General features: G+C 28.7%; 59 protein-coding genes, 1 other RNA gene and 1 other annotated feature (1 of these 61 running past the window's edge). Of the genes, 2 read left to right on the top strand and 58 right to left on the bottom strand.

The genetic code is table 4. The features are described 5' to 3' along the window. Nucleotides 1–176 carry the 5' portion of a nuclear transport factor 2 family protein gene (locus tag SBIUS_RS00300; RefSeq protein WP_162684528.1) on the bottom strand. Its footprint begins 301 nt before the window's first position, so the window shows 176 of its 477 coding nt (coding positions 1–176); it begins with the start codon at nt 174–176; its stop codon lies beyond the left edge, outside the window. A gap of 102 nt (nt 177–278) precedes the next feature. Between SBIUS_RS00300 and SBIUS_RS00295 the strand changes: the two genes are divergently transcribed. Together SBIUS_RS00295 and SBIUS_RS00290 are read left to right on the top strand one after the other, a co-directional pair. After that, complete coding sequence (locus tag SBIUS_RS00295; protein WP_162684527.1) at nt 279–875, top strand: YigZ family protein; 597 nt, start codon at nt 279–281, stop codon at nt 873–875. 13 nt (nt 876–888) lie between these two features. After that, the gene (locus SBIUS_RS00290) at nt 889–1818 is read left to right on the top strand and encodes a 5'-3' exonuclease (RefSeq protein ID WP_162684526.1); all 930 of its coding nucleotides are present in this window, start codon (nt 889–891) and stop codon (nt 1816–1818) included. 42 nt (nt 1819–1860) lie between these two features. On the opposite strand, the gene SBIUS_RS00285 is transcribed toward SBIUS_RS00290, so the two are convergent. The 57 genes from SBIUS_RS00285 to dnaA all read right to left on the bottom strand — a co-directional run bounded on the left by SBIUS_RS00285 (nt 1861) and on the right by dnaA (nt 57671). Then, nucleotides 1861–2148 (bottom strand): F0F1 ATP synthase subunit epsilon, encoded by a 288-nt coding sequence (locus SBIUS_RS00285; RefSeq protein ID WP_162684525.1) that lies wholly within the window; start codon nt 2146–2148, stop codon nt 1861–1863. A gap of 2 nt (nt 2149–2150) precedes the next feature. Next, nucleotides 2151–3548, bottom strand: a complete 1398-nt coding sequence (gene atpD / locus SBIUS_RS00280; RefSeq protein WP_162684524.1) for a F0F1 ATP synthase subunit beta — start codon at nt 3546–3548, stop codon at nt 2151–2153. An 11-nt stretch (nt 3549–3559) separates the two neighbouring features. Beyond that, complete coding sequence (gene atpG, locus SBIUS_RS00275; RefSeq protein ID WP_162684523.1) at nt 3560–4408, bottom strand: ATP synthase F1 subunit gamma; 849 nt, start codon at nt 4406–4408, stop codon at nt 3560–3562. A gap of 1 nt (nt 4409) precedes the next feature. Then, entirely contained in the window at nt 4410–5984 is a 1575-nt protein-coding gene (atpA, locus tag SBIUS_RS00270; RefSeq protein WP_162684522.1) for a F0F1 ATP synthase subunit alpha, read from the bottom strand. Between the two features lie 10 nt (nt 5985–5994). Beyond that, nucleotides 5995–6540: a F0F1 ATP synthase subunit delta gene (locus SBIUS_RS00265; protein ID WP_162684521.1), complete on the bottom strand. Its 546-nt coding sequence runs from the start codon at nt 6538–6540 to the stop codon at nt 5995–5997. A gap of 4 nt (nt 6541–6544) precedes the next feature. Beyond that, nucleotides 6545–7063: a F0F1 ATP synthase subunit B gene (gene atpF / locus SBIUS_RS00260; RefSeq protein ID WP_162684520.1), complete on the bottom strand. Its 519-nt coding sequence runs from the start codon at nt 7061–7063 to the stop codon at nt 6545–6547. Between the two features lie 16 nt (nt 7064–7079). Then, nucleotides 7080–7352 carry a F0F1 ATP synthase subunit C gene (locus SBIUS_RS00255; protein ID WP_370456486.1) on the bottom strand — a complete coding sequence of 91 codons (273 nt, stop codon included), beginning with the start codon at nt 7350–7352 and terminating at the stop codon, nt 7080–7082. Nucleotides 7353–7430: 78 nt separating this feature from the next. After that, the gene (locus SBIUS_RS00250; protein ID WP_162684519.1) at nt 7431–8201 is read right to left on the bottom strand and encodes a F0F1 ATP synthase subunit A; all 771 of its coding nucleotides are present in this window, start codon (nt 8199–8201) and stop codon (nt 7431–7433) included. 39 nt (nt 8202–8240) lie between these two features. Further along, complete coding sequence (locus SBIUS_RS00245) at nt 8241–8597, bottom strand: MG406 family protein (protein WP_162684518.1); 357 nt, start codon at nt 8595–8597, stop codon at nt 8241–8243. Between the two features lie 103 nt (nt 8598–8700). After that, nucleotides 8701–9324 carry a uracil phosphoribosyltransferase gene (upp, locus tag SBIUS_RS00240; RefSeq protein ID WP_162684517.1) on the bottom strand — a complete coding sequence of 208 codons (624 nt, stop codon included), beginning with the start codon at nt 9322–9324 and terminating at the stop codon, nt 8701–8703. A 10-nt stretch (nt 9325–9334) separates the two neighbouring features. After that, the gene (rpiB, locus tag SBIUS_RS00235; protein ID WP_162684516.1) at nt 9335–9760 is read right to left on the bottom strand and encodes a ribose 5-phosphate isomerase B; all 426 of its coding nucleotides are present in this window, start codon (nt 9758–9760) and stop codon (nt 9335–9337) included. A gap of 86 nt (nt 9761–9846) precedes the next feature. Then, nucleotides 9847–13596 carry a DNA-directed RNA polymerase subunit beta' gene (gene rpoC / locus SBIUS_RS00230; RefSeq protein ID WP_162684515.1) on the bottom strand — a complete coding sequence of 1250 codons (3750 nt, stop codon included), beginning with the start codon at nt 13594–13596 and terminating at the stop codon, nt 9847–9849. A gap of 19 nt (nt 13597–13615) precedes the next feature. Beyond that, nucleotides 13616–17431 carry a DNA-directed RNA polymerase subunit beta gene (locus SBIUS_RS00225; RefSeq protein WP_162684514.1) on the bottom strand — a complete coding sequence of 1272 codons (3816 nt, stop codon included), beginning with the start codon at nt 17429–17431 and terminating at the stop codon, nt 13616–13618. 123 nt (nt 17432–17554) lie between these two features. After that, nucleotides 17555–18136, bottom strand: a complete 582-nt coding sequence (locus SBIUS_RS00220) for a CatB-related O-acetyltransferase (RefSeq protein ID WP_162684513.1) — start codon at nt 18134–18136, stop codon at nt 17555–17557. A 53-nt stretch (nt 18137–18189) separates the two neighbouring features. Further along, nucleotides 18190–18558, bottom strand: a complete 369-nt coding sequence (gene rplL, locus SBIUS_RS00215) for a 50S ribosomal protein L7/L12 (RefSeq protein ID WP_101780350.1) — start codon at nt 18556–18558, stop codon at nt 18190–18192. A gap of 65 nt (nt 18559–18623) precedes the next feature. Beyond that, nucleotides 18624–19124, bottom strand: coding sequence for a 50S ribosomal protein L10 (gene rplJ, locus SBIUS_RS00210; RefSeq protein WP_162684512.1), 501 nt, complete (start codon nt 19122–19124; stop codon nt 18624–18626). 37 nt (nt 19125–19161) lie between these two features. Next, nucleotides 19162–19317, bottom strand: a sequence feature (ribosomal protein L10 leader region). Between the two features lie 47 nt (nt 19318–19364). After that, nucleotides 19365–20357, bottom strand: a complete 993-nt coding sequence (locus SBIUS_RS00205; RefSeq protein ID WP_162684511.1) for an aldo/keto reductase — start codon at nt 20355–20357, stop codon at nt 19365–19367. 23 nt (nt 20358–20380) lie between these two features. After that, on the bottom strand, nt 20381–21172 hold the full coding sequence (locus SBIUS_RS00200) for a Cof-type HAD-IIB family hydrolase (protein ID WP_162684510.1): 792 nt from the start codon (nt 21170–21172) through the stop codon (nt 20381–20383). A gap of 73 nt (nt 21173–21245) precedes the next feature. Further along, entirely contained in the window at nt 21246–21932 is a 687-nt protein-coding gene (gene rplA / locus SBIUS_RS00195) for a 50S ribosomal protein L1 (RefSeq protein ID WP_162684509.1), read from the bottom strand. Nucleotides 21933–21934: 2 nt separating this feature from the next. Next, nucleotides 21935–22369 (bottom strand): 50S ribosomal protein L11, encoded by a 435-nt coding sequence (gene rplK, locus SBIUS_RS00190; protein WP_162685257.1) that lies wholly within the window; start codon nt 22367–22369, stop codon nt 21935–21937. Between the two features lie 122 nt (nt 22370–22491). Continuing rightward, the gene (locus SBIUS_RS00185) at nt 22492–23004 is read right to left on the bottom strand and encodes a peptidylprolyl isomerase (protein ID WP_162684508.1); all 513 of its coding nucleotides are present in this window, start codon (nt 23002–23004) and stop codon (nt 22492–22494) included. A 60-nt stretch (nt 23005–23064) separates the two neighbouring features. Next, entirely contained in the window at nt 23065–23697 is a 633-nt protein-coding gene (nusG, locus tag SBIUS_RS00180; protein WP_203352897.1) for a transcription termination/antitermination protein NusG, read from the bottom strand. Between the two features lie 9 nt (nt 23698–23706). Then, nucleotides 23707–24117 carry a preprotein translocase subunit SecE gene (gene secE / locus SBIUS_RS00175; protein WP_162684506.1) on the bottom strand — a complete coding sequence of 137 codons (411 nt, stop codon included), beginning with the start codon at nt 24115–24117 and terminating at the stop codon, nt 23707–23709. 1 nt (nt 24118) lies between these two features. Beyond that, nucleotides 24119–24280: a 50S ribosomal protein L33 gene (rpmG, locus tag SBIUS_RS00170; RefSeq protein ID WP_342748167.1), complete on the bottom strand. Its 162-nt coding sequence runs from the start codon at nt 24278–24280 to the stop codon at nt 24119–24121. Between the two features lie 24 nt (nt 24281–24304). Then, nucleotides 24305–24925, bottom strand: a complete 621-nt coding sequence (locus tag SBIUS_RS00165; protein ID WP_162684505.1) for a hypothetical protein — start codon at nt 24923–24925, stop codon at nt 24305–24307. Between the two features lie 19 nt (nt 24926–24944). Then, nucleotides 24945–25664 carry a 23S rRNA (guanosine(2251)-2'-O)-methyltransferase RlmB gene (gene rlmB, locus SBIUS_RS00160; protein WP_162684504.1) on the bottom strand — a complete coding sequence of 240 codons (720 nt, stop codon included), beginning with the start codon at nt 25662–25664 and terminating at the stop codon, nt 24945–24947. After that, on the bottom strand, nt 25664–26995 hold the full coding sequence (gene cysS, locus SBIUS_RS00155; protein ID WP_162684503.1) for a cysteine--tRNA ligase: 1332 nt from the start codon (nt 26993–26995) through the stop codon (nt 25664–25666). The genes rlmB and cysS overlap by 1 nt, the downstream gene beginning before the upstream one ends. Before the next feature lie 18 nt (nt 26996–27013). After that, entirely contained in the window at nt 27014–27928 is a 915-nt protein-coding gene (locus SBIUS_RS00150) for an ECF transporter S component (RefSeq protein ID WP_162684502.1), read from the bottom strand. An 11-nt stretch (nt 27929–27939) separates the two neighbouring features. Next, nucleotides 27940–28599 (bottom strand): uracil-DNA glycosylase, encoded by a 660-nt coding sequence (locus SBIUS_RS00145; RefSeq protein WP_370456485.1) that lies wholly within the window; start codon nt 28597–28599, stop codon nt 27940–27942. A gap of 8 nt (nt 28600–28607) precedes the next feature. Further along, entirely contained in the window at nt 28608–29678 is a 1071-nt protein-coding gene (locus tag SBIUS_RS00140) for a hypothetical protein (RefSeq protein WP_162684500.1), read from the bottom strand. A gap of 47 nt (nt 29679–29725) precedes the next feature. Beyond that, nucleotides 29726–31078, bottom strand: coding sequence for a hypothetical protein (locus SBIUS_RS00135; RefSeq protein WP_162684499.1), 1353 nt, complete (start codon nt 31076–31078; stop codon nt 29726–29728). A 64-nt stretch (nt 31079–31142) separates the two neighbouring features. Continuing rightward, nucleotides 31143–32489: a replicative DNA helicase gene (gene dnaB / locus SBIUS_RS00130; RefSeq protein WP_162684498.1), complete on the bottom strand. Its 1347-nt coding sequence runs from the start codon at nt 32487–32489 to the stop codon at nt 31143–31145. Continuing rightward, nucleotides 32489–32935, bottom strand: a complete 447-nt coding sequence (gene rplI / locus SBIUS_RS00125) for a 50S ribosomal protein L9 (protein WP_162684497.1) — start codon at nt 32933–32935, stop codon at nt 32489–32491. The genes dnaB and rplI overlap by 1 nt, the downstream gene beginning before the upstream one ends. A 60-nt stretch (nt 32936–32995) precedes the next feature. Beyond that, nucleotides 32996–33217 (bottom strand): 30S ribosomal protein S18, encoded by a 222-nt coding sequence (gene rpsR, locus SBIUS_RS00120; protein WP_162684496.1) that lies wholly within the window; start codon nt 33215–33217, stop codon nt 32996–32998. An 18-nt stretch (nt 33218–33235) separates the two neighbouring features. Then, nucleotides 33236–33685: a single-stranded DNA-binding protein gene (locus tag SBIUS_RS00115; protein ID WP_162684495.1), complete on the bottom strand. Its 450-nt coding sequence runs from the start codon at nt 33683–33685 to the stop codon at nt 33236–33238. 20 nt (nt 33686–33705) lie between these two features. Further along, nucleotides 33706–34260, bottom strand: a complete 555-nt coding sequence (gene rpsF / locus SBIUS_RS00110) for a 30S ribosomal protein S6 (RefSeq protein WP_162684494.1) — start codon at nt 34258–34260, stop codon at nt 33706–33708. A 127-nt stretch (nt 34261–34387) separates the two neighbouring features. Then, entirely contained in the window at nt 34388–34993 is a 606-nt protein-coding gene (locus tag SBIUS_RS00105) for an IspD/TarI family cytidylyltransferase (protein WP_162684493.1), read from the bottom strand. A gap of 48 nt (nt 34994–35041) precedes the next feature. Then, nucleotides 35042–36049, bottom strand: coding sequence for a hypothetical protein (locus tag SBIUS_RS00100; RefSeq protein WP_162684492.1), 1008 nt, complete (start codon nt 36047–36049; stop codon nt 35042–35044). After that, complete coding sequence (lysS, locus tag SBIUS_RS00095) at nt 36049–37560, bottom strand: lysine--tRNA ligase (protein ID WP_162684491.1); 1512 nt, start codon at nt 37558–37560, stop codon at nt 36049–36051. Before lysS ends, SBIUS_RS00100 begins: the two co-directional genes overlap by 1 nt. 11 nt (nt 37561–37571) lie before the next feature. Next, nucleotides 37572–38549: a tRNA dihydrouridine synthase DusB gene (gene dusB, locus SBIUS_RS00090; protein WP_162684490.1), complete on the bottom strand. Its 978-nt coding sequence runs from the start codon at nt 38547–38549 to the stop codon at nt 37572–37574. Next, nucleotides 38549–38863, bottom strand: a complete 315-nt coding sequence (locus SBIUS_RS00085) for a DUF1904 family protein (RefSeq protein WP_162684489.1) — start codon at nt 38861–38863, stop codon at nt 38549–38551. Before SBIUS_RS00085 ends, dusB begins: the two co-directional genes overlap by 1 nt. A gap of 101 nt (nt 38864–38964) precedes the next feature. Continuing rightward, entirely contained in the window at nt 38965–39969 is a 1005-nt protein-coding gene (locus SBIUS_RS00080) for an ABC transporter ATP-binding protein (RefSeq protein ID WP_162684488.1), read from the bottom strand. A gap of 53 nt (nt 39970–40022) precedes the next feature. Next, nucleotides 40023–40874, bottom strand: coding sequence for an Hsp33 family molecular chaperone HslO (locus SBIUS_RS00075; RefSeq protein ID WP_162684487.1), 852 nt, complete (start codon nt 40872–40874; stop codon nt 40023–40025). Between the two features lie 78 nt (nt 40875–40952). Further along, on the bottom strand, nt 40953–42881 hold the full coding sequence (gene ftsH / locus SBIUS_RS00070; RefSeq protein WP_162684486.1) for an ATP-dependent zinc metalloprotease FtsH: 1929 nt from the start codon (nt 42879–42881) through the stop codon (nt 40953–40955). A 30-nt stretch (nt 42882–42911) separates the two neighbouring features. After that, complete coding sequence (tilS, locus tag SBIUS_RS00065; protein ID WP_162684485.1) at nt 42912–44048, bottom strand: tRNA lysidine(34) synthetase TilS; 1137 nt, start codon at nt 44046–44048, stop codon at nt 42912–42914. Nucleotide 44049: 1 nt separating this feature from the next. Continuing rightward, nucleotides 44050–44772 carry a tRNA1(Val) (adenine(37)-N6)-methyltransferase gene (locus SBIUS_RS00060; RefSeq protein WP_162684484.1) on the bottom strand — a complete coding sequence of 241 codons (723 nt, stop codon included), beginning with the start codon at nt 44770–44772 and terminating at the stop codon, nt 44050–44052. Then, nucleotides 44772–45518 carry a hypothetical protein gene (locus SBIUS_RS00055; protein ID WP_162684483.1) on the bottom strand — a complete coding sequence of 249 codons (747 nt, stop codon included), beginning with the start codon at nt 45516–45518 and terminating at the stop codon, nt 44772–44774. Before SBIUS_RS00055 ends, SBIUS_RS00060 begins: the two co-directional genes overlap by 1 nt. Next, entirely contained in the window at nt 45518–46147 is a 630-nt protein-coding gene (gene tmk / locus SBIUS_RS00050) for a dTMP kinase (protein ID WP_162684482.1), read from the bottom strand. Before tmk ends, SBIUS_RS00055 begins: the two co-directional genes overlap by 1 nt. Nucleotides 46148–46166: 19 nt before the next feature. Beyond that, nucleotides 46167–46733: a toprim domain-containing protein gene (locus SBIUS_RS00045; RefSeq protein WP_162684481.1), complete on the bottom strand. Its 567-nt coding sequence runs from the start codon at nt 46731–46733 to the stop codon at nt 46167–46169. Further along, nucleotides 46733–48715 carry a DNA polymerase III subunit gamma/tau gene (gene dnaX, locus SBIUS_RS00040; RefSeq protein WP_162684480.1) on the bottom strand — a complete coding sequence of 661 codons (1983 nt, stop codon included), beginning with the start codon at nt 48713–48715 and terminating at the stop codon, nt 46733–46735. The genes SBIUS_RS00045 and dnaX overlap by 1 nt, the downstream gene beginning before the upstream one ends. Nucleotides 48716–48749: 34 nt before the next feature. Beyond that, nucleotides 48750–49175: a deaminase gene (locus SBIUS_RS00035; RefSeq protein ID WP_162684479.1), complete on the bottom strand. Its 426-nt coding sequence runs from the start codon at nt 49173–49175 to the stop codon at nt 48750–48752. An 18-nt stretch (nt 49176–49193) separates the two neighbouring features. Next, an RNA gene (ffs, locus tag SBIUS_RS00030) (signal recognition particle sRNA small type) lies at nt 49194–49291 on the bottom strand. Between the two features lie 99 nt (nt 49292–49390). Further along, the gene (serS, locus tag SBIUS_RS00025; RefSeq protein WP_162684478.1) at nt 49391–50656 is read right to left on the bottom strand and encodes a serine--tRNA ligase; all 1266 of its coding nucleotides are present in this window, start codon (nt 50654–50656) and stop codon (nt 49391–49393) included. A 2-nt stretch (nt 50657–50658) separates the two neighbouring features. Further along, complete coding sequence (gene gyrA / locus SBIUS_RS00020; RefSeq protein WP_162684477.1) at nt 50659–53091, bottom strand: DNA gyrase subunit A; 2433 nt, start codon at nt 53089–53091, stop codon at nt 50659–50661. A 21-nt stretch (nt 53092–53112) separates the two neighbouring features. Then, a complete protein-coding gene (gene gyrB, locus SBIUS_RS00015; RefSeq protein ID WP_162684476.1) occupies nt 53113–55017 on the bottom strand; it encodes a DNA topoisomerase (ATP-hydrolyzing) subunit B in 1905 nt (634 codons plus the stop codon). A gap of 65 nt (nt 55018–55082) precedes the next feature. Next, entirely contained in the window at nt 55083–56207 is a 1125-nt protein-coding gene (gene dnaN, locus SBIUS_RS00010) for a DNA polymerase III subunit beta (RefSeq protein WP_162684475.1), read from the bottom strand. Between the two features lie 132 nt (nt 56208–56339). Further along, nucleotides 56340–57671 carry a chromosomal replication initiator protein DnaA gene (gene dnaA, locus SBIUS_RS00005; RefSeq protein ID WP_203352882.1) on the bottom strand — a complete coding sequence of 444 codons (1332 nt, stop codon included), beginning with the start codon at nt 57669–57671 and terminating at the stop codon, nt 56340–56342.

Genomic DNA, 57671 nt, shown 5'->3' with positions numbered 1-57671 from the left:
GAAGTTTCTCTTGTTGAAACAAGCATTGTTCACATTGCTTTTACTTCTTCATAATTTAATTCTCCAAAAGTTGGATCTTGGAATTTAACTTTTGGTGAGTAGATACTGACCATTTTTTTATAATCTCCAACTTTAAAAGCTTCATAGAAATTAGAAATAACTTTTTTATCTTGCATATTATTTTCTCCTATGAAAAGAATTATAGCACTTTTGAAATTAAAAATGATTTTGACTATCAATTTTCAAATTAAAATGTAAAATTAATAGTGGTAAAAGTTATGATATTTTTAAAAATATTAAACGATGAAAAAATTGTAGAAAAGAAATTTACAATAAAAAAGTCAAAGTTCATTACCTATATTTCAAAAGTAAAAAATAAAGAAGAGTTGGATAAATTTATAATGTCACATAGTGATAAAAGTGCAACTCATAATTGTTATGCCTATAGGTACGGGGATAATAAATTAACTTACGGTTATAATAATGATGGAGAACCAAACGGAACTGCTGGTGAACCTTTGCTTAAGTTAATTGAAACTAACGAACTTACTAACATAGTTATATTTGTTACAAGATATTATGGAGGTATTAAGTTAGGAACCGGGGGACTTCAAAAAGCTTACAGCGCAATGGCGATTGAATCTTTAAAAGAAACCACCTTTAAACAATTAGAACTTCTTTATAATGTAGATATTAGTTTTAATATTTCAGATATTAAAACTGTTTATTCCTTTTTGAAAAATATAGCAACAGAAATTACTTATGACTACATCGATGATTTAGTTTATGCCAACTTGAAATTGGAACAATTAGAAAAATTAGATCCAATAAAAAGCAAACTTGAAATCATAAAAAAAGAACAAGGGTATTATTAAAAGGAGAACAACAATGGATAAGAAAAAAGTGGTAGTCATAGATGGATATCACCTTCTTCACAAAGGTTATTATGGTAGTTTAAAAAGAAAAAAAGTAGCAATGAATAGAGATGGTGTTTTAATAAATGCTGTTTATGTATTTGTAGCAAATGTTTTTCAGTTAGTACAATCTAACGAATATCACACAGTAATAGTTACATTTGATGTGGGAAAAGAATGTTGAAGAAAAGACATTTACCCAGAATATAAAGCAACAAGGAAAGAAACTCCTTCTGATTTAATTCCACAAATGCAAATAGTGAGAGATTTTTTAACAGCCGCCAATATTCCTTGATACGAAAAAGTATCATTTGAAGGTGACGACATTATGGGAACAATTGCAAGAATTGCAGTTAAACTTGGTTATCAAGTAGATATAGTTTCTAATGATAAGGATACATATCAATTAGTTTCTGATGATGTGAGAATAGTTTCACAACAATCAAAAAAATGTAAACAAGAAATAATTACAGCAAAAGAAGTTTTTGAAAAATTTGGTTGCAAACCATGTCAAATACCAGATATTAAATCTCTATTAGGAGATCAATCAGATAATATTAAAGGTGTTAGAGGTATGCATTACAATACAGCTACAAAATTAATTTCTAAGTACGGATGTGTTGAAAACATTTATAAAAATATAAATGATTTCCCTGAAGAACAAAGAAAAAAACTTGAAAACTGTAGAGAACAAGTTTTAATGAATAAACAAATAACTAGAATTTTAAAAAATGTAGATGTAGGAAGAATAAATTTCAAACCTTTAAGGATAAACTATGTTAGATTCATGGGGTTCTTGAAAAGAGAAAAAATGTGAGCCTTTACAAAAATGATTGAAGATAAGGTTCAAAAACAATTAGCATATAGAGAAAAAAGAAAAGCAGAACTTGAGGCAACTTCATAGTTCTGCTTTTTTGTTTTAAAATAAAAAAATAACTCTTGCAAGTTATTTTTTTAATCTTTGTCCTCTTTCATCGACTTCATATAATCTTTGAGTTAATATTTTTACTTGTTCTCTAGAAACTTGTAAAATTCCTCTATGTAAATGAATATATTTGGTACTTCCATTAACTTCATACTTCATATCACCTATCAACAATGTTGAAACTATTGGAGAGTGATTTGCATATATAGTTATTTGACCATCAGCTGTTCTTACACTAACAGATTCAACTTTTAAATCATCTATATAAACACCATCTGGTGTTATTATTTTTAATTTAGTTAATTCCATTATTATTTTTTCTCATTATATCTATCAATAACTTCTTGAACAGAACCGGCATACATGAACAATACTTCTGGTATATGATCTAACTCACCTTTTAAGATTGAATCAAAAGAACTAATTGTATCTGCAACAGGTACATATTTTCCACTTCTTCCAGTAAATTTTTCACCAACAGTGAAAGGTTGTGACATGAAGTTTCTAATTTTTCTTGCTCTGTTAACAATTATTTTATCTTCTTCTGAAAGTTCTTCCATACCAAGAATTGCAATTATTGATTGTAATTCTTTATATTTTTGTAATGTTTCTTGTACTTTTAAAGCTATTTGATAATGATGTTCTCCAACAACTTCTGGATCTAACATTCTTGAACTTGAGTTCAAAGGATCGATTGCAGGATAAATTCCTAAAGAAGCAATTGTTCTATCAAGAACAACTCTTGCATCTAAGTGAGTAAAAGTTGTTGCAGGTGCCGGGTCAGTTAAGTCATCGGCAGGAACATAAACAGCTTGAACAGAAGTTATTGATCCTTTTTGAGTAGAAGTAATTCTCTCTTGAAGCGCTCCCATTTCAGTTGCAAGTGTTGGTTGGTAACCAACAGCAGAAGGCATTCTTCCAAGTAGAGCTGAAACTTCTGAACCAGCTTGAGTAAATCTAAAGATGTTATCTATGAATAACAAAACATCTTGGTTTTTTATATCTCTAAAATATTCTGCAATTGTTAAACCAGTAAGAGCAACTCTCATTCTTGCTCCTGGTGGTTCATTCATTTGTCCAAATACTAAAGAAGTTTTATCAATAACTCCAGCATCAATCATTTCGTAGTAAAGGTCGTTACCTTCTCTTGTTCTTTCTCCAACACCAGCAAAAACCGAAATCCCACCGTGTGCTTTTGCAACGTTATTAATTAACTCCTGAACCAAAACTGTTTTACCAACTCCAGCTCCACCAAATAATCCAATTTTTCCACCTTTTGCAAATGGCATCATTAAGTCAACAACTTTAATTCCAGTTTCTAAAATTTCAGCAGAAGTAGCAAGTTCATCATAACTTGGAGCAAGTCTATGTATAGGCATTCTTTCGCCCTCAACTTCTGGTTTGTCATCAATTGGGTCTCCAAGAACATTAAACATTCTTCCTAAAACTTTATCTCCAACAGGTACACTGATTGGACTTCCAGTATTAGTTCCAATTATTCCTCTAACCAAACCTTCAGTTGGCCCCATAGCTATAGATCTTACTAAGTCATCACCTATATGTTGGACAACTTCTAAAACTAATTTAGTTCCATTGTTATCTACTTCAATAGTGTTGTAAAGTTTTGGCATATCCTCTTGTTTGAATTTTACGTCAACAACAGGACCCATTACTTGGACAACTTTACCTTGTGTAATTTTTTCTGTCATACCTATTACCTCTAATCTTCGTTTTGAGCATTAGCTCCACCAATGATTTCACTGATTTCTTGTGTAATGTTTTCTTGTCTTTTTCTGTTAAACATAACACTTAAATTTTCTGAAAGCTCTCTTCCATTTTTGTTAGCAGCTTCCATTGCCATTCTTCTACTTGCTTGTTCTGAAACTTGTGATTCAATTATTGTTCCGAATAAAATTGTATTCAAATACATTGAAACACTTGTTGTTAATACTGTTTCTGGATCTGGTTCCAAGATAACATCTTCATTATCATCATAAGCTTCTTTTTTTTCTATCGGAAACATGTCCAATACTTTTGGTTCAAAAGTTACGTTGTTAATAAATTTAGTGTATACGATTTTAATTTCATCAAATTCTTTTTGAACAAAATAGTTTAATAGGTTAACTGACATTTTTCTAGATTGCTCGTTTGAAAAATCTACATCAATATCTGTAAACTGTTCTTTCATTTCAATTCCGTTTGCTCTGCAAAAATTTATTACTTTAGTTCCGATTGCAAATACACTATCTGTTTTTTTATCTATTAAAGGTTTTAATACTTTAAAAACATTTGAATTATAACCTCCGCATAAACCAAGATTTGATCCTATAACTATTCATAAAGTATTTGTTTTACTCTGATTTGGTTTCTTTAAATATATTGAGTCTTCTGAGTGAGAAATAATATAATTAAAAACATCATAAACTTCATCTAAATAAGTTTGAATGTTTCCCATTCTTTTAGATATTTTTTTTAGTTTTGCAGTTGCAACTAGTTCCATTGCTCCTGTAATTTTTCCAATATCTTTTATATTACTTATTTCACTTTTTAGTTCGCTAAGATTTGGCATACTAAGTTAATTTTTTAAACTCTTCTTCTTTTCCAAAATCAGATGCTTGATAACCTTTTATTTTTGAAGTCATATCTTTTAGAATTAATACAACTTGAGATTTTATATCTTTATATAATTGATCACTGAATTCTTTTTCAGTCGATAATAATTTTCTAAGTGCTTTCGCATTATTATCATTTTCGAAATGATTTATAACTGCTTCCTTAAAGTTAATCATTTCATTTAGTGGTAACCATTTTATTATTCTTTCTTTTATAGCTAACAATATTATTGATTGATCGATTTGTGAAATAGGTTTGTATTGTCTTTGTTTTAATAACTCAACAATTTTTTGACCATGACTTAAAGTTTCTTTTGTTGTTTCATCTAAGTCACTTCCGAATTTAGCAAAAGCTTGTAATTCATAATATTGTGCTAGTTCAAGTTTTAATGTTCCCGCTACTTGTTTAACTGCTTTTATCTGAGCTGAAGAACCAACTCTTGAAACTGATAAACCAGTATTTACAGCAGGTCTTATTCCTGAGTTAAATAATTGTTCTGATAAAAATATTTGTCCATCAGTAATTGAAATAACATTTGTTGGAATATAAGCTGATATATCTCCAGCTTGAGTTTCAATAATAGGAAGTGCTGTGATGCTTCCTCCACCATAATTTTCATTTACTCTTGCTGCTCTTTCCAATAATCTTGAGTGTAAATAAAATACATCTCCAGGATAAGCTTCACGACCTGGTGGTCTTCTTAAAAGCAGAGCTAATGTTCTGTAAGCAATGGCGTGTTTTGATAAATCATCATAAACTATTAAAACATCATCACCTTTTGACATTCACTCTTCTGCTATTGAAACTCCAGTATAAGGAGCTATATATTGCATTGGAGCTGATTCACTTGCTGATGCAGAAATTACTGTTGTGTATTCCATTGATCCTGCTAATTTTAGTTTTTCTACAACTTGTGCAACTGTTGATTCTTTTTGTCCAATAGCAACATATACACATTTAACGTTTTTACCTTTTTGGTTAATGATTGAATCTATTGCAATTGCTGTTTTTCCAGTTTGTCTATCTCCAATAATTAACTCTCTTTGTCCTTTTCCAATTGGAATAATTGAATCTATTGCAAGAATACCTGTTTCCATTGGTTGGTTAACTGATTTTCTTGACATTACACCTGTTGCTATTTTTTCAACTGGTGAGAATTTACTATTGTTTAGAGGACCTTTACCATCTATTGGTAATCCAATCCCATTTAAAACTCTACCAAGCAATTCATCTCCAACTGGAGTTTCAACAACCTTACCAGTTCTTATTACTTTATCACCTTGACGAATTTTTGAATCATCTCCAATAATAACAGCACCAACTGCTCCTTCTTCTAAATTAAGAGTCATACCGTAGATGTCGTTTGAAAAAATTAAAAGTTCACCCATCATAACATCATCTAAACCGAATAATAGCGCAACACCATCACCGATACTTGCAACAGTACCTTCTTGCGATTCAATAACTTCTTTGCCATATTCTTTAATTTGTTTTTTGATGACTTCTGATATTTCGTTTATTTTAAGTGACATGTAATCACCCCTATTTTCTATTTTCTAAAATCATATTTTTCATATCTTCAACTTTTCCTTTTAGAGAATAGTCAAAAACATTATTTGCTACTTCAATTCTTATACCAGCTATTAATGAACTGTCGATTTTATTTTCTAGTTTTATTTTTTGACATATTTTTTTATGAATTTTTTCTTCAATAGTTGAAATTGTTTTTTTATCAATTTCAATAGTTGAATAAATAATTCCTTTTTTGATTTCCAAACTTTCTCAAAGCTTTTTAATTGCAGCTTCAAAAATATAATTTACAGATGAGAAGTATTCTCTTTCCACAATTAGTTTTAATGAATTTAAAACTAATTGATCAATTTCTTTTTTGAAAATATTATCAATAAAATTTATTCTTTTTTCTAATGGAATAAATTTATTTGATAAAAATTCAACAGCTTCTTGATTTGTTTCGAAAACTTTTTTTAAATCTTCTAAAGTTTGTGTAAATGATTCTACTTTATTTTCTTCTTTGGCTAATTCACAAATGGCAGAGGCTCAGTTGTTAATTAAGGTTTGTTTAATCACAAAACTAGTCCAAACTATTTATAAAGTCTTTAATCATTTTTTCATTTTTTTCTTTAGAAACATTTTCATTCATAATTTTTTCAGCAGCAACAAATGCAAGATCAATTACTTCTTGTCTCATTTGTTCTTGCATTTCATTTCTTTCAAAGTCAATTGCTTTTTTAGCATGAGTTTGAATGTTAGTAGCTTCTGTTCTTGCGTTTTCAATTATTTCAAATTTCAAACTATCAGCTTCAAGTTTTGCAGCACTTACAATTTCTTTAGATTCTTCTTTTGCAGTATCTAAAAACTTAGAAGCAATTTTATTATTTTTATTAGCTTGTGCTTGTTTTAAAGCAGCATCATCTAATAATTCATTTATTTTTTTTCTACGTTCCTTAATCATTTCTCTGAAAGGTTTGTAAACTAATTTTGTTAGCAATATCAAAATAACAATTGTTGATAATATATGTGCAATAAAATTAGCTAAATTTGGAAATAAACCTTCAATAATATTAGGAATACCTGCAGTTGCTAAAAGCATAGATGTCACACCTTTCTTATGCTACAAAAATTAATAGAATTGCGATAACTAAAGCGTAAATTGCTCCTGATTCACAAAATCCTGCTGTAATAATTAAAGTAGAAGTAATTTTTGGTGCAGTTTCTGGGTTTCTACCAATAGCGATACATGCACCATATCCTACCATACCTTGACCGATTGATGCTCCGATCATTCCCATACCAGTTAGACCAGCACCTAAAAATTTAAGTCCTGTCCCAATATTATTTTCGTCTGCTAAAAACATAAATAATGTTGAGTATAAAGGCATAACTGAAATAAAGTTACCACCCATTGTTGTTGTTAAAGTTGTAAGTGTTTCAATAAACATAATTTTTCTCCTTTTAAATTATCTTTCTAATTTTTCTTTACCTTCATTTGCACCTTCACCGTTTTTGGCTCCAGATCAATAAGATAAGGTTAACATTGAAAATACTATTGACTGGATTACTCCGTCAAATAAATCAAAGTATAAATGTAATCACGGAAGCGATATTACAGAAAATATATTAAATCCTGCTCATCAGTAATTTAATTTATTATCTCAATCCATTCCTGGACCACTAGGTCAAAAAATATTTCCTTGAAGTTGAATTAAACTTGCATAAAGCAATCCTAATAAAATTGATCCTCCAAGAATATTTCCAAATAACCTGAATGAAAGTGATATCAAAGGCACAAATTGTCCTATGATTTCAATTGGATTGTAATACCTTTTAAAGAAAGCTAATTTTTGATATCTTAATCCGTAATAATATATACCTATGAAAGTAACTATTGCCATTGACAAAGTTACAGTATAAGAACTTGTTAAAGGTTCTATTCCTATTAATGCAACTACAGAAGAAACAATTATATACATAAATATATACATAATGTATGGTGTTAACTTTCTGTGAGCTTTACCCATAATTGTTACAACAAGATTTTCAACTTTTGTTATAAACATTTCTGTTAAAACTAAAAAACCAGTTAACTTTTTATCTTCTTTATAATTTCTTATTTTGACATTGTATACAATACAAAATGTACAAATTATAATGCAAGTTAATAGTATAGATAATAGCTGAGGTGTTATTTTGTCTCAAACATCCATCATGCCTTCATCAGCAAGGAACATAAGAACCTCCTTTTTATTTTTTGGTTACCATATAAAAATTTACTTACTGCTTTTTCTAATAAAAATGAAAGGCATTCAATTTACTATAAAAGCTATTAACACTCCATAAATACTGAAAGCGATCGGTAAATAAAAACTTATAAGGAATGGAACGATGTAGAAACCAATTCTTATTGTTGAGAAAAATACAAAATTGTAAGGATTAAGGTTTAAGGTTAAGTTTTTTGTAGATAAAGCAATAAATAAAATTGCCATATACAAAAAACCAGTTCCTAAAACGTACCCTGTAATAAATGTATAGTCAACAACTTTAAACAAAGTAAGAATTGATAATAAAACTAGAATAATCGAAATAAGAGATATAACTATAAGTGCTCTTTTGTTTTTAAGTAACATTATGTTCTCCTCTATTAAGTTCCATCTAAATAATAATACTCCTATTAATATCTAAAATCTATGAAAAATTGTATTCATAATAAAAAAATAAGCACTAAAATGCTTATTTTGTACCAAATATTCTATCTCCAGCATCTCCAAGTCCAGGAACTATATATCCGTGTTCATTTAGAATTGGATCTAAACTTGCTGTATAAATATCTACATCTGGGTGATCTTTTGTAATTCTATCAACACCCTCTTGAACAGCAACCAAACATACAAATTTTATTTGTTTTGCTCCTCAACCTTTTGCTATTTCAATAGCTTTTGATGCACTACCACCAGTTGCTAACATTGGATCTACAACAATAACATAACTTGATTCTATATCTTTTGTAGTTTTTGCAAAATATTGAACAGGTTCTAAAGTTTCTTCATCTCTGTATAAACCAACGTGAGCTATTCTTGAAGTTGGAACCAATCTTTGGATTCCTTCTGTCATTCCTAAACCAGCTCTAATAATTGGAACTAAAACAACAGGCATATCTAATGTAAAACCTTTAGTTTCAACTACTGGTGTTTTAATGTCTATTTCAGTTAAAGGTACATCTCTAAAAATTTCATATACCATTAATTGTCCAATCTCATTTAGATTTTCTCTAAAATCTTTTGAAGATGTTTCTTCTTTTCTCATTCTTGTAAGTTTATCAAGAATTAGTGGATGTTTAATTATTGTAAATGCCATTTTGTTTCTCCTATTGATTGTTAAGTTTTTCTACTCTATTTGCATGTCTCTCTTCAAACTTTGTGTTTAAAAAAATATCTACTAATCTAACTGCTTTTTCATTTGCAATAAATCTTGCCCCTAGAGCCAAGATGTTTGCGTTGTTATGTTCTCTTGCCAACATTGCAGTTTGATCTTCATAACAAAGTGCAGCACGCGCACCTTTTACTTTATTTGCAGCAATTGATATTCCAATACCACTACCACATATTACTATTCCTAAAGTATTTTCTTGCACAACTCTTTGTGCAACTTCTTTTCCAAAGTCTGGATAATCAACAGAATCATTTGAATCTGTTCCAATATTTACAACTTCATGTCCTTTAGAATTTAGGTATTCAACTATTTTATTTTTCATTTCAACAGCTGCATGGTCGTTTCCTATAAAAATTTTCATTTTAAGAATTCCCCCTCTAATTGAATATACACTATTTTGTTAATAAAGAAAAAAACAAAATAAAAAAGGTGTTAAACACCTTTTTTCTAGTATTCTGAATCGTAAGTTTCTTTACCTTTTTTAATGATATCTGCACTACCAGTCAATCCAGTTCCTGCTGGGATTAAGTTTCCTAACATAATGTTTTCTTTTAATCCTTCAAGTTTATCAATTTTTCCTTTGATAACTGCTTTTACAAGAACTCTTGCTGTATCTTGGAATGATGCACTTGATAATCATGAATCTGATTCAAGTGGTGCTTTTTTGATACCAAAGATAACGTGTTTTGCAAGAGGTGGTTTTTTACCTGCCATAATTGCATTTTTAACTTCTGTTCTGAATGTTCTAGATGATATAACTTCACCTGGAAGTAATTCAGTTTCTCCTGAGTCAATAATTTTAACTTTGTTCAACATTTGTTTAACAATAATTTCAATATACTTATCTGAAATTTCAATCCCTTGTAGACGGTAAACTTTTTGTACTTCTTTTAAGATGTAGTTTTGTACGTCTTCAATTCTTGCAACTTCTAATAATTCTTTGATGTTTATTGCACCTTCAGTTAATTTTTGACCACGAGTTACTACTTCACCTTCAGTTACTCTTAAGATAGCTCCATATTGTGATTTGTATTTTCTTTCATCTTGTTCAGATTCTACAACAATAGAGATAATTCCATCTTCTTCTTTTGCTTCTTTTACAACTCCATCGATTTGTGAAATTATAGCAATTGATCCTTTTGAATTTGTAACGTCAAGTAATTCTTTAATACGAGGTAGACCTTGAGTAATATCTGCTCCCCCTGCAACCCCTCCGGTATGGAAAGTACGCATAGTTAGCTGAGTACCAGGTTCACCAATTGATTGTGCGGCAATAACCCCAACTGGTTCACCGATAGTTACGATTTCTCCAGTTGCTAAGTTTACACCATAACATTTTCTACATACACCACGGTTTGTATCACATGTTAATACAGTTCTAATTTGAACTTCTTCAACACCAGCATTAATAATATCGTCAGCAATTGATAATGTTATTAATGTGTTAGCTTCAACAATTGTTTTTCCTTTTGCATCAATAACATCATTGAAAGTAAATCTTCCAACAAGTCTGTCTTTTAAAGGAACGATGATGTTGTCATGTTTTGTTTCGATAATTGAGTGTACATCGAAACCTTTTGTTGTTTTACAGTCATCTTCAGTAACAATAATTTCTTGTGAAATATCAACAAGTCTTCTTGTTAAGTATCCTGAATCGGCTGTTTTTAAGGCAACGTCGGCCATACCTTTTCTTGCCCCGTGGGTAGAAATAAAGTATTCAGACACAGTAAGTCCTTCACGGAATGATGATTTAATTGGAATTTCTTTAATGTCCCCTTTAGGGTCATTCATAAGTCCCCTCATACCTACCAACTGTGTAAAGTTAGATACGTTACCACGAGCTCCTGAATCGGCCATAACAAATACTGGGTTTTTTGGGTCTTTTTTAAGAACATCTTCAAGTCTATTTTGAATTTTGTCTTTAACTTGTGATCAAACGTTGATTACACGACGTTTTTTCTCAGTTTTTGTTAACATACCCATGTTGTAGAACTCAGTAATTTGAGCCACTTTTTCATCAGCAACTTTGAATTCATCAAATTTTTCTGTATAAGCAACAACGTCAGCAGCACTGATTGTTGTTCCTGATTTTGAAGAGAATTTGAATCCTAAGTCTTTCATGTTATCTAACATTTGAGCAGTTTTTTGTGCTCCATATAATTTGAAGTATCTTTCAATAATTGAAGATAATTCTTTTTTCTTAATTGGTTGTTGAATTTGATATTCATTTGCAATGTAACTTCTGATATCAGTGTTTCCATCAATAATGAATTTTTCAATTTCTTCTTCTGCGTTGTTAATGTTTGAGTTAACAATTCATGGGAATTCTTCAACAAACATTTGGTTAAAGAATATTTTACCAACTGTTGTAACTAAGAATTTATCTTTATGTTTGTCAGATATTTTTTTGTTTAATAATTCACTAACCGGAATTGCAACAATTGCATTTAATGAAACTGAGTTTGTTTCATATGCTATTTTTACTTCATCGTAGTTTGCAAATAAAGTTCCTTCTCCATCAACACCTTTTTCTTCAGTGGTAATGTAGTAGTTTCCTAAAATCATATCTTGAGTAGGAGTAACAATTGGTTTACCATCTTTTGGTCCAAGAATTGCTTTTGATCCTAACATAAGTGCTCTAGCTTCAGCAACTGCTTCATCACTAATTGGTAAGTGGACAGCCATTTGGTCCCCATCGAAGTCGGCGTTGAAAGCTGTAGTTACTAATGGGTGAAGTCTTATTGCTTTACCTTTAACTAATTTTGGTTCAAATGCTTGAATACCTAAACGGTGAAGTGTAGGGGCACGGTTTAGTAAAACCGGTCTGTCTTTAATAACTTCTTCTAGGATATCTCAAACTTTTGCATCGTTTGTTGAAATCATTTTTTCTGCTACTTTAACGTTTTCAGCAAGATCTTTTTCTTGTAATCTTCTGATAATGAATGGTTTAAACAATGTAATAGCCATATCTCTTGGAATACCTGCTTGGTACATTTTTAAATCTGGTCCAATAGCAATAACTGAACGACCTGAGTAGTCAACACGTTTTCCTAAAAGGTTTTGACGGAATCTTCCTTGTTTTCCTTTTAAGATTGATGTTAATGATTTTAATGGACGTTTATCTTTTCCAGTAACTGGTCTTGGTTTACGTTCATTATCCAATAGTGCATCAACAGCTTCTTGTAACATACGTTTTTCGTTGTTAACAATAATACTTGGAGCTCCCATTGATTTAACTTTTTTTAGACGTTCATTTCTAATAATGATTCTTCTATATAAGTCGTTTATTTCAGAAGTAGTAAATCTACCTCCGTCCAATTGAATAATTGGTCTAATGTCTGGTGGAATTACAGGTATTACATGTAATATCATTCACTCTGGTCTTGATTGTGATTTTTTTAATGAATCAATAACTTCAAGACGTTTCATTAATTTGTTTTGTTCTGATGAACCTTTTTTCTCTCTTAAGTCTTCTCTTATTTTTTCAATTTCTTTATCTAAGTCAATGTTTTTTAATAAGTCTTCGATAGCACTTGCTCCGATTCCAAATTTAGCATTGATGTGTCTTGAAATAAATGTTGCAGCTTCATCCATTGAGAATGGAGTGTTTGGAGTTCTTAATTGATTAATTAGGTTATCTGCTCTTTTTCAAGCAAATGTATCTGGTTCAATACCAGCTTTAACATCTTCAAGAGTTTTTAATAATTTTTCTCTTGTTTTTACACTAGCTTTAGCGTTTCCTAAATCTAAAACCATACCTTTTTTAAGGTGTTTTGAATTTCCTGGATCTAAAACAATGTAACTTACAAAGTAAACAACTTCTTCAACTTCTTTAGTTTTTAAATCTAAAATTGAAGCTATTCTTGAAGGGGCAACTTTTAACATTCAAATATGAGTAACTGGTTCTTCTAACTCAATGTGACCCATTCTTTCACGTCTAACGATTGATTCAGTAATTTCTACTCCACAACGTTCACAAATTTTTCCTTTGTTTTTTACTTTTTTATATTTACCACAAGTACATTCATAGTTTCTTGTTGGTCCAAAGATTCTTTCATTAAATAGACCTTCTTTTTCTGTTTTTAATGTTTTGTAGTTTATTGTTTCTGGTTTAGTAACTTCACCACGTGATCAACTTCTGATTACGTCAGGAGAAGCTAATTCGATTTTAATCATTCTTTTGTTTGAATTTTTCATTTTAAAAACTTCTCCTTTATTATTCTTCTATACTTTCTTCTTCGAAAGCAATTTCGTCATCTTCGCTTGTTTCAGTAAAGTCTTTGATGTCTGATTCATTAAATGATGAGTCACCATCTAATAATTCTGTATCGATTTCAAAGTCATCATCGTCATCATATGCATTAATTTGTACTTTGTTTCCTTCTTCATCAATCATGTGCATGTCAAATCCTAGACCCATAATTTCTTTTGTAAGAACGTTAAATGATTCTGGAATTCCAGGTTTTGGAATTGGTTTTGATCTAACAATTGATTCATAAGTTTTGATACGACCTTTAATGTCATCTGATTTAATTGTCAAGATTTCACGTAATGTGTAAGCAGCACCATAAGCTTCAAGTGCTCAAACTTCCATTTCCCCGAATCTTTGTCCCCCATTTTGAGCTTTTCCTCCTAATGGTTGTTGTGTAATTAATGAGTATGGACCAATATTTCTTGTATGTAACTTGTCATCAACCATGTGAGAAAGTTTTAACATATACATAACACCAACAGAAATTGGTTTATCAAATGCTTCACCAGTTCTTCCGTCAATTAATGTAACTTTTCCATAGTTATCCATTCCAGCTTCTTCCATAATATCTTGTAATTCTTGTTCTTTAACCCCTTCGAAAACAGGTGTGTTAACTTTAATTCCAAGTTTTTTAGCAGCCATACCTAAATGGATTTCCAATACTTGTCCAATGTTCATACGAGAAGGAACCCCTTGTGGGTTTAACATAATGTCAACTGGTGTTCCATCTTCCATATGTGGCATATCTTCAACAGGTAAGATTTTTGAAATAACCCCTTTGTTACCGTGACGTCCAGCCATTTTATCTCCTTCTTGGATTTTACGTTTTTGGACAATGTAAACTTTAATTATTTCTAAAATATCTGCTGGTAAATCATGACCATCAGCTCTTGAGAAACGTTTAATTGATTTAACAATTCCTTCTCCACCATTTGGTACTCTTAATGAATTGTCTTTTACGTTTCTTGATTTTTCACCAAAGATAGCATGTAATAATTTATCTTCTGGTGATAATTGTGTTTGTGATTTTGGAGTCACTTTACCTACTAAAATATCTCCAACTTTAACTTCTGATCCAATAGCAACAATACCATCTTCGTCTAAGTATTTTTTGCTTGCTTCAGAAATATTTGGAATATCTCTTGTAATTTCTTCTGGACCTTGTTTTGTTTGTCTTCTTTCGATTGTATATTCGTCAATGTGGATTGATGTAAATCTATCTTCAATTACGATACGTTCTGAAACAATAACAGCATCCTCATAGTTGTAACCATTTCATGTTGTAAATGCAACAACTACGTTTTGACCTAAAGCTAATTCTCCTTTTTCCATTGAAGGACCGTCAGCTAAGATATCTCTTGCTTTAACTTTATCTCCAAGTTTAACGATTGGTAAATGAGTTATAGCAGTTCCGTTGTTTGAACGACTAAAGTCGTTTAAATCATAAGTTTTAATTCCATCTTTTTGTTCAATAGTAATTCTTTTTGAATCAACATATTTAACAATTCCATCAGCAGTTGCAACAATAGCATCCCCTGAGTCACGAGCAGCTTCATGTTCAACACCAGTTCCAACAATTGGAGATTGTGGGTTGATTAATGGTACAGCTTGACGTTGCATGTTGGCACCCATAAGTGCACGGTTAGCATCATCGTTTTCTAAGAAAGGAATACATGATGTAGCGATTGAAACAATTTGTTTTGGTGAAACGTCAACATAGTCAACATCTTGAGGAGAAACCATAATGTCATCTCCTCTATAACGAGCAACTACTTGTTCATCTAAAATTGTTCCATCTTCAGCTAAGTTAATGTTAGCTTGAGCAACTACATAATCTTTTTCTTTATCAGCAGTTAAGTATTCATACTCTCCTGAGATAACTTTTGTGTTTTTAACTTTTCTATATGGTGTTTCAATGAATCCGTATTCATTAATTTTTGCATAAGTAGATAAGTTGTTGATCAATCCAATGTTTGGTCCCTCAGGAGTTTCAATTGGACAAATTCTTCCATAGTGAGACGGGTGAACGTCACGAACTTCAAGTGCAGCTCTATCTCTGCTTAATCCACCTGGACCTAAAGCTGTTAATCTACGTTTATTTGTTAATTCAGCTAACGGGTTTGTTTGATCCATAAATTGTGATAATTGAGAAAGGTTAAAGAATTCTCCAATTATTGCAGTAAGTGGTTTATTGTTAATAATACTTGATGGTTTCATTTTGAATGGGTTTGAAGTTGCAAGTTTTTCTCTTACATTTTTTTCAATACGCATCATACCAATTCTGAATTGGTTTTGTAATAATTCACCAACAGTTCTAACTCTTCTGTTTCCTAAGTGATCGATATCATCAATTTCACCTATTCCATCCATTAAGTTAATTGCATATGAAATAGTTGCAATAACATCTGGTAAGTTTATAAATTCATCGCTTGATGTTTTTGTAATACCAATAATTGTTGCTGTTTCATCTCTTAAATCATTGTCTTTAAAAACTTTAACTTTTTGAATTTCATTACCTGAAGTAATTGCATCATTAAAGTTAATTTTTTGAACCATTGCTCCAGCTTCTAAAACTTTATCTAAGTCATCTAAGATATCTTTTGTGATTTCAGTTCCTTTTGCAAAAGCAACTTTACCTTTAACATCAACGATGTCTTCAGCTAAAACACGACCAATTAATCTGTTTTTTACAGATAATTTTTGTTGTAATTTAAATCTTCCTGCTTTTGTTAAATCGTATTTTCTTTTATCAAATAATAATCCGTATAGGTATTTACTTGCTCCATCAGCTGTAGCTGTTTCTCCTTGACGAATTTTTTTGTAAATTTCTTGAACTTGGTTTTCGTAATCTATTTCAATATCACCAGTTAATGTGTCTAATTCATAACTTGATGCGATTACTTCGTTGTTATCGAACAAGTCTAAAATGTCTTCTTTTTGCATTTTGAAGGCTGTTAATAAACTTGTTGCTGTTGTTTTTCTTGATTTATCAATTTTTACATAGAAAACATTTGAAACTTTATTATCTAAAGTTTTTTTAGAATCTAATTCAAATTCTAATCATGTTCCTCTTGAAGGAATGATGTCTGCATAGTAAATCATTTCCCCATTTTTACGGTTCATTTCTTCTTTGAAATAACTTCCTGGTGAACGAACTAGTTGTGAAACAACTACTTTTTCACTACCATTTATAACAAATGTTCCTCTGTCTGTCATTAATGGGAATTCTCCAAAGAAAACTTCTCCAGTTTTGTAAATATCAATATTAGCTAGATAGAATTCTTCTTTTTCTTCTTTGATTTCAATTTGAATTGTATCTTTTTCACCAGTTTTACCTTTGAACTCAAAAAAGTAAAGTGATCCTTTACTGTCTTTAAATTCAACACCTGTTGATTCTAATTTTTCTTGTAATCATCCTTTTAAGAATGTTTCCATTGACCCTGAAATCTCTTCTTTGAAAACTTCTACATCTTCCATGTGAATAGTTAATGATAAGTTAGCATAGATTGGAGCTTCAAATATTTTTGATTCTTCTTTTGCTTTTGTAATTGACATTCTTGGTTCTCTAAATTCTCAATCTGTCATAGAAAGAACAATGTCACCGTCTGCTGAAACTACTGGAAATACCTCTTCAAACACTTCGTTGATCCCTTTGTTTTTAAATCAATCGAATGTGTCTGTTTGTAATTCGATAAGGTTTGGTAACTCTAAATCACCTGACACCTTAGCATAATCACGTCTTTCCACAAGCGCATTAATTTTCTTAATTTTATAATTCATTTAATAATGTCCCCCGTTCAAATAAAACATACGCAAACAAATTCTATATTATTTTTAGGAATAATTCAATAGCAAATAGCAAAAAAATAAACAATTTTGTTTACCTTTTTGCCTCATTTATTTTTATTTAGTTAATTTGTCTATCATGTTACGTATTGATTCTATACTTTCATTTCATCATTGCAAGTCTTCTAGCTCTTTAATTTTATTTTTATCGAATCTCATCCTTATTACTTTAGCAGGATTTCCTCCAACTATTGAATAAGGTTCAACATCTTTTGTAACAACTGCTTTTGCCCCAATTATGGAACCATTTCCTATTTTTACTCCAGGAAGTATTGTGGCTCCATAACCAATTCAAACATCATTGCCTACAACAGTATCACCCTTTACTTTTGCTGATCTTATTTTTTTTGAATCCACACCAAATTCATTGAACATTTCAAACGGAAAGGAAGAAATTGAATCCATTCTGTGATTTGCTCCATTCATTAAAAATTTAACTTCATCTGCTATTGCACAGAATTTACCTATTATTAGTTTGTCATTATGTATTTTAGGAAAGTGATAAAGTACATTTCTATTTTGAAATTCTTTTATACCTTGCTCGTTTTTAAAACTATAAAAATAAGTATAGTCTCCTACCTCAATACCTTCATTGGTAATATAGTCTTTTAAAAAATATATTTTTGATGATTTTGACATATATCTTTCCTTTCAAATAAAAAATGACCCTTAGGGTCATTATAAATAATTTATTATTTTAAGTCTACTGATGCTCCAGCTTCCATTAATTGTTTTTTCATTTCTTCAGCTTCTTCAACTTTTACGTTTTCTTTAATAGCTACAGGTAATGTTCCATCAACTAATTTTTTAGCATCCATTAATCCTAAACCAGTCATTTCTTTAACTAATTTAATAACTGAAACTTTGTTTCCTCCAGCGTTTGTTAACATAACTGAAACTTCTGAAGGTGCTGCTGCTCCTCCAGCTCCTGCTGCAGGTGCTGCTACTGCAGCTGCTGCAACAACTCCGAAGTGATCTTCGATTGCTTTAACTAAATCGTTTAATTCAGTTAATTTCATTTCTTCTAAAGCTTTAATAATATCGTCTTTTGTAATTGCCATGATTTTTTTCTCCTTATTTCTTTCTTTAATTTAATTAATCGCTATTTGTACGCTTAATTGTTTTTTTATTCTGATTTTGTATTTGCTACTTCTTTTACAGTCAACATAAATTGACGTAATGGGTAGATAAGTGATGAAGCAAACATTGAGTATAATTCATCTTTTGATGGAAGAGAAGCAATTTCATTGATTGCTGCTGTATCCATAACGTTTCCTTCATAGATTCCTGCTTTAAGAACTAAATCTTCATTTGCTTTTGCAAATTCAGAAACTAGTTTTGCAGGGAATAGAGCTTCTTCGTCTGAGAAAATGTAAACATTTTGTTGAACTAAGTAAGCATCTAATCCAGTAATTTTTAATTCTTCAACTGCTCTTCTAACTAATGAGTCTTTATAAACTTTGATAAAGATTCCTTGTTCGCGAGCTTTGTCTCTTAATTCTGTCATTTGTGCTACAGTTAAATTTTTGTATTCAGCAATCGCCATACCTTTACAGTTTTTGATTCTGTCTGCAATTTCTTTAACTATCTCATTCTTTTTAGCATGAGCTGGTCTTGCGTTTGACACTCGTAACGACCTCCTTTTTTGTACTTTTCGTTTTTTAAAATCAAAATAAAAACCTCAGATAATTCCGAGGTCAATTAAAAATACAATAAACATTGTAAGTATAACTTACAAATAGTATATGTAGTTTCATTCCTCGGTAACAAATTAAGGGATAGATCCCAGTTACTTTCTTCGGTACGAATAGCATTAATATAATATCATATTCATTAATGCTCTACATCATTTTTTTCAAATTTCGTGTTAGCTTTTATCAATAGTACTTTTATAGTATTCATTATATCTATCACCAATAAGTTCTATTTCATCTAATCTTTTTTTAATTTCTTTAAGTTCTTCTTGTGTGAATTTAACTTCAGCTCCACTTAAATTTTCTTCTAATCTTTCGATTTTTTTTGTTCCAGGTATTGGTACTATTCACTCTTTTTGAGCTAGCACTCAACCAATAGCAATTGCAGCTGGAGTTGTATTCTTTTTAGAAGCCAACTCTTTAACAAAATCTACAAGTTTTAAATTTTCTTTTAGATACTCTTTATTTTGAAATCTTGGTATTGATAATCTAAAGTCTCCCGGCTCTAAAGGAGTATCAACATTTATCTGTCCAGTTAAGAATCCTTTTCCTAGAGGAGAAAAAGGAACAAAACCAATTCCAAGTTCTTCTAGTGTTGGAATTATTTCTTTTTCGGGTTCTCTTCAAAATAGTGAGTATTCACTTTGTAAAGCTGTGACTGGAAATACTGCGTGTGCTTTTCTAATTGTATTCGCAGAGGCTTCACTTAAACCTCAATGCTTTATTTTTCCTTGTTCATAAAACTCTTTCATTATGCTTGCAACTTTTTCAATTGGAGTATTTGGATCAACTCTGTGTTGGTAATAAAGATCAATATAATTTGTTCTAAGTCTTTTTAATGAACCTTCAATGGCTCTTCTAATGTTTTCTTCACTGCTGTCAATACCATCTCTTTTGCCATCTTTTGTATAACTAAAACCAAACTTTGTGGCAATAACAACCTTGTCTCTTACATGTTCTAATGCTTCTCCCAAAACTTCTTCATTATCAAAAGGCCCATAAACTTCTGCGGTATCAAAAAAAGTAACCCCTTTGTTATAAGCTTGTCTTATGAAACTTACAGCTTCTTCTCTTGTTGGAAATGGAGGGAAAGAAAAACTTAAACCCATACAACCAAGTCCAATTTCAGAGACTTCTAAACCTTTACCTAATATTCTCTTTTTCATTTTAAAATTCCTTCTTTTAAACACTATAAGTATTTTTCAATTTCTCAAACATTTTCAATCATATATTTTGCTGCTTTATCAACTTGTGACTGGTGATTTTTCATAGCAAAAGAGTTTTGTGTGTATTTCAACATATCGATATCATTTTCACCATCACCACTTGCATATATATCTTTTGTTTCAAAACCATTTATATCTTGAATAACTTTAATACCATATGCTTTTGAAACATCTTCTCTCATTATTTCAATAACGTTTCTATGAGTTCTAAAAGCTTTACAGTTTTTAATTCTCCCATTTAATAAATTTTTCACTTCTAAAACTTTTGCCTCAGGTATAAAAAAATATAACAAGTTTAGGTCAGGGTTATTCAAGATATCTTCCTTACCTTGCTCAAAGTTATTTTTTTCTGGAGCATACCGACTTAAAAATGGATTTGTGTAAATTTCTGGTTCTTCTACTCTTGAATAAGCCGTTCTTTGGTCTTTTAAACAGTATCCCAAAATATATTCTTCTCTCAAAGATTCAAAAAGTTCTATTATATCTTTTCTTGATTCCATAGGGATTGATGCATTAGCTATAATTTCACTATCTTTATTGTAAACAACAGCTCCATTATTACATATCATATAATCGTATGGAATATTTGATTTTTCAAGAATTGGTTTTATTTCATGTTCCATTCTTCCTGTTGCGATTGCAAATTTATTACCTTGATCAATTCATCTTTTTATAAATTCTAAATCTCTTGAATCTATAAAATCGTTATGTGTTAGATTTATAGTTCCATCATAATCTGAAAATCATCACTTCATTTTTATTTCCTTCTTTTCATTTCATAATTTAATTATAAGATAAAAAAAACTCACATTAAGTGAGAATTTTTTATTAGTTTTCAATTAAAACTTTGATTCCAGGACCCATAGTAGTTGAGATTGATATATTTTTAATATATGTACCTTTAACTGCTGCTGGTTTTGCTTTTTTGATTACATCTAAAAGAGCATTATAGTTTTGCATTAAGTTTTCTTCGTTAAATGAAACTTTTCCTAAGATTGAGTGAACATTTCCTTCTTTATCAGTTCTGTATTCTACTTTACCTTTTTTAATTTCTTCTAAAGCTTTTGCTACATCCATTGTAACTGTTCCAGTTTTTGGGTTAGGCATTAATCCTTTTGGTCCTAAAACCTTTCCGATTTTTCCTAATTCAGCCATCATTTCTGGTGTTGCTACAATCACATCGAAATCAAATCAGTTTTCTTTTGCGATTTTTTGGATTAAGTCTTCTGCTCCTACAAAGTCTGCTTTTGCATCTTCTGCTTCTTTTACTTTAGTTTTTGTTAGAACTAAAACTCTTTGAGTTTTTCCAGTTCCACCAGGCATTACAATTGCCCCTCTAATTTGTTGGTCTGCATGTCTTGGATCAACATTTAAGTTGAATGCTACTTCTACAGTTGAGTCGAATTTTGTTATTGATGTTTCTTTTGCTAGTTTAATAGCTTCAGTAATTGGGTATAATTTTGTTTTGTCAACTTTATCGTTAACAGCTTTTAATTTTTTGCTTAATTTTGCCATTACTATTTACCTTCTTTTTCTGGCATTCCAGTAACTTTAATACCCATATTTCTTGCTGATCCTTCAATAATTCTCATTGCTGCTTCGACTGTGTTTGCATTTAAGTCAGGCATTTTGTATTCAGCAATTTTTTTAACATCATCTGCTGTAATAGTTGCAACTGTTTCAGTTCCTGATTTAGATGCACCTTTTTGAATTCCTGCTGCTTTTTTAAGCATAAATGCTGCTGGAGTAGTTTTTAAGATGAAATCAAATGATTTATCATCATAAGCTGTAATAACTACAGGCACTACCTCTCCTGCTCTATCTTTAGTGGCGTCATTAAATTGTTGTGTGAATTGAGGCATGTTAATTCCTAGTGAAGCTAATTCTGCACCTGGTTTTGCTTGCATTGCCATAAATTCTAATTTTGCTATACGTGTGATTCTTTTTGCCACGAACAACACCTCCTGTTTTCGCTGTGGTCCTAACGTAAAGTGTACATTTGTACACTTACTTCCACAATTAAAATCTGCCATAAATAATAATAACACATTTTAAAAATAAAAAAAATCTTATATTAAATAAGATTCATTGTTTTTATAATAATTGGTTCTAAAGGAACGTCATCATGAAATCCTTTTGATCCTGTTGCAACATTTTCAATTGATAAGGCAATTTCTAAACTTTCTTGATCAGATAACTTACCAAATGAAGCATATTGGCCATCTAAGAATTTAGCATCTCCTGTTACAAGGAAAAATTGACTTGTAGCACTGTCCATAACATTTGTTCTTGCCATTGATAGTACTCCAGGTGTATGGGGTAATGTTGTGGCATTTTTGTTTCAACCGTTGATTGAAAACTCACCTTTTATTGGTGTTAGTCCGCCTTTTTCTGACATGTCAGGAAACATACCACCACCTTGAATCATGAAACCTTTTATTACTCTGTGAAATATTAATCCATCAAAATATTTATTTTTGATTAAATTAACAAAGTTTTCTACAGATATAGGTGCTAGTTCAGGGTATAGTTCTGCTTTCATTTTTCTACCATCTTCTAGGATGATTTCAAATTTGATATTATTCATATTAATTTTCTCCTTAAATAAATGATACAAGAAAAAAAGAACTTTATGAAAATAAAGTTCTTAGTTAGAAAAAGCTTTTTCTAAAGTTATAAATTCAAATTCAGTTGGAGTGATTCTACCGAAAAGTTCAATGTTAACAACCGCAACTCCTTTTTCGAAGTCCATTTCAATAACTTGACCTTCAGTTCCGGCAAAGGGACCATCTTTTACAAGAACAACATCTTTTGTATTGAAGCTTGCTGTATATAAAACTTTTTCTTTTTTAGGTTGATTTGCATTTCCTTTTGAGCCTTTTTCATTTTTTGTTTGTTGAACATTATCTTGTTCTAACATTCTTGAAACTTCTTCTACTGTTAATGGTAATGGTTTTGCACCTTTTCCAGATGAACCAATGAAACCAGTAACACCAGGTGTGTTTCTAACAATAAATCATGTTTCGTCAGTCATATTCATATTTATAAATAAATATCCTGGGAATTTGTTTTTTTCATTAATTTTATTATTTTTTCCCATAACAGGTCCTTTTGAAATTCTAATATCAAAAATACGGTCTTCTAAACTTGAAGTCTCTATTTTTTGCATTAGGTCAGCTCTAACACGATCTTCATGACCACTGTTACAGTTAATTACAAATCACTGCCCTTTGTATGATGATAACTCATCTTCTAATTCAAATAAATTTTGTTCCATGATAATCTCCTTTTATATAATTTTAATAAGCTCGAATAGAGTTTGGAATATTCAATCCACACAAAAGAAAAATACTCCGAAGATAGCAATAAATATTATAACCCACAAAAATTTTGTTCCTAGATTTTTTCTAGATGATCATTGTATTTTATTTACTTCTTTAAGAAATTTAACTGGAGCTTCTTTAAAAGCAAGTTTATAGTCAATTTTCTCTTTTTCTTTTTTAATTCTTTTTGTTTTCGCAGCTTTAATTTTGCCTTCTCTTGTTCCGTCATGCCCCTCGAATTCATTGTAAAGTTTTGTAAACTCTTCTTTTTTAGATTTTTTAGCTTCTAACTTTTGTTGTTTTTTAGCTTGTTTCTCTTTTATTTTGTTTAGTTTATCTTGAGCTTTTTGTTCTTTCAAATTTTTTTTGTCAGACATTTTATCTTGTCTCCTTATGTAAAACGTGCGCGTTGCATGTTATACAATGTTTTTTGATTTGAAGTCTTTCCCTTTGTGAAATTGTACTTTTTTGAATTGTATAATTTCGAGAAAGGCACTCACTACAAACTAATATGACTTTTTTCTTTGATTGTGGCATGATAACACTCTCTTCTTTTCTTTGATATTATAACTTACTTATATCTTTATTAAAATAGATAAAAAGGTTTTTTAATTTTTCCTTGCATTCCAAAATTTCTTTTCTAGTCACTTGAGCTTTTTGCATAATTTCTTTTTGAGAATATCCTTGATAAAGCATTTTTGCTATTAGTGCTTGTTTTTTTGTGGCTTCATATTCACAAAAGTGTTTGAGTATATCTTTAATATACTTTGATCTTTCATCTTGCTCACTTTTAATATAAGAAAATTCGTCTATGTCTTTTTCTAAATAAGTTTGCCCATCTTCTGTGACTCCACTTCTGTATGTGTTAATCATTTGGATAGTTATTTTTCTTTTATCTCTTTTTAGAAATTTTGCATAATCAAGTATTCTTCTTTTTATAATAAAGTTTGCATAAGCAATCAACGGCACATTTCTATTCTCATCGAACTTGTCTTTCACTTCACATATTGCAGTGTAGACATAAGAAATTAAATCTTCTTTATCTAATTGTAAGTAACTTATTTTTTGGTGTTCTGTATTTATTATTTTAATAATTGATCTTTGGAAATGTAAAAGTTTTTCTTCTGATAAACTTTTACCAAATTTAGATACTAATATCTCATTCATGATATTTTTTAAATTCATTTTCATCAAATCCTTTCACTTATTTTTTAGATAATTCAAAAAGGATTATTCCTGTCGCTACCGAAACATTTAATGAATCAATTACATTTGTTGTATTGATTTTAAAGGAAAAATCTGACATTTCTACCAGTTTATTTCCTATTCCTTTACCCTCATTCCCCAATATTATTGCTGATTTTTTATCAAAATCAATATCCTCTATAGGTACACTTTCATCGCTTAGGTATGAACTGTATACCCAAAAACCCCTATCTTTTAAAACGCTTATAGCCGACTTCAAGTTGCTAACTTTTATAATCGGTACGTTATAAATTGTTCCAGCTGAAGCTTTCATAACAGCAGGAGTTACTTGCACTTGATTAGTTTCTTGAATAATTATTCCATCAACACCAAACAAACTAGCGGTTCTTATTATTGAACCAAAATTTTGTGGGTCTTGTATTTTATCCAAAATTAAGACCTTTTGATTTAGTTTTGAATTGTCATGAAAATCTTTTAATTCTAAATATGTAAAATCTCTAACCTGAGCAATTAAACCTTGGTGGTTTACTCCTTCTTTTATCAAAGCATTGAATTCTTTTTTTTCCAAAGAAAATCATTCAATTTTATTTTCCTTAATTATTTTATAAATTTCCGGATCAAATGAGTGTCCTTTTAAAATAAAAACTTGTTTTATTTCAACTCTAAAATTTTTTATTATGTTTTCAACTGCATTTTTTCCGTAAATGTAATTTTTCATTAGATGATATTCTCCTGTTTTAACTCTTCTCTTAATTTATCAGCACTCTCAAAATCTTTGTTACTTATAAATTCTTTTCACTGTCTAACTTTTTCAATTTCTTCAATTGTAAGTTTCTTAATATCAAATTTAAAACCAAGAATATCTAATATATATTTAAGTTTTGAATATGTAAGGTCAATCATTTTTGTTTTCATCTGTTTATTTATGTTCTTACACATTTCATCAACTAGAGTTATTGCCATTGGTGTATTTAAATCATTTTTAAGTATTGCTCTAAATTTTGTAACATACTTATATGAGTTAAAATCATCATCAATTGGCGTTTGGTTTGTTAATATAAATTCCCCAATGGTTGTTGATCAATTAATTGTTTTTAATAATGTTTCTACTTTTGAAACTCATTCGATAGATTGATCAATAGCTTCTTGAGTAATATTTAATGGTTGTTTATAGTTTGAATTCAAGAAAATATATCTAAGAGAATTGCTTCCATAATCTTTAACATAATCTTTAACCTTGATTGTGTTATTAAGTGATTTTGACATTTTGACATTATCAATTGATAAGTGTCCGTTGTGAAGTCAAACATTTGATATTTCTCTTGAGTTTTTAGCCATGTACTGAATTCTTTCGTTTTCATGGTGAGGGAATTTTAAATCAATTCCTCCAACGTGAATGTCAATTGGCGCTTTAAAGAAATCATCTATTAAAAGCGCACACTCAGTGTGTCAACCAGGTCTCCCTAGACTTCATTTTGATAATCACTTTTTACCAGTTGTTGTTTTTTTTCATAAAATAAAATCTTGGGGATTTCTTTTATTTTCATCAACTTCTATTCTTTCCCCGTTATTTAAGTGATCTAAATTTTGTTTTGATAACATTCCATATTTACTTTCTCACTTACTTATATCAAAATAAACATTTCCATCAGCTTCATATGCAAAATCTTTTTTTATAAGACTATCAATAAAGCTTAGGATTTCATTTATCTTAGAAGATATTGGAATAATAGCTGTTGGGGATTTAATATTTAAATTATCTAAATCCTCTAAAAATGCATTTGTATATTTTGTTGCATAATCTTCTTCGCTTACATTACCCTCTTGAGATTTGTTAATAATTTTGTCATCAATATCTGTAATATTTAATAGATATTTGTATTTTATTTCTCTGTGTTCTAGATATCTTATTATTAAGTCAGTTAAAATTAAAGGTCTTGCATTTCCAATGTGGATATAATCGTAAACTGTAGGTCCACAAGCATAAATACAAACTTTAGGAACATCTATTTCTTTTAGTTTAGTTGTTAAAGAATCATATAATTTCATCTCAATACATTCCTTCTATTATCTGTCCCTTTTAATTAAAGGAGAAACAGCTTTATAAGTAAAATATAAAACAGCAGAGTTAAATACAATTTTTAATGGAGCTTGCACAAGTCTACTAATAAACATGGCAGTATATCCATTTGTTCCATCATGCGATGGTATTCCAAGGAAACCAGCATCTCCCCACGCAGAAATTACTGCGGTTACTAAATATTCTGAAGCTGTTGCAAACAAAATAACAGGGAGTAAAACATGAAGAGTTTTTCTATGCCCCTTTATAAGAAGTGTTAAATACATTACTCAAAATAAAGCAAGACAAGCAATAATTGAAGCTAAAAATATTCATTTATATACTTCTTTGCTTACTTGAAAACTTAAAACAGCAATACTTTCATCATCTGGATATCCATCAATTACAAAAACCATAAATGCTGCAAAAACTATTAAGAATAGATTTATTAAAAGAACAGGCACTCAATTATAACCTTTTCCAAGTCTTAAAAAACTTGAACCTATTCCAGCTATAAAACCATAACAAATTATTACTATTATAAATGCTGGGTGAATAAATGATGGAACGAAAATCATAACAAGAACTTCTGTGATTAGAGCCACAAGAACTCCAATAATTGGTCCAAATATAAATCCTGTTATTTTTACCATAACACCTTCAAAAGCAATTCTTATTGGAGGGAAAACTGTAATTGGAACAGTTAAAGATATAACAATAGTAACACTTACATTTATTGCAGTAAACATTGTTATGTAAGCTATATTTTTTGTTGTAAATCTAATTCCATGATATCTTTCTTTTAAAATTCAAAAAGACATTGCGTTATAGAAAAAATATAAAATTATAAAAAAACCAATAAAGCCAGCCATAGCATAAGCCATATTATTTCCTTCAAGTAATCATTTACTAATATTGTTCATGCTATTGCTCCTTAATATTCCCAATTAATGACATCCTGATTAATATTTTTTAACATCTCATTTATTTTTGAAAATGGTTTGCTATTTTCAAAACCTCTTTTAAAACTAAATGGAGATGGGTGTGCAGAAAAAATTACTTTTTCATTCTCTTTATATACAAAACTATTATATATTTTTTTTGCATAATTTCCCCATAAACAATAAATAATGTCTTTATTATTTTTATTAATTTCATTTAATATTTTTGTAACAACAACATCTCAGCCAAAGTTTTTATGAGAGTTTGGCTCTCCTTTTTCTACAGTTAAACAAGAATTTATTAGAAATACTCCTTGCCTTACTCAGTTTGATAGATCATTATTTTTGAAGTGATCTATGTCTAGATCGTTTTTTAATTCTTTGAATATATTTTTTAAACTAGGAGGGGCTTTAACTTCATTTGAAACACTAAAGGCAATCCCATTAGCTTGATTCGGACCATGATAAGGGTCTTGACCAATTATTATTACCTTTATATCTTTTGGGTTTATTAATTTAAAAACTCTAAAAATATCCTCTTTTGGAGGATAAATATTTTCATAGTTTTTTATTTTTTTAAGAATACTTTCAATATCTTTGTAAATATTTTCTTTTTCAAAGAGTTCTAACCACTCTTTAGATAATTCTTTTAAACTATTCATTATCTTAGTAACTTTTGATATCTTTTTCTAGAAAGTTCTTCTCTTTTTTTTGCTTTTTTTAATTCTGCTCTTTCTTTTTTTGAAAGAGTAAAAGTTTCAAAATCATCTTGTTCAGCATCTTTTCTAGGTGTAGAAAAAATTTCATCATCTTCATTTATTGGACCAAGATCTATTAAGTCATCATCTTTTTTAGAAGTAACTTTACTTTCTGGTATTAAATTTTCTTGATATATTTCTGTAATAGCTTTTTCTTCTTTTGGTAATTCAAAAGCAGAATCTTGAAAATCAATATCTTCGTTTAAATCTGGAAGATCGTCATAACCAATAACTTCATTTGCTTTTTCTTCTACGAAATTTTTATTATCCAAGTGTTTTATATCTTTATATGCAGCAACTTCTCCCAAGCTATCGTCATCAGTGTTATTAACAAAAGAAGATTTTTCTTGTATTATTGCCCCCATTTTGTCTTCTTCAAATAAACTTGAATCAATTGAAAGTGTATTATCATTAAAATCAAATTTAAAATTATCTTCAATTTCTTTTTCTTCAAAGATGTTATTCGTTGAAGAAATGTTTTTTTCTTCAATAACTTTTTCTTCAATGATTTCATTTTGATTTTGATTATTAATTAAATAATTACCTTCTTGTTGTTCGTTTTGAACTTGAGGTTGGATTAATTGGTTTTGCATTTGACCTTGTTGTAAATTAGAAGCAAGGTTTGCAGGTTGCATATTTTGCATTTGAGGTTGCATTGCTTGAGTTTGAACATTTTGCATTTGAGGTTGAATTAATTGGTTTTGAACTTGAGGTTGGACACCTTGCATCATGTTTTGGTTAGTTTGATTTAATTGCATTGGTAATTGGTTTTGATATGTAAAAACATTTTGATTCATTGAATAAGGATTTATAAACTGAGGTTGTACTGGAGTATACATATTATTTGCATAGCCAAAAAGTGATTGTACAAATTTACCAGCTTCAAAATCACTGACAAATGATGCAATCACTTGGTTTGTATTTCCATCTACAACATTATAAAAATTATTATCAAATCTGATAAAGTAGTTCATAAGAATAGCCCCATTTCTTTTTTCCCGTGTAATTATCTCATACTTTTTTAAGCGTTAGAGATTTTAATTGTTGCCCCTGATAATTTGTCAAAAACATCTTTTGTTCCGTCATTTGCTTTTTGACTTGAATTAGTTCTAAACATTTCCTTGTCTGTAAATTGATAGAAGACTGGTTCATATCAATAAATAGCAGTGTCTGTTCTTGATTTATCTTTGTCACTTGCCTCTTTACCTTTTTCAAGGATGGCTCCATTTAATTGATATCCAACAATAAGGTTTTTTAAAGAAACATTTATTTTGTAATTTTTTTCTTCTATTTCTCTTTTTTTATCTTTAGGAACAGTAAAAGTGAATTCAATTTCTAATGGTTTATCATTGTCACTTTCACCATAAACAAATGTTCTATTTTCATTATCTCTTCCACCAACTACTTGTGATTGCAATGATTTTTTATCTTCTTTTGTGAAAAAGAATTTATTTTCTGTTATTTTTGCAGTTTCTTTTTCTTTATAATCATTCAATGATATATCACCTGAACCATTGAAATTATTATCAAATTTTCCGGGCATAACAATTCCGTGTTCTAAAGATTTCTTTGCATTATTTAATTGAGTATGTAGAAGTTTAAACATCTCTTTACTTAAACCATCTACTAATTTTTTAGCCTGATCAGAAGTATCTGCTTTTAATTTATCATAGAGACTCTCAGCTTTTGTTGGATCCATTGTATATAAACCTTCAGATTTATATTCTTCATAATCACCTTGAGGTAAATTACCTTCTCATTTAGTATCAATGTAACCTTTTAAATTACTATTTGAGTTTGTGTTTGATTTTTCTATTCTGCTAACTTTTCCATCTTTATCATATTTTATTTCAGCTTCTAATGTTTTTGCTTTATCTGCTGTAAATACAGTAGCATTATTTGCTGTTCATATACCATCTTTTTCAATTTTTTTATCTACTCCAAGTTGAAAGTCCATTTTTGTAAATTTTGAATCCATTGCAGAATTATAGCTATCTGTAAATCTTCCATTTTCTGGTGTTGTTTGATCATTAAATTCAATATTTGCAGTTTTATTTTTTTTACCTACATTATCTAAAGAAAGAGCTTGTCCATTATCTCCTAAAACTGCTTTTTGTTTTTCTAAAGTTTCTTTGTTTTGGTATTTGTCTTCAGTAAAACTTAGCGCATCTAAAATTTGGTACCCTAAAATTGCAAGTCTTGATTTAGTTCCAAAAACTTTTTCTAAACCAACTTCGTCATCCCCTATTTTAAATTTATTATTTCCATCAATTAATGTTTCTACAGTTGATGTGCTTATACCACATGAAGCAACAGCAGAAATACCTGGTGTAACAATTGCAAATGTACCTAAAACCGAAAGCAATTTTTTCATAATCTAACTAACCTCTTTTACAAATCTCTAATCTTTATTCTACATTAAAATCCCAAAAATTCTATTATGAATTTTTAGACTGATCGATAAACTTACCATAACTTCTAAGGAAGTTAACTTTAACAACCCCTGTAGCTCCGTTACGGTGTTTTGAAATAATAATGTCTGTTTCATCTGTTGGATCATCTGTTCCAACATTATATTCTTTTGCTTTATAATATGCATCTCTATATAAGAACATAATTATATCCGCATCTTGTTCAATAGCTCCTGAATCCCTTAAGTCTGACATTAAAGGAGTTTTTTCTTCTCTTTTTTCAACACTACGTGATAACTGAGAAAGACATACAATTGGCATGTTTAATTCACGAGCAATTTTTTTTAAGTGTCTTGAAATTGCAGCAACTTCATTTTGTCTACTATCAAATTTATTTGACATTGAAGAAATTAATTGTAAGTAGTCTATAAAACAAATTTCTACTCCAAAATCTCTTTTCATTTTTCTTAATTTTGATTGTAACTGTAAAACTGTAATACCCGGAGTATCATCAATAACAATATTCATGTTTTTGATTTGTTCTCCTCCAGCTGTAATTCTAGTTCATTTTTCAGTTGTTAATCCTTGAGCGTTTCTAAGTGCTCCAGAATCTATTCCTGAAACTGAACTTAAAACCCTTTGCACAAGTTGTTCTTTGGGCATTTCTAAAGAAAAGAAAGCTACTCCTTTTTGTCTTTCAGCTGCATTTACAGCTAAGTTAAGAGCAAAAGCAGTTTTACCCATAGATGGACGAGCGGCTAAAATTATAAAGTCACCTTTTTGTCATCCATTTGTTATTTGATCTAAATCAGAAAATCCAGAAGGCACACCGTTTACAAGTCCTCCATTTTTTTCTAATGCTTCAATTTTTTTAATAACTTCAACAACAGTATCTTTAACAGCTGTTGCATCATCTTTTTTAATATCAGTTTTTATGTTAAGTATTTTTTGTTGTGCCACCATGAAAACTTCATCAATTGGAGATTTGCTATCTCTCAATTGTTTTATATGAATTAAAGCTCTATCAAGTTGTCTTCCAATAGAGTTTTTAAAAACTATTTCTACATAATCTTCAAAACCTTCATCAGTATAGAAGTAACCAGATATATCAGATAGATAGCCTACTCCTCCTACTTTTTCTAATACTTTTTTATCTTCTAAGTATTCTGCTAATTTTGTTATTGTTACACTTTGACTATTTTGTGAAACTGAGTTTATAGCTTCAAAAATTGTTTGGTGTTTTTCTAAACTAAAATCTTCAGGATTAAGTTGAGTTAAAATATCAAAACTTGCTTTTGGAGAATGCATTGCAATAGCCAATACAGCTTTTTCTGAATCTATTAAAACAGTATTTAAATCTAAATTTTCGTTCATTATTCTGTACCCTCTACAAACACTTTTAAAGTTGCAATAATTTTAAATTCAAGTTTTATTTTTAAATAAAATAATCCTAACTTATTAATGTTTTCATGTTTTTCAAATTTTCTTTTATCCAAATCAATTGAAAATTCTTTTTTCAATCTATCTGTAACTTGTGAAAGAGAAACTGATCCAAATGGTTTTCCATCTTTTGTTTTTATTTTGAAATTAAGTTGAATAGATTCAAGTTTATCTTTTAGAGCATTTACTTTTTCTTGCTTCTCTTTACTAATTTCTTCTTCTTTTCTTTTTCTAACATTTAAATGACTTACATCATCTTTAGTTGCCAGAATAGCCAAACCTTTAGGTATCAAGTAATTTGCTGCATATCCGTCAGACACATTTACTATTTCATCTTTTTTACCATAGTTTTTTACATCAGCTAATAAAATTACTTTCATTTATTTTCACCTTTCTAATTATAACAAATAAAAAAACACCTTGCGGTGTTTCCTTAATTATTATTGAACTACGAATGGTAGTAACCCCATGCTTCTTGCTCTTTTAATAGCAACAGCTAACATTCTTTGATGTTTTGGTGAAGTTCCTGTAATTCTTTTTGGTAAGATTTGTCCATTAGCTGAAATGAATTTTTTTAATAAATCCACATCTTTGTAATCGATGTAATCAATGTTGTTTTTAGCAAAGAAATTTACTTTTTTTCTTCTTACAAATTTTTTCATTGGGTTTTTCCTCCTATATTAGTCTTCTCATAAAATTGAGTCATCATCGTTTGATTTAACATCATCTATTAGATCAAAATCAAAATTGTTTGATGGTTGTTGAGTAGATTGTTTTGGTTGGTTTGATTCAAATGAATTTCCTGAACCTGATTGAGCACCAGTTCCAGTTCCACTTAAAAATTCAATTCTGTTAGCTCTAACTGTAACAATTTGTGAAAATTGCCCGTTGTTATTTTCTTGTCTAACATTAATTGATCCTTCAACAGAAATTTGAGCTCCTTTTTTAACAAATTTTGCTAAATTTTCTGCAGTTTTTTCTCATGCAAAGCAAGGCACAAATTGTGTGAATTGATTTCCTCCAGAAAACTCGTTTACAGCAAGTGTAAATGCAACAAATGATTTACCATTTGATGAACTTCTAAGTTCTGGATCTTTAGTAATTCTTCCTATTAGGTTTACTGAGTTCATTTGAATTCTCCTTTAAGCTATTAAGCTTCTTTTTCTTCAACTTTTTTAGTTGTTTTTTTAGCAGCTGGTTTAGCTTCTTTTGTTGTAGTAGTTTCTTTTACTTCTTTAACAACTTTTGTTTCAGTTACTTCTTTAACTTCTTTAACAGTTTTTGCTTCATTTGATTCTTCTGTTTTAACAGCTTCATCTCTTCTTGGCATTCTTCTGTCGAATCCTCTTGAAGGTTTTTTCTCTTCTTTGAATTTTGACATATCTGTTTTAGATAATTTTGTTGATTGAACGTATTTTTTTTCGTTTTCTGTATTAATAACTTGGTATCTAACTACGTTTTTATCAATTCTTGAAACACGTTCAAACTCATTAATGTTAGCTGAATCTGTTTCAACGATTACTACTGTATAGTAACCTTTTCTTTTCTTCTTAATTAAATAAGCGAAATCTTTTAGTCCTCAGTCTTCTGATTCTAAAATTTTTCCACCATTAGCAGTAAGAACATCATGTAATTTAGTTTGAACAGCTTTTATATCAGTTGTATCTTGATCTATGATGTACATTACTTCGTATTTTCTAATCATATTTCTATCTCCTTATGGTCTTTTGGCCTAATTAAAGGCAAGGAGTTAATAAAAAAATTAACTCGCCTATTTATTATATAGTAAAAGTTAATATATATTCAAGGTATATTAATAATTGTATTTAAAATTATCATTCAATATCTTTTAAGAAAGTGATTTTCTTATTTTCATAACTACCTTCTACAAACTTTATTTTATAATTTGAATTTTCTAATAATTGACAATCATCATAAAAATCGCCAACAGCTTTTTCATAAGATTTTTTAATTACTTCTGTCTTAAAACCTTGAGGTGTTTGTGATTCTAAATATTCTTCTCTATTAACTGTTTCAACTTTATTGTTTGTTATTTTTTTTAAACAGTTTGTTATTTTTAAACTAGGAATGACACAATCGTTTTCATCTAAATTTTTTATCACTTGTTCAATTATTTGATTTGAAACAAATGGTCTTGCTCCATCATGTATTAAAGTTATATCCCCAGTAACTTTTTCTAAACCTTTTTTTACAGATTCACTTCTAGTTTTTCCACCATCCACAAATATAACATCTTTGTTTTTTATAACGTCAAAAACCTCTTTATTTGAAACGAGAATTAATTCCTTAATTTTTTCAACTTTCGAAAAACATTCAATAGTTTTATTTATTAAAAAATCATTATCTATTTTTGCAAGCATTTTATTTCCACCAAATCTTTGCCCAGATCCGTTAGCCACAATTATTAAAGATACCATTCTTATCACCAACTTAATTATAAATAAAAAATCACAACTTAGTTGTGATTAAAGTATTTTAATATTATTTGATTTACAGTATTCAATAAATTCATTTCCCCATATTGAAGAGTGTACTTCTCCAATATGTTGTTTTTCTAAAATTGACATTGCGACTCTATTTGTGAAAACCCCCATTGATAAAGTTAAAGGTAATTCATTTGACTTTATCAAGTGATTATATTCGTTGTTAATCTTACTATTTTCTTTAAGAATTAAATTTTGTTCTTTAAGAGTTTTTCTATCAACTTGAAAACTTGCATAAGCTATTGAAACAGATTTTTCACATTCTCCATTATAAACATATAACTTAGAGTAAGTTCTAAGATTAAATACATCTTCAGAAAATTGATTTACGTTTTTCTGATTCATTATTTTTTCAGCATAGTCTTGAATAACAAAACTTCCATTATCTTTTCCAAACTTATTTAGTCTTTCAGAGAAAGTTAAAAGAGGATATAATTCTTTTAACTTTTTATAAGTAATGAAAGTAAGTGTTTTTGAAAAATGATACTTACTTAAATTTTCATAATCACTACTTAATTTTGAATCTAACTTACAAAGAATTTTATAAACTTCTATCAAACTATTATTTAAGTTTTCCATATCAACTTCTTTGGCAATTATTTCTAATCCAATTTCTTCAAATATTAAAGAATTAATATTGTCCAATATCGCATCCCTGTTAATTGTTGTGAAGTTGGTTATTATCCCTTTAATATTTTCATTGTCATCATCTAAATTTTTTAAGAAGTGTCTTCTTCATTTGTTGTTGGACTGAATAATTTCTCCATATTCATTTTGACTTATAATATCAAAATCAATTGGCCTTTTTGTTTGTTGAAAGTCATCGTTTAATCAAAGATATTTATTAGTAACTAAACCACTTGATACATTTAAAAGTGCAAACTTACTTTTTAATTCTGAAAATAAATTCTCTTTAATGAATTCTATTCCTTCGATTGTTTCTTGAAAATTTAATTTTGAAACATAACCTAAAGCTATACCGTATTTCATTAGTTACCTCTTGGTTTCATTTGAGGGAAAAGAAGAACATCTTTGATAGATTCTGAGTTTGTTAATAACATAACCATTCTATCAATTCCAATTCCAATTCCACCTGTTGGAGGCATTCCATATTCTAAAGCTTCAATGAAATCAATATCCATATCATTTGCTTCATCATTTCCTGCATCAGCTTCTTTTATTTGATCTACAAATCTTTCATATTGATCTATTGGGTTATTTAATTCAGCAAACGCATTTGCATACTCTCTATTTATAATAAATAACTCAAATCTATCTGTAAATCTTGGGTCTTTAGCATTTAATTTTGAAAGTGGTGAGATTTCTCTTGGGTGACCTCATACAAAAGTAGGTTCAACTATTTTTTCTTCTACAAATTCTTCGAAGAACAAGTTAATTATGTGACCAACAGAGAAGTGGTGTTTTTCAACTTTAACATTGTGTTCTTTTGCAATAGCACAAGCTTCTTCATATGACATTTCTTTTCAGAAGTCCACTCCACAAACTTCTTTGATTGCATCAACCATATGTCATCTTTTAAATGGTTTTGATAAATCTAAATCATGACCACCGTAATTTATTTTAGTTGTTCCTCTAACAGCTATAGAACATTCTCTAAATAACTCTTCACATAGATCCATTAAGAATTCCATATTTTTATATGCAACATATAATTCTACAGATGTAAATTCTGGATTATGTCTTGTACTAATTCCTTCATTTCTAAAGATTCTTCCAATTTCATAAACTCCATCAAACCCACCAACTATACATCTTTTTAAATGTAGTTCAGTTGCAATTCTTAAAAAGAAATCATTATCTAAAGCATTGTAATGAGTTACAAAAGGTTTTGCACTAGCTCCACCTCTAACTGATTGTAATATTGGAGTTTCAACTTCCATATAACCTTTTGAGTCTAAAATTGATTGCATAGTTCTTATAATTTTTGTTCTATCTATAAAAACTTGTTTTGCTTCTGGATTTACAATTAGATCAACATATCTTCTTCTGTATTTTTCTTCTATATCTGACATACCTAAGTGTTTGTCTGGTAAAGGTTTCAAAGCTTTAGTTAAAAGTTTTGCTCCTTTAACTCTGATTGTTAATTCACCATGATCAGTTTTCATCATGATACCTTCAACACCTACGATATCTCCTAAATCAAGGTCTCTAAAATATTCAAATTCTTCTTCTCCCAATTCATCTTGTCTTACATAAATTTGAATTGAAGAGTTTTGATCTTGAATGTTTGCAAAGATAGCTTTTTTACCAGCTTCCCTAAATAATCTAATTCTTCCAGCAGCAGAAATTTTAATATCTGTTTTTCCTTGTAAATCTTCTTTTGAGAATTTTCCAAATTCTTCATTTAATTCACTTAATGAGTGAGATCTATTAAATTCATTTTCGACAAAAGGATCTCTTCCGTTTTCTGTAAGTTTTTTTAGTTTTTCTCTTCTAATATTTTCTTGCTCTGAAAAATTTCTTTCAAAATTGTTGCTCATATTTTATTCTCCTAGATTTGGTCTTCGTAAAATTTAAATATACCATTAATGTCATCTAATGACTCTATAGTTGTTGCCATTTTTTTCATATCCTTGATGATATCGTCACTACCTAAAGTACCAAGATATCAAAGAAGTTGTTTTCTCATTTCTCTAATAGCGAATTCTTCTCCACGCATTTCAATTAAAAGATTTGCATGTCTAAGAACTGTTTCTTTTCATTCTTCATATGAAGGTTTTTCCAAAAACTCTCCAGTATCAAGGTAATGTTGAATCTCTCTAAAAACTCAAGGATTCCCTTGTGCAGCTCTTGCTATCATTATTCCATCACAGCCAGTCTCTTCGATCATAGCTTTTGCAGATGGTCCATCAGTTACATCGCCATTTCCTATTACAGGAATATTAACTGCTTCTTTTACTTTTTTTATTCAACTTCAATCAGCTTTACCATTGTAAAATTGGTTTCTTGTTCTTCCATGAACAGCTATAGCACTAGCGCCGTTTGCTTCTGCTATTTTAGCTAATTCAACTACATTTTTATTTTCTTCATCTCAACCAATTCGCATTTTGACAGTAACTGGTTTTGAAGTATTTTCAACAACAGCCTTTATTACTTCTCCAACTCTTTCTGGATACTTTAATAAATTTGCTCCAGCTTGACTTCTTAAAGCCACTTTGGGTGCTGGACAACCCATATTAATATCTATAATATCGCACTCTGAAAATTCTTCTACAATTTTTGCGCCTTCAACAAAAGAATTGACATCAAAACCAAAAATTTGCAAAGTAATTGGGTGTTCTAGATTAGATACTTCGATCATAGTTTTAGTTTTTTGATTATTATGAACTAATCCCTCTGTACTAACCATTTCTGCATAAACAAGTGATGCACCTTTTTCTTTGCAAATTATTCTAAAAGCTGCATTTGTAGTTCCAGCCATTGGACCTAAAAAAACTTGGCCTTTAATATCAACATTTTTAATTTTCATTAACCTATGCAATCTCCGTTTAAATATAAGAAACTATTAATTTCTTCAAATTTTACATAGATATTTTTTGATATGTTTCCAAAGAATTTTTGAATATGTTTAGACACGTCTTCTTGTTTTAGTGGTCTACCAACTCATTCGATAGTCACTTGAATAGCATCTTTTTCATACCCATTACCTATTAAGGTACTTGGGTCATGTCAGAATACAAATTTTTTAACGTCAGCATTAATTAACAAAGCAAGTTCTCCAACTTGTTTAAAGTATTCATTAACTTTGTTTTCATCTACACCTTTAAAAGTAAATATTGGCATGTTTTTTTCCCACCTTTAACAAATATAATTATATACTTTTTTTTATATCTTTTAAGATAAAAAAAACTACAAAATATTTCATTTGTAGTTAAAAAATTTTTTTATGATCAGTCAATTTCTGATGGTTTTTTTGGTTTAGCGTTATGTTTAATTTCATCAATTAAACCATTTCTAACATGGATAACAGTATCTCCAATTTCACTAATGTTTGGGTTGTGAGTAACGATAATTACAGTTGTGTTATATTTTTCTTTAACTTCAACTAATATATCTAATACTTTTCTTCCCATTTCTTCATCAAGAGCTCCTGTTGGTTCGTCACCAAACAAGATTTCAGGATTCTTTGCTAATGCTCTTGCAATAGAAACCCTTTGTTGTTGTCCCCCTGACATTTGATGTGGATATTTATTCATTTGTTCTTCCATACCAATTGTTTTAAAAATTTCTTCAATTGACATTTTATTTTCTTTTGATTTACTTAAGTTTTCCCCAACTTCTGCGTTTTCTTTTGCAGTTAAGTTTGAAAGTAGGTTATATTGTTGGAAAATGAATCCAACATTTTCTCTACGGAATTTTGTTAAGTGTGAGTCTTTTAATAAAGACAAGTTATTACCTAGAACGAAAACATCACCCTCTGATGTTTTATCCAATCCTGAGATTGTATTTAATAAAGTTGTTTTTCCTGAACCAGATGGTCCTAAGATTACGATAAATTTACCCTTTTCAAGTTTCAAGTCCACACCACGCAACACAGGAGTTAACATATCTCCAGTTACATATCATCTTTTTACGTTGTATAACTCAATAACATTTTTTTCTATATCAGGTTTGTTACCTGTTGTAGAAATTATTTTTCCCTCTAAAATTTCTTTTGAATATTTAGAAGTCATTTGTTTTTGGATTTTATTTTTTTGTTTTAATCCTTTAACACCTTCTTCAGTTACTTCTGGTAACTGAATGTGTTCAAATTCTCTTACACGAGGAGTTGAACTGTCAGCAGTGCTTTTACTATTTTTAGCTGACTTTTCTTTTACAACCTTTTGTTTAGGTTGTTTTAATTCACCTTCAACCGTTTCGATAGGTTGTTGTAAATCTTTTTCTTCCATATTAATTCTCCTTAATATAGAACTTAAATACACCAATATAATTTTAGCATAAATTATTTAGCAAGTTCTTCTGGTTTAACATTATATTGTTTCTTACAAAAGTCGCAAACTACCTCTACAACTTCTCCTTCTTCAATGATTTTTTTAATGTCATCTTCACCTAACATTTTTACAGATGAAATAACTTTTTCCATGTTACAAGTACATTCGAATTTTAATTCACCAACACCAAGAATTTTTGCATCATCACAAATATCTTTTATTAATGATTCATAATTTGTTGTTCCTGTAAGTGTTTTAACAAGATGGTCTAATGATCCAACTTTTTCCTCAATGAAATCAATGTCATCATCACTGAATCCAGGTAACATTTGTATTATAATTCCACAAGCTTTTTTAATACTTCCATCTTCTGCTATTTCTACAGTTGAACTGATTAGAGAATTAACTTGATCACTTTGTTGTAAGTAATACATAAAATCTAAATTAACTTCTCCAGAAACAATTTCAACTCTTGAAGTATATGGTTCTGTTCCACCATTATCTCTTGAGATTTGTAAGAAACCTTGTTTACCAACAACTTGTGATAAAGGACTTCCTTTATCTTCTTCTATCTTTTCAATTTCAAAATTTGGAACTTGAATGTAACCTCTAAATTTTTTATCTTGGAATTCAGCTATAATTGATCCACCTAATCCCATACCATTTATATTTGTTGTCATTTTGTTTCCGTCTTTTATAGATAAACTTAATAAAGCATTGTTTATTATAGTTCTTCCCAAGGCAACTGATGTAAGTGGGTTAGTTCCTTGCAATTTTGCAATTTCATTATACCCTTCACTTATATCTACTATTGAAATTTTAACGTTATGCTTTTCACTTAAAGCTCTGATTTCCATATCCATGTTTTTATTCTCCTTAAAAATTTAACTTTTCTTATTATACTTGTTTAGGAATAAAAAAAACACTTTTAGAAAGTGTTTTTATTTTTCTTCTTCATCTGGTTCAAATTCTAAAATTTCACCTGACTCGATTTTTTTATTTTCAATGTCTTTTCTGTTTTTTTCTTCAACAACTTCTTTTGGTAATTGATTAAATTTATCAATGTAATCAATTTGTTCAGCAGTAATTGTTTCTAAAACTCTTAGTGATTCTGCAATTAATTCTAAAACATCTTTATGTTTGTTGATTGTTTCAACTGCAGTTTTATAACATTGTTCTAATATTGTATTTATCTCACTGTCGATTTTGAATGCAACTTCATCTGAATAAACACCTTTTGTTTGTCCATATGATTCTTCTTGCATTGTTAAATATTTTGTAAGTCCTAAAGAAGACATACCAAACTGAGTAACCATTCTTCTTGCAATATTTGTTGCTTTATCTAAGTCATCATGTGCACCAGTAGTAATTTTGTTTTTACCAAACATTATTTCTTCAGCCGCTCTACCTCCAAGGTATCCAGCAATTGATGCAAATAGATCTTCTTTTGATGAGAAGTTAGATTCATCTTTTGGAGTCATGATTGTGTATCCACCAGCATTACCCCTTGGTATGATTGTAACTTTTTGAACTTTTGATGCAGATTCCAATTTCAATCCCATCAATGCATGTCCAGCTTCATGATAAGAAACAATTTGTTTATCTTGAAGAGTCATTGCTCTAGATTTTTTAGCAGGTCCACCAACAACTCTATCGATTGCTTCATCGATATCTGTTATTGTGATCATTTTTCTTTTATCTCTAACAACAAGAATTGCAGCTTCGTTAAGAACGTTTTCTAGTTGAGCACCTGAGAAACCAGGCGTTCTTTCTGCAATACGTTTTCAATCAATTTCAGGAGAAACTGATTTGTTTCTTGCATGAAGTTTTAAAATATCTTCTCTTTCTCTAATGTCTGGTAGAGAAATTTGAATAGTTCTATCAAATCTTCCTGGTCTTAATAAGGCGCTATCTAAAACGTCAACTCTGTTAGTTGCTGCCATAACAATAACTCCTGAGTTTGAACCAAAACCATCCATTTCAACCAATAATTGGTTTAATGTTTGCTCATTTGTTGAAGCTCCCATTCCACCACTACGTTTTCTACCTACAGCATCTATTTCATCAATAAAGATAATACATGGCGCTGCTTTTTTAGCATCACTAAATAAATCTCTAACCCTACTTGCACCAAGTCCAACAAACATTTCTTCAAACTCAGAACCAGCCATTGAGAAGAATGCTACACCAGCTTCTCCAGCAACAGCTTTTGCTAATAAAGTTTTACCTGTACCAGGAGGTCCTTCCATTAGAACCCCTTTAGGTACTCTTGCACCCATTTGTGCATACTTGTTAGGATTTTTTAAGTAGTCAACTAGTTCAACTAGTTCTGTTTTTTCTTCATTTATTCCCGCAACATCTGTAAATTTAACATCTGATTTAATTTCTCTAGGTCTTGTAGATTTACCTGGGCCGAACATTCCTCCACCCATTCCACCTTTTGACATAGATGAAAATATTCAAATGTAGAAACCAATTAAAATAACCATTGGTAATAAACTGATTAATAGGTTAATAAATGGTGAGTTTGCATCTGCTATTGTTTGTATAGATTGCATAAAGCTTTGGAATGCAGTGTTGCTTGCCATTGCCTCTCCATACATTTGGTTATCCATTGTAAGAATAAACTTACGAGCAACACCATCGCCATTTGTATAAATACCAGAGATAACATGTACCCCATTATATATTTTTTGACTAGTTCTTGATGTTAAAATTGCATCATTTCCTAAATAACTTTGGAACTGCTCATAAGTTAAGTGATCCGCTGTTCCAGCTATGAACTGTCAAATTACAAGCCCGATAACTATTATCATTACTATGAATAAAACCCATAATCATATAGATTTTTTCTTTTTCATCTTCTTCACCGTTTTCTAATACCAATAATGATTTTAACATTATATAGTTATTTTGTTTAAAAGTATTTTCTTACTTTTATCAAAAATTAAAATATTTTGTTGTCTTTTAATATAACTAACTTTTTTGTCTTTGTAATATTTTGAAAGTGTAATCCCATTAATAGATATTTTTGATTGGTATTTTTTTCAATCATTTGTAATTAGTAAATTACCGTCAAAATCAATGTTGTTGTCTTTTAAAATACTTTCATATTTTTTCTTTTCCTCTATATTAATCTCAAAAAAAACATATTCCCTCTTATTTATCGCGTACATTTTTTCATAATCTTTTATTATTACAAAATCCCCTTTATATATCTCAATGAAACTTTTAGAAGTTTTTAATTGCTTTATAATTTCTTTTAAAATAGACTTTTTTGAAAAAAATATTTCTTTTTCCAAACCTTTAGTCTTTAAAAAATTAAATACTAGGTATTCATTCCATTTTTCATCAGAACTTATATTATTAAGGTTTAAAAAACTTTGATCTTTTATTATTTCAAACTGTTTTTCATACTTTTGCAAAACAGAATTATTTTGAAATATCTCATCTAGGTATTTTTCAAAATCACTTTCATTTAAATTTGCTCTGATTTTGTTTCTTTCATATTTTAAATCCGCATTTGTACTATCAGTTATGAAATCAATTTTTTTTGTCATTAAGGAATTTACTATTTCAGATTTTTTGAATTCTAAAATTGGTCTTATGATTTTCTTTTCCTTATAAGTAGTTTCTTTTTTTATCCCATAATAAGAAACCGTCTTTTTATTTTTCTTTTGCATCAAATATGTTTCGACATGATCATTCAGATTATGGGCAATTAATATTGCATCAGCTTTTTGATTAATAAGTTCTTCACAAAAAAAATCATACCTTACTTTTCTGGCTCAAGACTCAAAGTTATCTTTTAACTGTGAATAGTTTTGCTCAATATTTAGAATCTTTAATTCGATATTATTTTTTTCACATAGTTCAGTTACTAACTCAGCATCTTTATTTGAATCTTTTCTGAAGTTGTAATTTACATGGCAAGCTACAAAGTTTTTAATTCCATTTTCAATAAGGTAATGAAATAAAAAAACACTGTCTGCTCCACCAGATATAGCTAAAATATATTTTTTATCTTTATTTAACAAATTAATCACCGAACATTTCTAATATATTTTCTTTATATGTACCATCTTCATTATGAATAACTAATGGAGGAAGAATTTTCATACCATCATTGCCATCATTAACCGCTTCTATTAAAACTCTTTTGGCATCTTGTCCTTCTTTTGAATATACAAATTGAATTCTCTTTACAGAAAAATTGTTATTTTTTAGTAAAAACAGGATTTCATCCATTCTTTCGCTTAGATGAACCATTAAAAGTTTTCCCCCATTTTTAAGAGCAACCTTAGCTGAAAAAATTATTTCTTCTAAAGTAATACTTGTTTCATGTCTTGCAGGAGTTAGAAGTTCACTTCTCTTATTCAAATTAGAATTATCACTTATTTTAAAAAATGGAGGATTACAAAAAACAAGATCATATGTGTTGTTTTTATCTTTAACAAATTCTTTTATGTCTTGGTTGAAAATAGTTATTTGAGAGTTTAATTCATTTAGAGATATGTTTTCTTCAGCAATTTTGCAAGCTTCATTTTGAATCTCAACTCCAGTTATATTTGCTTTTGTGTACCTAGAAATTATTAAAGGTATTATTGCATTATTTGTTCCAAAGTCTAAAATGTTTTTATATTTTTTTGATGGAATTCAAAATCTTGAAAGCAAAACTGAATCAATACAAAAATTAAACATGTCGCTGTCTTGAATTATTTTTAGATCCTTATAATTTAAAACCTGGTTTTCTACTTTCATTAAATTACCTCATAAATTTTTATAAATAGATTTTCTAAAATTAGATTTATGTAATTAGAATTTTTTATTTCATTTATAGTATCCAATAATGTTTCTTGTAAAAATTTTATATTCAATTCAATAGCTTTTTCAAATGTTGCAGAAAGATTTTTTAGTATTTCATTTCTTTCCATTTTTTTAAATTCTATTAAATATTCAAGAAGAGCATTTTTGTTTCTGTTAATTACAAGATCAATTATCTTCGAATCAATATTTTCTTTTTCAGTTTCGTTCTCTAGAGAAAATAATTTACATCTAGATTTGATAGTTGAAATTATTTGATTTCTGTCATTTGTTAAAATTAATGCATATGTGTTTTTTGGAGGTTCTTCTAAAAATTTAAGAATAGCATTTGAAGCTCCCTCACTTAAATTTTCTCCATTACTTATTATGTAAACTTTATTTTTATTATTTTCAATACCAGATGAAGAGAACTTTACTATAAGTTCTTTTATTTCATCTTTAGATATTTTAGTTGTTCCATCACCAATAAAAAAAGTATTTAAATTGTTTTTACTAATAACTCTTGAACATCATTCGCAATCATCATTTTCCAATGAATTGTTTAAACAAAATATTTGTCTAACAACCTCAATAGAAACTTCTTCTAATGTGCTTTGATTTTCGTTTGAGATTATTATTGAGTGATAAAGTTTATTGTTCTTTATCAATTCATTAACAGTCTTAAATACTTCTATTTTTTTCATTATTTTATTGTTCTCTCGTTAAGTGCGTTATCAATTAAGAAATCGACTTGTTGTAAAACTTCATTTATTGGTTTTCTTGAATCAACTACTTTAATTCTATCTGAGTTCTCAGAAATTAAAATTTGGTATCCTTCATAAACAGCTTCATGGAATTTTTGATTTTCTTGTTCAATTCTATCAGCACTTCTTTTTCTGTTCATTAATCTAATTTGAGATTCTTTTGGTGTTATATCAAAGAATATTGTTAAGTCAGGTTTTGTAGAACCTAAAACTATATTTTGTAATTCAGCAACATCTGCCATACCAATATTTCTTGCGTATCCTTGATATGCTGAAGTTGAGTCCATAAATCTATCACAGATTACTATAGTTCCGTCTTTTAAGGCAGGCAAAATTATTGAGTCTAAATGTTGTTTTCTTGCAGCAACATATAAAAGAGTTTCTGCTCAAGGAGTTATTTTAGCTTTTTCATCTAAAATCATTCTTCTTATCTCTTCTGCCAATGGTTCTCCACCAGGCTCTCTTGTCAATAGAACTTTATATCCTTTTTGCATTAAATTATCTTTTATCATTTTTGAGATAGTTGTTTTACCTGAACCATCAATTCCTTCTAGTGAAATAAATAACATATTAGTAACCTCTTAAAATTTACATTTTCTTTCTATTTAAAATTGCATCATTTAGTGTTTCTTGATCTATATAATCAATTACTCCACCTAGAGGTATTCCTCTAGCGATTCTTGAAATCTTATCAGCTATTCCTTTCGCTTTATTTGCGATGTAGTTAGAAGTAACTTCACCTTCAAAAGTTAAATTTAAAGCTAGTAGTAATTCAATTCCTTTATTTATTCTAACAAATAATTCACTCATTTTTAATTTTTCAGGTCCTATATTTTTATTTAGGTTTATTTCTCCATTAAGAACATGAATCATGCCGTTGTAACTACTATCTAGAATTTTTAAAGCATCTAGTTTTGTAGACACAACACAAATTATATTTTTGTTTCTATTTTGATTATCACAAAATGAACATTTGTTGTTTTCTTTAAAAAAGAAACAGTTATCACATTCACTATATGTGGTTTTTATTTTGTTTATCATTTCACTTAATGAATCTAATTTTTCTTCATTAATTATTAAATCAAAAACTATTTTTTCAGCTGTCTTTTTACTTACTCCATCTAGTTTTTTTAATTCTTCTATTATTTTTTCCATTAATTCACAACCTTAATATTTTGATTACCTAAAAGTTCTTTTGCTCTTTTAAGATATTCATTTTCTTCTTGGTCACTTTCTAAAACTAATGTCTGGTAGAAATCTTTGCTTTCAACTTTTTTGTAAGCTTCAAGTTTGTTTTCTTGTTTTCTACTCATAAAGTCCACTTTAATTTCGGCTCATCTTTTTTTATCAATAGATATTATTTTTACATCTATACCGAAGTAATCAAAGATAGCTTGTCTTGTTTTTTCATTTTGCAATTTATTGTTTATTCATTTTGAAATTGTTCTTTCATCACAAACCAGGATCAACTCATCTTGACTAGCTGCAGTTATTTTTGAACCGTAAAACATAATAAAGTTTTCTATGAAGTTTTGATCACCCAACATTAATTGTGTCTGAAATATATCATTAAATTTGTTATCAAAATAATTTCTTGCTTCTTTATTAGCACCAACTAAAACATTTATTATTTGATCGTTTGAGAAATCAATTACTTTTTTATACATGTTAGATTCTGATATAAGAAGTTTCATTTGCAGTTTCAAGAATTTTGATTCATCATCAGAATTTAAAAATTCTTGAATATCATTTTCATTTCTTGATTCTAAACTTTCAACAGGTTGTTCTTCATTTTCTTTTTCTTCAATCTTTGGTTCTTCGATAATTGGTTCTTCGACAATTGGTTCTTCGACAATTGGTTCTTCGATCATTGGTTGTTCGATCATTGGTTGTTCGAAAATATTTTCCTCAATAACGTTCTCGTCATTTCTTTGTTCTTCTGAAACAACTTCTTTAATAACTGGTTCTTCAACAATTATTTTATTATGTACCTCTTGAATGTTTAAATTTTGTTCTGAATAAGAGTTTTCTTCTGTATTATTTGAAACACTTATAAGTGTTTCTTTGTTTACTGATTTTAATATATTTATAAGTATGTATTGAAAACTAATACTTGAGTTTTTTGATTTTGTATATGAGTCTGCTATATTATCAGAAAGCTCAAAAATTTTAGTTATTGGTTTATTTTCAAAATAAATAAACTCTTCTTCATTTAAATTATTTAAAAACTTTTTATCTCCTGTAAGTTTAACTTCAATTATTTCTTTTAATATATCAAGAAGACTAAGAGTCATTGTTTGAAAATCAATTCCTTGATTGTTTGCGTTTTCAAAATAAGAAATTATTTCTTTCGAATTACCTTCAATAACATTTTTAATTATGTTTATTTTTTCGTTTTTAGTAGCTATGTAAAATATTTTTTTAAGAATATCTGTTGTTACTTTTTCTGATGCAATAGTTAAAGATTGTTCTAGATAGTTTAATGCATCTCTTAAAGAACCGTCTGACATGTAGTATATTTCATTTAGAGCTTCTTCGCTTATCTCTTTACCTTCAAGATTACATATCTCTTTAATTTTGTCTTCTAAAGATCTTTGTGCTATTCTTTTGAAATTAAATAACTGACATCTTGATATTATTGTGGCTGGAATTTTTGAGAACTCTGTTGTAGCTAAAACAAAAAGAACATGCTTTGGTGGTTCTTCTAATGTTTTTAATAGTGCATTAAAAGCAGAGTTAGATAACATATGAACTTCATCGATTATATAAACTTTGTATTTAGAAAAACTTGGCATTAAAGAAACATTTGCTTTTATATTTCTAATTTCTTCTACACCATTATTTGAAGCTGCATCAATTTCAAAAATATCTGCATGAGAGTTATTGTTAAATTCCTTACAACTCAAACATTCGTCACATGGATTATAATTATCTAAGTTTTGGCAATTAACTACTTTAGAAAATATTTTTGCTATAGATGTTTTACCAGTACCTCTTTGACCAGAAAAAAGTAGGGCATGTCCAAAAGAATTTGATTTTATTTGAGATATTAATATTTCTTTTATACCTTCATGACCAGCAACTTGATCAAAATTTTTCGGTCTATATTCTCTATAAAGTGATTTTTTATTTTCCATTTTTTAATTCCTCTTGCATAAATATTTTACATAGTTATTTCCTTAATTGAGAAAAGAATTCCTTTAATTGTTTTTCGAAATATTCTGTTTCTTCAACACTACCTATCTTAACAAATTCAATGTTTGTAGTTAACTTATTATAATTACATTTTAAATTGTCTAAGTAGTACATAACTTTTTTTATATTAGCTTCTTCTATAACTGTTAAACACATTAAACAGGGTTTTAGTGTTGTAACTAATGTATATTCTTTTAGGTTTTTTGTTTTTAACTTTTTATAAATTTTATTTAAAACTTTAACTTCTGCGTGATCAGTGAAATTAAAGTTTTTTTGTCTTGTGTTGGAGTCTTTGTGAATTACTTCATTTTTATTATTTAAAATTAAAGCAGCCACTGGAACATCTTTAGTTTTAGAACACTTTGTTATTTCTTTATTTAAAACATTAAAAATATTATCCATTATTTTATCTCCCAAAAAAAACAAAAAAAAGTCATTGTACAAGGCACTAGATTCTTATGGCTGCTACCTTCCGGTCCTGACCAAATTCGAACGTCACCCTTACAATGACATTTATATAATAACATTTTTTAAGCAAAATTAATGTAATTTTGCTTTTTATCAAATTGTTTCACGTGAAACAATTTGATAAAAAAAATAATGTTTCACGTGAAACATTATTTTAAAAATTCTTCATTTCCAAAATATGGTCTTAGTACTTCAGGTAGAATTAGTTTTTCTCCATCGTAATAATTTTCCATTATTGCAGCAAATAATCTATCAACTGCAAGTCCTGATCCATTTAGAGTATGTACATACTGATTTTTTCCTTCGTCGTTTTTATATCTTGTCATAATTCTTTTTGCTTGAAAGTCTAAGCAATTTGAACATGATGAGATTTCTCTGTATTTGTTTTGATTTGGAAATCAAACTTCTAAATCATAAGTTTTTGCAGAAGAGAAACCTATATCTCCACCACACAACTCCACAACTCTATAAGGTAGATTAAATAATTGTAAACAATCTTCTGCATCTAATAACATTTTTTCTAACTCTTCATAAGAGCTTTTTGAATCTGTTATTTTTACCATTTCCACTTTATTAAATTGGTGTAGTCTGATTAATCCTTTTGTGTCTCTTCCTGCACTTCCAGCTTCTCTTCTAAAACATTGAGTGAATGCAGTTAGATACATTGGTAATTCTTTTTTATCTAGAATTCTTTCTCTAACAGTATTTGTCAAAGGTACCTCTGAAGTTGGAATCAGATATTGATCATCAACTTTATAAGCATCCTCTTCAAATTTAGGAAGTTGTCCTGTACCATACATGTTTTCTTTATTAACAATTAATGGTAGTCACATTTCTTTATAACCGTTTTGTGTATGTCTAGAAATTAATATATCAGTCAGAGCTCTTATCATTTTAGCTCCCTTGTTTGTATAAACAACAAATCTTGATCCAGATAATTTTGAACCTAATTCAAAATCTACTAGATTTAATTTAGAAGCTATTTCTCAATGAGCTCCTCCATTTGTTTTTAAATTGTCTGAGTTTCATTTTTTAATTTCAACATTGTCTTCTTCATCTTTTCCAAGAGGAATATTTTCATTTGGTATATTTGGAATATAGCTTAACTTTGAATTTAAATCTGTTTCAATGTTTTTTAAACTTGCATCAAGTTTTTCAATTTTATTATTTATTTCAGAAACTTCATTTTTTAATTTTTCAATTTCTTCTTTTTTATTTTCTCTTGCAAGTAATCCAATTTCTTTTGAGATCTTATTTTTTTCAGCTTTCAATTCTTCAACTTCAAAAGTGATTTTTTTTCTTTGTGAATTTAATTCTACTAATTCATTTAACTCACTTTTAAAATCTTTATTTCTTTTTGCTAAGTCTTGACTAACTTTTTCAAAGTCACTTTCGATTTTATTAATGTCTAACATTTTTATTCACCTTTATTTCATTCTAATGTTGATGCAGTAATTGTTTCATCTTCTTCTAAATTGAAACCTATTACTCCTGTTGAATTTCTTGATTGAAGATTAATGTCTTGCGCACCAATCTTTATTATCTTTCCTTTTGATGAAATCATAAGAATTTCATCTGTTTCTCTTATTGGTAAAACTGATTTAAACTTACCTGTTTTATCACTAAGCTTCATACCAACAACACCTTTAGCACCTCTACCAAAAATATTGTATTCACTTATAAGTGTTTTTTTAACAATTCCTTTTTCTGATATAGTTGCAACACATTCGTTTTTATAACTTGAACATGAAGATACAACTGAGTCATTTTTATCTAGACCCATACCTTTAACTCCACGTGAAGATCTAGACATTGGTCTGAAATCATTCTCATTAACTTTTATGATTTTTCCGTTTTGAGACGCAATTAAAATTTCAGTTCCTCCAACAGTTGGAATAACAGAAACTAATTTATCTCCATCATCTAAATTGATTGCAATTTTACCAAAATTATTTATTCTACTAAATTCATCAATTTCAACTTTTTTAACAATTCCTTTTTGAGTTACAAATAATAAATATTTATAAATATTCTTTTTATCTTTTAAAGATAAAATTGATGTAACTTTTTCTGAAGAGTTAATTCCTATGAAATTAATAACAGGAACTCCTCTTGCGTTTCTTGAAAATTGAGTAATGTTATAACCTTTGATTCTATAAACTTTTCCTTCGTCAGTGAAAAATAATACGTCATCTTTTGTTTTACCAACTTTAGCTATAACTATATTATCGTCTTGAGTTGAATTTATAATTACACCTTTACCACCACGTTTTTGTGTTTTGAAATCTTCATTAGACAATCTTCTAATGTATCCTTCTTCTGATAAAGTTATTAACATTTGTGAATCTTGAATTAATTCTTCCTCATCAATTTGAGTTTCATCTTCTTCAATGATTTTTGTTCTTCTGTCATCACCATATTTTTGTGCAATATCTTCAAGTTGTTTTATTAGAAGATCATCTTGTTTTTCTTTTGAAGCTAAAAGCTCTTCTAATTCAGAAATTCTAATTTCGATATTTTTAATATCTAATTCAACTTTTTCTCTTTCAAGTCCAACTAATCTTTGAAGTCTCATATCTAAAATTGCTTTAGATTGTTTTTCATCAAATCCAAATTTCTCAAATAATTTTTCATTTGCAACTTCAGTTGTTTTTGAGTCTTTAATTATTTTTATAATTTCATCAATGTTATCTAAAGTAATTCTTATTGCATTTAAAATATGTAATCTTGCATTTAATTTATTTTTTTCAAATACACTTCTTTTAACAATAATTTCAATTTGATGTTTAACATAAAATTTAATTATGTCTTTAATATTTAAAACAACAGGTATTCCATTATTTAGAGATAACATGTTAATTGCAAAACTTGATTGTAAGTTTGTATACTTATATAACTTTTTAATTATAAGTTGAGGATTTGAATTTTTTTGTAGTTCAACAACAATTCTAATTCCTTCATAGTTAGATTCATCTCTAATATCTGATATTCCACTTATCATTTTATTTTTATAAAGTTCAGCTATCTTTTCAACAATTTTTAATTTGTTTGTTTGATAAGGAATCTCACTTACAACAATTCTTTGATTTTTACCATTATCTTCAATATCGATTTTTGATCTAATGATTAAATTTCCTTTTCCAGTTTTATAACCATCAATCATACTTTTACCATTTGTCATTAAAGCTCCAGTTGGAAAATCAGGACCTTTAATATATTGTAAAATTTCATCAATTGTAATTTGATCATTTTTTATATATTCCACTATAGCTTTTGTAACTTCTCTAAGGTTATGTGGAGGTATGTTTGTAGCCATACCAACTGCAATACCTGTAGCTCCATTAACTAGTAGGTTTGGAAAATACCCAGTTAAATATTTTGGTTCTCTTTCAGATGCATCATAGTTATCTATGAAAGGAACTGTATCCATATCAATATCTTTCAATAATACTGATGCAATTTTTGCCAATCTTGCTTCAGTATAACGCATAGCAGCAGCTCCATCACCATCGATAGATCCAAAGTTACCATGACCTTCAACTAAAGGATATCTATATGAAAAATCTTGTGACATCCTTACCATTGCTTCGTAAACTGATGAATCACCATGTGGGTGATATTTACCAATAACTTCACCAACAATACGTGCTGATTTTTTGTGTGGTGAATCTGAAGTGATTTTTAAATCATTCATTGCATAAATGATTCTTCTATGAACTGGTTTTAATCCATCTTTTAGATCTGGAAGGGCACGACTTACAATAACACTCATTGAGTATTCTAAAAAATCTTTTTCAACTTCGTTCTTTATATCAATTTCTAAAATACGTCCATGTTTGATATCGCTCATTAAATTCACCTTCTTTATCTTCTAAATATCAATATTTTCTACAAACTGAGCATTCTCAGTTATAAATTGTTTTCTAAGATCTACATTTTCTCCCATTAAACTTGAGAATACTTCATTAGCTAAGAAAGCATCTTCAACTTTAATTTGAATCATAGTTCTTCTTTCAGGGTCCATTGTAGTTTCTCATAATTGGATTGGATCCATTTCTCCAAGTCCTTTATATCTTTGAATAGTATATTTTAAATCTTTATATTTTTCTTCTTTTAAAGTTTCTAACTCTAAATCATTGTATGCATAATCAACATTATTTTTACCAGCATCTATTTTGTATAGAGGTGGTTGAGCAATGTAAATATTCCCATTCAAAATAAGTTCTTTCATATATCTATAAAAGAATGTTAAAAGTAAAACTCTAATATGTGCACCATCGACATCGGCATCAGTCATTATTATTATTTTTCCATATCTTAATTTTTTAAGATTTATATCATTTTTAACTCCAATACCAACTGCAGCAATAATAGATTGTATTTCATTATTATCAAATACTTTTGATTGTTTAACTTTTTCTACATTTAAAACTTTTCCTCTTAGAGAAAGGATAGCTTGAGTTTTTCTATTTCTTCCAGTTTTAGCACTACCACCAGCTGAATCTCCTTCGACTAAGTATAATTCACATTCTTCAATATCTTTTGATTCACAATCTGCTAATTTACCGGGTAATGAAAAATTATCTATAGCAGATTTTCTTCTTGTATCTTCTCTAGCTCTTTGTGCTGCTTTTCTTGCCTTTTGAGAAACTAAAACTTTCTCAATAATTTTTTTGGCATCATTTGGATTTTTTAATAAAAATTCTTTGAAAGCTTCACTTAAAACTTCAGATACAGCTTCTTTAGCGTCGTTATTTGAAAGTTTAGCTTTTGTTTGTCCTTCATACAATGGATCTCTATGTTTAATAGAAATAACAGAAACTATTCCTTCTTTTAAATCATCTCAAGTAAATTTATTTCCTTTGAAGTTTTTTAAGTCATTCACATATGAGTTAATAGATTTTAAAAGTGAACTTTTAAATCCTTCTTCATGTGAACCACCTTCAGATGTAAAGATATTGTTACAGAATGAATAAACATTTTCATCATAAGTCTCGTTATATTGAATTGAAACTTCAACTTCAATATCATTTGAATTATCAGACACATAAAAAATTTCATCATGAACTTTTTCTTTTCCACTATTTATTTCTTTGATGTAATCTTTAATTCCATCTTCAAAAATATATGTTAAATATTTATCTGTTCTTTGATCATATAAATTTAATTTAAGTTTTTTATTCAAGAAAGCAAGTTGTCTAATTTTTCCTTGAATAACTTTGAAATCAAATTCTGTAGTTTCTTTAAAAATTTCTGGATCTGGTTTAAATTTAATTATTGAACCATTTGAATCAGAAACTCCTATTTCTTTAATTTGACTTGACTTTGTTCCACCTTCAGAAAACTTTTGGTGATATATTTTTCCATCTCTTGAAATCATAGCTTCAACATATAAAGAAAGGGCATTAACTACTGAAGCACCAACTCCATGTAGTCCTCCTGAAACTTTATAAGTAGATTCATCAAATTTACCACCAGCATGTAGAACGTTAAAAATTGTTTCCAATGTTGTTTTACCTGTTTTAGGGTGAATATCGATTGGAATACCTCTACCATTATCTTGTATTATTATTTCATTTTCATCTGTAATAAAAATAGATATTTCATTACAATAACCAGCTAACGCTTCATCCACAGAGTTGTCTAGTATTTCTCAAATCATATGATGTAGACCAGCTTTGTTTGTATTTCCAATATACATACCTGGTCTTTTTCTAACAGCTTCTAATCCTTCAAGAACTTGGATTTGACTAGCTCCATACTTATTATCTTCCATAATAAAATACCTCTCACGAACTTAATTATATCATTTAAGTCAGTGAAAGGTACTCTTCTTATAAGTTAATTTGAAAACATTGGCAATATTATTTGACTCAAATTCATATCTTCAGCAGAAGATATCACTATTGGTTTTTTTGAATCTATAAGATTTATTTCTATATTTTTTGTTTCAAATGTTTTTAATGAATCAATTAGATATTTAGAATTAAAACAAATATTTTGTTCATCTAATCCTTTTATTTCAAACTCTTTAAAAACTTCTTCAAAACTTCCTATTTGATGAATATTTGATTTAATAAAAATACTATCATCACTTAAAATTAAATTTACAACTGTTGATGCATTATCTTCACTTGGAATGTCTGCTCTTGAAATAAGTTTAAAGAATTTTTTATTGTCCATGTATAAAGTAGTGTTAAAGTCAGTTGGGAAAACTGCATTAACATTTGGAAATTGTCCTTCTAATATTGTTGTTTGAAAAATAGTGTTGTTTATAATAAAAGTCACATGACTATCAACAGAAACTATTTTACATTCACCTTTTTCAGGAAGTAATTTTATTATTTCTAAAATACTTTTATGAGGTATATTAGTTTCAAATTTTTCAGGTATATCTCCAAGAAGTTGAATTCTTTTTCTTGATACTCTAAAACCATCTGTTCCAGTTATATAAAATAAAGAATTATCTAAAGCAAAATTTAAACCAGCCAAAACTATTTTCTGATTTCATTCGTTAACTGAAATAATTGTTTGGTTCAAACTTTTTTTAAGATCAATGTTATTAACAGTAACATTATCTCCTTTTTCTCTAAAAGCAAAAGCAGGGTAGTCAACATAATTTAATATATTTAATGAAAACTCTGATTTTTCACCAGATAAAGAAACAAGATTCTCTTCAACGCTAGATATGTTTATAACATCATCATCCATTCTTCTTAAAATCTCTAAAAAATATTTACCTCTTATTAAGATACTTCCAGTTTGTTTAATTAATAAATCACTATTACCCATATCAATAGTTGTTTTTATTGACATAGAAGTGTTTGAAGATATTAAAGATATCTTATCAGTTTCAACTTCTAATAATATCCCAGATAAACTTGGTGTAGGAGCTTTAGGATCTATAATCCTGTTACACTTGTTAATTTCTTCAATAAACACCAATCTATTCACACTAAAGAACATTGAAATACCTCCTTATTTATTATTAATTATTTATATTATTATTATGCTCTTAAAATGTGGATAACTTTATTTAAGTCACAACAGTAAAGAGTTTTATAAAATAATTTTAACACTTAATGACAAGTTAGGAAATTAAGAAACAATTTCCTTTTTAATTTTTTTCAAAGTAGCTTTAAATATTTTATCTTCATTTAAAGCTTTTTTAATTTTGTTACATGCATTTATAACAGTTGTATGATCTTTACCACCAAATAATATACCTATCTCTGAATAGTTTTTTTTCATCAATTCATTTGTTAAATACATAGAAACATGTCTTGCTAAAACTACACTTGAAAACTTATTCTTAGCATCTATCGATTTCACTGTAACACCATAGTTTTGTGCAACAACATTCTTAATTTTTTGAACAGTTATTTCACCACCTGGGGCATATGAATAATCTTCAAGTAGTTTTTGGATAGTATCTAATTCAATAACTTCCCCATAAGTTTCTTTATCTTGTATTAATTTAAATTCTATTTTATTTATTATTCCTTCAATTTTTCTTACATCAGATCCAAAATGTGAAGCAATATATTTTTTAGATTCTTTGTCCAATTTTAAATTTGAAGCATTTGTTTTATAGTCTACTATTTTTAAAGCCGTATCTAAATCAGGTGCTTCAATTTTAACACTTAACCCTTGGTTAAATCTTGAGACAAGTCTTTTATCAAAACCATTTAATAACTCAGGAAATTTATCAGAAGTTATAACTATTTGTTTACCCTCTTCTATAAATGAGTTGAAAATGTTGAAAAAAATCTCATTTGTTTTACCGCTATTTGCTAAGAATTGTATATCGTCAATTAATAAAACATCTATTTCATTCATTTGGAATTTAGTTTGTTCTATTTCTTTAAAACCACCAAGTAATGAATCCAAGATTTCTTTTCTAAAATCGTTTGATGCGTAATATTTAACATTTAAATCTTCATCTACACTATTTAATTCATTACATATTGCTTTAAGTAAGTGTGTTTTACCTAAACCAGAATCTCCATATATAAATAATGGATTTCATTTATTTCCTAAACTGCTTATAACAGCTTTAGAAGCATTAAATGCTTCGCTATTACTTTTACCAGATATGAAACTTTCGAAAATGAACTCTTTACCCTTATTATTTTTTTTCTTCTTTATTATAATTTCACTAATTTTTTTCTCTTTTTTGAATTCTTCTTTTGATAAAAAAGTAATGCTTGTATCTTTTTCTAAGATTTCACTAATTTTATCTTTTAATTCAGAACCAATACTTTCTAAATAGTATTTAGAAAGGTCTTTACTAACTACTATAGCTTTTTGATTTTCTGAAAGATCTTCAACTGAAGCATTCTTTACATACTCTTCGTATACATTAGGTTCAATTAAGTCAGAAGATATGAGTCATTCTTTAATTTTTTTTCATAAAGCTACGTTTGTCAT

The organism is Spiroplasma sp. BIUS-1 (assembly GCF_010365805.1).
Lineage (GTDB): Bacteria > Bacillota_I > Bacilli_A > Mycoplasmatales > Mycoplasmataceae > Spiroplasma_A.
This window is presented reverse-complemented; position numbering and strand designations above follow the sequence as displayed.